Genomic DNA, 57201 nt, shown 5'->3' on the forward strand with positions numbered 1-57201 from the left:
GCCGTTCCGCTGCCTCATTGCTGCTGAAACTGTTGAGGGTCAGCAGATGCTGACGACTGTCAAAGCGCAGGTTCATGGCGTGCCAGGCGTCCCGGACGCCCTGAAGTCGCTGCTCCATGGTGTAGCGGCGCAGGCAGTGCAGCGAGAGAATTTGCCGGTGTCCCTGCTCAAACAGATAACGCGCTGAAAACTCTCCGATCAGCTGATGATGCGGCGAGACCGAGGGCAGGCGCATACGACGATCTCGGGCGTTAATCAGCACGCAGGGTTTGTTCATCTCTGCCGCCAGCTGATGAATATGCTCATCATCAATGCCAATCAGCAGCGCCGCTTCGGTCTGCTGCATCTTATCGATAAACAATGCCGCATCACTTTCCACCTCTTCCAGGGGGCAGTAGCGCAGCCGCACTTCATGCGGCTCCACCGCCTGACTGATCCCCTGAATGACCTTGTAATAAAAAATATCACTGCGTACATCGAAGGCGCGGGGCGGGGCAAAGACCATCAGGTTATTCAGCAGCAGGCGACCGCTATGCAGATTGGTCAGCACGCCCTGCTGCTGCGCCACGGCCAGCACTTTATCGCGGGTGGCGGGCCGGGTATTGGCTTTACCCGCCAGTACGCGCGACACCGTGCTGATCGAGACGCCGCTCAGTGCCGCAATTTCACCCACTTTCAGCCTTTGTTTCATTCTGTGATCGCCTTCAAATCTGCTAATGAAAAATTTTTCATAGTCTGCTGAATCGCGTCAGATAAGCGTTTCAGTGCCCATTTCTGTCGGGTTAAAGCCTGCCATGAAAATCGTTGCAAAAAAGTGGCTGTACCCACGTTTCGCACTTTTCTAAGTTCGTGAAAAGGACACGCGGTACGCCAGCTGGCGGTGTGCGTCATCAATGGTAATCAGGAGTGGCACAATGAGCCTCGAATCAACAACGAAACCCATCAGTGCGTCACGCACGGTGCGCGTGATTAAAAATTTACGCTGGTGGATGCTGGGAATGTTCCTGCTGGGTGTGACCGTCAACTACATCACCCGCAACTCGCTCGGCATTCTGGCACCGGAACTGAAAAACAGTCTGCATATGAGTACCGAGCAGTACTCCTGGGTGGTCGCTGCGTTTCAGCTGGCTTACACCCTGTTTCAGCCTGTTTGCGGCTGGCTGATCGATGTGATCGGACTGAAGATGGGGTTCCTGATTTGTGCGCTTATCTGGTCGGTGACCTGTCTGCTGCACGCCGGTGCGGGAAGCTGGCTGCATCTGGCGCTGCTGCGTTTCGTCATGGGTGCGTCGGAAGCGGCGGCCACACCGGCTAATGCCAAAGCGATTGGTGACTGGTTTCCCAAAAAGGAGCGTCCGGTTGCGGCGGGCTGGGCGGGCGTCGGCTTTTCGATTGGTGCCATGCTGGCTCCCCCGATTATCTATGTCGCCCATATTACTTTTGGCTGGCAGGGCGCATTTCTGCTGACCGGCGGCCTGGGCCTGCTGTGGGTGGGACTCTGGTGGTGGGGCTATCACTCGCCGGAGAGCCATCCTCGTCTTTCAGATGAGGAACGTGCCTTCATTAATCAGGATAATGAAGCCATCGGTGAAAAACTGCCGTTCTTCACCGCGCTGAAAGTGATTGGTAAAGAGAAGAAATTCTACGGCATTGCGATTCCTGCGTTTCTGGCCGAACCGGCCTGGGCGGTGCTGAGCTTCTGGGTGCCACTCTATCTGGCCAATGAGCGCGGCATGGATCTCAAGCAGATCGTGATGTTCGCCTGGCTGCCATTCCTGGCTGCCGACCTCGGCAGCGTCGCCAGCGGTTATCTGACCAAAATCTATGTGCGCTGGTTTGGCATGACCCGCGTCAACTCGATCGTCGCCAGTTCGGTGACCGGCGCCCTGCTGATGGTTTCTCTGGCGCTGATGACGCTGGTGAAAGATCCCTGGCTGGCGATTGCCCTGATTTCCGTTGGTGGCTTTGGTCATCAGGTGATCTCCTGCATGCTGAGTGCGCTGGTGGTCGAGCGTTTTGATCGCCGCCAGATGGCCACTGTCAACGGCATGCGCGGCTCCTGCGCCTGGATCGCCAGTTTTATCTTCTCGCTGATTATTGGCGTCACCGCCGATACCATCGGCTTTAATCCGCTGTTTGTGGCGATGGGCTTCTTTGACCTGATTGGTGCCGTTTTCCTGGTGATGCTGATCGCCGAACGCCGCCAGCGCCCTGCTAACCCATAAGGATATCGCGATGAAAACCCTGAAGAACTGGACGCTGCATCAGCAGGCCGATCATTTTGTTGAGCTCAAGGTCGACGATCGTCATTTCCTGCGGCTTTATGTGCTGGAAGAGAAGCTGATGCGTGTGCTGCTGAAACGCGACGGTGAGCTGGCGCTGAACCGCACCTGGAGTATTGCGCCCGGTCAGGATGTGCCCTGGGAAGGACGTGACCGCGAGGCGCTGGATGGTTTTACATTACCGACGTTTCAGGTGGAGCACGATGCGCAGCAACTGCGTCTCAGCACGCAACAGTTGCGCGTCACCGTGCATCAGCCGCTCTGCCTGAGCTGGGAGCAGTTTGACGGCGAGAGCTGGCAGCCCCTGACAGCCGATCGGCACACCGGCGCTTATCTGCTGAATGCACACGGCGACGGGGTCGAGCACTATCAGCGTCGTCAGCCGCAGGATCGGGTGTATGGTCTGGGTGAGAAGAGTGGCGACCTGAACCGCGTTAACCGTCGCTTTGAGATGCGTAATCTCGACGCCATGGGCTACAACGCCGCCAGCACCGACCCGCTCTACAAACATATTCCGTTTACCCTGACGCAGCGCGATGGCGTCAGCTTCGGCCTGTTCTATGACAACCTCAGCAGCAGCTGGCTCGATCTGGGGAATGAGCTGGATAACTACCATCTGCCTTATCGCCGTTACCGCGCCGAGGCAGGTGATCTCGATTACTACATGATGCTCGGCCCGACGCTGCTCGACGTGACCAAAGCTTTTGTGCGTCTCACCGGACGCACGCTGTTTCAGCCGAAGTGGAGCCTGGGTTACAGCGGTTCTACCATGCATTACACCGACGCGCCGGACGCACAGCAGCAGCTGCAATCCTTTATCCGTCTGTGTCGCGAGCATGAGATTCCCTGCGACTCGTTCCAGCTCTCATCCGGTTATACCTCGATTAATAACAAGCGCTACGTCTTCAACTGGAACTACGACAAAGTCCCGAATCCCAATGCGCTGAGCGACGCGTTTCATCGTGCCGGCATGAAGCTGGCGGCCAACATCAAGCCCTGTCTGCTGCAGGATCATCCTCGCTATCAGGAAGTCGCATCACAGGGGCTGTTTATTCGTGACTCTGAGCAGGATCGCCCGGAGCGATCGGTGTTCTGGGATGACGAGGGATCGCACCTTGATTTCACCCATCCGCAGGCGGTGCGCTGGTGGCAGGAGAATGTGACTCAACAGCTGCTGGAAAAGGGCATCGATTCCACCTGGAACGACAACAACGAATATGAGGTGTGGGATGGCGAAGCGCGTTGTCACGGTTTCGGTCAGCCGATTGCTATCAAGCATATCCGTCCGGTAATGCCGCTGCTGATGATGCGCGCCTCGATGGAAGCCCAGCAGCAGTTTGCGCCAGACAAACGCCCTTATCTGATCTCCCGTTCCGGCTGTGCCGGAATGCAACGCTATGTGCAGACCTGGAGCGGCGATAATCGCACCAGCTGGCAGACTTTGCGCTACAACATCCGCATGGGGCTGGGCATGAGCCTGTCCGGGCTGTTTAACGTCGGACACGATGTCGGCGGCTTCTCTGGCGATAAGCCTGATGCCGAGCTGTTTGTGCGCTGGGTTCAGAATGGCGTGATGCATCCGCGTTTTACCATCCATTCATGGAATGACGATCACACGGTGAACGAGCCGTGGATGTATCCGGAAGTGACACCGATGATCCGCGAGGCGATCCGCCTGCGCTATCGGCTGATGCCTTACCTTTACAATCTGGCGTGGCAGGCGAGCGAAGAAGATGAGCCAATGCTGCGTCCGACCTTCCTCGATCATGAACAGGACCCGCAGACTTATCAGGAGTGTGATGACTTTATGCTGGGTCGCGATCTCCTGGTTGCCAGCGTCGTAGAGCAGGGCGCGCGCAGCCGCGATGTCTATTTGCCGCGTAACCGTGGGGGCTGGTATGACTGGCACAGCGGTAAAGCGTTTGCGGGCGGCGAAACCATCACGCTGGATGCACCGCTGGATCGGCTGCCATTGCTGGTGCGGGCTGGTGCGATCATCCCACTGGGCGAATGTGAAACCACGACGGATGCCCGCCGCGACACGGTACGGCAGTGGCAACTGTGGCCAGCGCCAGAAGGCATAACGACTCAGGGCGAAATGTTTGATGACGATGGTGAGAGCCACGGCTGGCAGCAGGGCAATGCACTGTGGCTGAGCTGGACATTGTGCAGCAGCGCTAGCCGAATCGACCTGACGGTAGAAAAACGCGGCGATTACCAGCCCGCCTGGCGCGAGATCGCGCTGTTATTGCCTGAAGGCGAACATCGTGAGCTGTGGGTGAATGGCGATAAAGCGGCAAGTTACCGGCTGGAATAGCGGTGCAGTAGTGTCAGCAAGACGGAAATAAGATCGGCCCCGAAAAGGGGCCGATAAATATTATTCTGCGTGATTCTCGGTGCTCATGCGGCCCAGATCTTTATCGACCAGGAACAGACCGTTGCCGCTGTTGCTGACCAGCGCCAGTTTATCCAGCACAGTTTTGAACAGCTTCTCTTCTTCGTGCTGCTCAGCCACATACCACTGCAGGAAATTGAAAGTAGAGTAGTCCTGTGAAGTCATGGCAGCGTGGGCCAGTTCATTGATTTTGCTGGTGATCAGCTGCTCATGCTCCAGCGCCTGCTGCAGAATTTCGTTCAGCGAGGTAAAGGCGACGGGTGGTGCGGCAATGGTGCCCAGCACCGGCATGCCACCGGTATCGCTCAGGTAGTCAAACAGACGCTGCATGTGCTGCATCTCTTCGCGTGAATGCATCTTCAGGAAGGAAGCGGCACCCTCAAAGCCTTTGTCGCTGCACCAGGCGCTCATTTGCAGATAAAGATTGGCAGAGAAAAATTCCAGGTTCAGCTGGTCGTTTAAACGCCCAGTCATTTCAGCAGTCAGCATGGCCGAGTCCTTTTAAGAAGATGTTAAATACAGATGTAAAGTCGGTGAATTATGCATCAAACATGTGCGTAATGTGAAGCCTTTTCGGCAAAATAAGCTATTTTATCTGATTGATTTAAATAGAATTATTTCGGAAATTGAATGCGACCAATTCTCATCCTGCATCATACTTTGCCGGCCAATTAATTCAGGGTAATCAGCACCATGATAGTGCGACCGGGGGTGTTCATGCTGGTGCAGGCGCTGCAGCGACAGGTCAAATAACCGCATTCTGATGACGACCCGAAAATATAACGTTGCGGTATAACAACGTTATTCTGAATAAAAGTATATAGCCGGCATGAATAAAACGTCCCATCGCGACAGACGAGACAGTAATAATCATGTTTACAACTGCTCTGGCATAAATCCTGCTTAAAACTCACTTCCCAACGTTGAAATTTGCAATGCCAGGGAATTTGCGGCAAGGCAGTTATCAGGAGAAAGAAATGTCAGACGAGAGTGTGGTTAATCCGGTGAAAATGACGGCGACCAAAGGCAGTTATGTGTCGTTAATTTTTGCCATTCTGTTTTTTTCAGGGCTGTTTTATCACGTCGAGGGCCTTTCATGGTTGGGTGCGTTCGACTTCACCACCCTGGGCGGCAGCTTTGGTACCATGAAAGATCCCGCCAGTAACACCTTTCTGGGCGCTGGCGGACTCAGCGCCAAAGCGGGTTTCCTGTTTGCGCTGTCGCTGACGCCCACGGTGATGCTGGCGCTGGGCGTGCTGGAAATCTTCACCCACTATGGCGCGATTCGCGCAGCGCACCGGTTGCTGACACCTTTGCTTAAACCGCTGATGGGATTACCTGGCCATTGCGGTCTGGCGTTAATCACCGACCTGCAAAGCACAGATGCGGGCGCGGCATTAACCAAAGAGATGGCTGATCAAAAGCAGATCAGCAAAAAAGAGGTGGTCGTCATGAGTGCCTGGCAATATTCCGGTGCCGGGTTAATCAATAATTACTTCGCCATCGGTTCAGCGCTGTTCGCCTCCATGACACTGCCGATTATTATTCCGCTGTTATTAATGTTTGTTCTTAAATTTGTCGGTGCGGCGATAACGCGCGCTGTGTTAAACAGTGTTTATAAAAAGGATTTCGCTGATGGAAAATAAAATCGCAACCAGCAGTAATCCCTTTGATGTGTTTGTAACCGGCGCGCGTAAAGGCTTTCACATCGCCATTCATAATCTCATGCCGAATGTGGTGATGGCATATGTGCTGGCTGAGGTGCTGAATCTGCTCGGCATCATGCAGTTTCTCGGGCATGTTTTTGCGCCGGTGATGGGGCTGTTTGGTCTGCCGGGTGAGGCGATTACTGTGCTGCTCACCGCGTGGCTCTCATCGTCGGCAGGCACGGGTGTCGCGGTCAGCCTGCTGACCAAAGGACTGCTGACCGGTGCGGATATTACGATTCTGGCCCCGGCGATTTTCCTGATGGGATCGCAGCTGCAATATATGGGGCGGCTGCTGGGCGTGGCTGATGTGCCCAAAAAATACTGGCCGCTGCTGATGCTGGTGAGCATCATTAACGCGCTGATCGCAATGTCTGTTATGCGTCTGTTTATTCAGGAGTAACGCTGTGTCTGAGGTTTTAGAGCATTACCACTATTTGCATGAAATTCCGGAGCTGGGTTTTCAGGAGGTGAAAACCTCGGCTTATATCGCGGACCAGCTGGAGAAAGCGGGCCTGAAGGTAACGCGTAACATCAATAACACCACCGGTATTGTGGCGGAGATCGACAGTGGTGTTCCGGGGCCGGTGCTGGCACTGCGCGCAGATATGGATGCACTGGGCCACATCATTGATGGCGTGCCGTGCGCGCGCCACACCTGCGGTCACGACGGCCACTCATCGGTTGTGCTGACGGCGGCGACGGCGCTGCTGCAGGAGGGCACGGTGAAACGTGGCCGGCTGAAGATCCTGTTCCAGCCCGCCGAGGAGCTGGGTGCCGGGGCGCTGGCAATGATCGAAGGTGGCGCTCTGGATGATGTGGAGATGATTCTTGGCTTCCACCTGCGTCCGCTGGAGGAGTGTGTCGTCGGCCAGGCGGTGCCTGCGGTACTGTACTCCGCCTGCAGCACGCTCGAAGCCACCATCAAAGGCCAGCCCGCCCATGCGGCGCGTCCGCATCTGGGTGTGAATGCGCTGGATGCGGCCGTACAGGCAGTGCAGGCGGTTAACGCTATCCATCTTTCGCCCGGCCTGACCTGGAGCGTCAAAGCGACTCGCTTCCTGTGCGATGCGGGTGTCACCAACTCGGTGCCGGATGAAGCGCGCGTAGTCTGGGATCTGCGTTCGCAGGAGAACGGGCCGATGACGCTGCTGAAAGAGCAGGTTACGCGTGCCATCACTCACAGCGTGGCGGCACTGGGTGCCACCGCGGAGGTCCGCGTGCTGAAAGAGATGCCCGCCGCCGAGATTGATGATGAGGCGACGGCGGTGATCCGCGCCGCCATCGTCGAGGTGCTGGGCGAAGAGGGCGCATTGTCGACCCGCACCACGCCGGGCAGCGAGGACTTTTTCTACTATCCGGTGAAGCGTCCGGGTGTGAAAGCGGGCTTCTGGGGGCTGGGTACCAACCTGACGCCAGGACTGCATCATCCTGATATGCGTTTTGATCTCAGCTCACTGGAAATTGGCGTGCAGATCTTTAAAGCCTGTGTCAGAAAGGTGCTGGGATAGAGATTAACGTTGCCCGTCTCCTTGCGGCGGGCAACATCATTCTGTCAGGCTGGCACCCACGGTCCGGCCAGTTGGGGTTGCGGAAATCCTCCTGTGAGAATACGCAGTTCCGCATCACGTGGGGTATTGTCGCCCGCCCCCTGAATGCTGACGATATCCTGCGGGCAGGCGGAAAAGGCGACATAGCAATCCATCTCGGCGCGAAGGATGATGTAGTCCCCCGGACGCGTCACAACCGGCAGCGTTTTTAGCGTCATGCCGTCTGACTGCACCTGAATATTCATAAAGATATTAAACGACGCCAGATTGCCGTGCGGCAGCTTTACGCCCAGCGCCGCCATACTCTCAAACAGATTGTCATGGCAGTTTCGGTGCGGTTCGGTACACCCCAGAAGCTCATAACGGCGTGCATCGCATGCTGCCATAAAGGTGTCGTGTACGCCCGGCGAGGTATCCGCAACCAGCGTCAGGATAGGATGGCGCTGGCTGGTGATAAAACTGTCACCAACGTGAGGATTGAGGCGTTGGTTCCAGACGCGTGTCGCCTCCATCGACATATATTCAGTCAGGTCGTTTGCGTTATACGCCCAGCAATCCACGACCTGTGTGCCGTGCAGATTAATGACCTGCACCGCTTCGCCTTTGCGCAGTAAAACGGCTTTACCGTAACGCGCGGGAATAAGCAGCGTATCGCGCTGCGGATATTCAGCTGACATAAGATTCTCCTGACTAATGTGGCAAGGTGCGCCGGTAGCGCGTCATGCGAAATTCAATGCGGCGGATCAGCCCGTCGAGCAGGCTGTTGAGTGCCCAGTAGCTGAGCGCTACGGTGAGGTAGATCTCCAGCGGAGCATAGGTCTCGGAGATCGCTTCCTTAGCTGCGTACATAAACTCCTGTACTGAGACGATGGAGAGCAGCGCGGAATCCTTGATCAGACCGATGAGCAACCCGACCAGCGGGGAGAGCATCTGTGGCAGCGTCTGCGGAAGTGCCACATCACGCAACTGCTCCATCCGGCTCAGCCCGAGCACGCGACACGCCTCCCACTGACCGCGCGGCAGCGTCTCAATCGCACTGCGTATAACCTGGGCAACGTAAGGGGCGTAGTAGAGCGTCAGCGCCAGCACGCCTGCCTGCGGCGAGCTGAGGGTGATGTTATAGTCTGGCAACACGAAATAGAGCAGATAGATCACCACCAGCAACGGCAGCGCCTGGGTTAGCGCACTGTATAAACGCAACAGCTTTCGCCAGAAATGGGGAGCGCGCAGCATACCGATCGCCATAATGATGCCCCACAATAACGAGCATAATGCAGCGACGGCGCAGAGTTGCAGCGTCACCGCCATCCCCTCGCCAAGTGAGGGCAGTGCTGTAAGAATCGCCTGCCAGTCCATCATAGGCGTTTCCCTCTGAGTTCCAGCCGGCGGGCAATGCGCATCAGCGGCAGCGCGATTAACAGATAGCCCGCCGCGACCAGCAGTAATACCTGGGTTGCCTCATAGGTACGTGCGATCACAATCTGTCCGGCGTAGGTCAGTTCGGTAAGCGCCACCACCGACGCCAGTGGCGTGGTCTTGAGCAGAATAGTAAATTCGCTCACCAGCATCGGCAGGCTCGATCGCACGACCTGCGGGTTGATTACATACCACCAGGTCAGCCACCGGCTCAGTCCCAGTGTGCGTGCCGCTTCGCGCTGACCGCGCGTCACCAGGCTCTGATTCACGCGCAGAATCTCAGCCACGTAAGCGCCACTATTGAATCCAATGGCGATCACCGCCGCCAGCATGGGATGTCCACCAAGACCAAGACGTGGCAGGGTGAAAAAGACCACAAACAGCTGCACGATGGCGGGAGTGCCGCGCATCAGGCTGATATAGAGGCGGCCTGCGCAGCGCCACAACCAGAAGCGGCGCAGCTGAAGAAAACAGCCAAGCTGGCCCATCACAAGGCTAAGCAGCGCCGCCAGCAGCGTGAGTGAGAGCGTCATCAGCAGACCATGTCCCAGTTCGGGCAGAGCGCTGACCACCTGTTCATTCAGCCCCATCACCCACTAATCCTCGTTAAAATCGAAAAGATTTTCCGCAACGGCAAGGCGAAGCGGCGCAGGCTGGTCATTACCCTCAATACCGGTATTGCAGGCAGAAACGACAAACTGCATATCCATGGTGACGCGGCAGGTAATCGCGTCGCCAGCCCGGGTCAGGTTGGGTTCGGGCAGTATCTCTCCCGCCTGCGTTAGTCTGACGTGCATGAAGAGATTGATGGGGTCTGGCAGCTTCGGTGCCCGGATGCCGAGACGCGACAGCTCGCGACTGACTGCCTCCACACACCCCTCATCCTGATACCCCCGCGAGGCCAGGAAGTCGCGCGTTGAGGCGGGCAGCAGCAGGTCATGGCGCTTTACGCTATCTTTGCCCAGCACCATCATCGGGCGGCGGCGATTGTTTACCAGGCGCATGCCGGAGCCGAGCAGATAACTGTTGCTGAATACGCGGGTGTGATGAACAGAGAGCCATACCGTCGGATCCACAAGGCTGAAACCGAACAGCGATGCCACAGCGCCCGGTGCCAGCGCGCTGATGCGCAGCAGCTGGCCCCGCAGAACCTGAATCGAACCCACACTGCCCGCCGCGACGGTGAGCGGGGCGGCAACCGAACGCGGTGCATCTTCTGTAAAACCTTCACGCATAAGCAGCATGGGTGACCTCCGCAGGTTCGCTGTCATGGATCTCAATGGCGATCGGCGTGACCTGCAGGCCATTACCGGGAATGATGTCCTGAGGACAGGATGAGACGGCGCAGATGAGATCGCACAGCGCCTCGAAGACGATCCTGTCACCGGCCTGACTGTGGGGATCGGTAACTTCCATGCGGCCATCGGCCGTCACCGGGCCGTTCTGAAACAGGTTGAAGGGTTCCGGCAAGGCGTAATAGGTGATGCCGTGCGCCTTCATCCCTTCCAGCAGGTTATCGACGCAGTTGCGATGGCCTTCCACACCGAAATCGACACTAAAACGGGTGCGATCGCAAGCTGGGACGTTGGCATCGTGAATACCAATGGTGTCGGAGACGATGCGCAGCAGCGGCCGATTTTCGCTGGACCAGAGTGAATCCCCCGGTCTGAAGAAAAGCGAGCGAAGATGCTGGCGGGTATGCACCGGCGAGAGTTTCTCATCATGATTCGCTGCATTCACCGCAACGAAATCGGCAGCCTGCTGGCCCTCGCTGTCGATGATGGTAATCAGCTGGCCTTTACGAACCAGAAAAGTGCGGCCGTGCCCGGCGGGTATGGTGAAAGAGAGAGGGCTCATCGCTTACTCCGCGGGAATGAAGTTGGTGGCGGGCACGGTAAAAGTGGTGCCGAGATAGTGCTTCTGCAGTGCGGCAAGTTTACCGCTCTGCTGCATGGCCAGAATATGATCACTGATTGCCTTGTTCAGGCTGAGATCCTCTTTACGCGTGGCCCAGGCCATCCACTGCGAAGGGTCCACTTCTCCGGCCTGTACTAATTTGTCGGGATACTTCTTCACGATCGGTGCCAGCACCGCAATATCATCCAGCACAAAGTCAGCGCGTTTTGTCATCAGCGTACTGACGGTTTGATCCAGGGTATCGACACTGATGATGATAATGGGCGGTTTACCCGCTTTCTTCAGCGCCTCATTGAAGCTTTTCAGCAACTGCTCCGGCACGCTGGCGCTCTTCACTGCGCCACGCAGCCCTGACAGGCGCTCAGGAGAGAGTCCGGATTTGCTGATCTTTTCGGCGTCGCTTTTACGCATCAGGACACCGTTAACGGTTTTGCTGTAGGGCACGGTAAACAGCACTTTCTTCGCGCGCTCTGCGGTGACGTTGAGTGATGATCCTTCCGCGTTAAAAGATCCTGAGATCAGACCGGGAAGAATGCCGCTGAAGGCGGTTTTCTGAAACACCAGTTTCACGCCGAGATCGTCGGCAAACGATCGCATGATGGCCACGCTGTAACCGGTGACCTCGCCATTATCACTGGTGTATTCATAGGGCGGGAAGGTCGGGTCGATGCCGACCGTGATTTTGCCGGCACTTTTAATGTCCGTTAGCGTATCAGCCTGCGCCGCACTGACGGCAAGCAGTGCGGCGATAAGCAGTGCGATTTTTTTCATTATGGTGGTCCCTGGTATGGGTGAAGGTCACCTGTACCTGAGCAGTTTTTGTGCCACGTTGTGACAGTGATGAAGCAGATGGCTGATGCGCTACCTGCTTTTGTAAACAGAATCAGTGAGAAACGTGAGTTTCATATAATGATATTTATTTTTCTTTTGTTTCTGTGAGGAGGTTAAGAGGGCTGGCACGCCGGACAGCGGCGCACCTTTACAGGGCGTCAGATGAACAAAAATGCGTCAGCGTAGCGCACTATTCCAGCTCGTCGAGTTGCTGGTGCAGCACCTCAATTGCGGCAAGGCGTTCGCTACCGGCCTTACCTGAATGGCGTGCTACCAGCGAGCAAAGCAGATTACAGACGCCGGAGAGCGCCACCGTGCTGTCAAAAATCAGAGTGCTATCGGTATGGCAGCGCAGTGTCCAGCACGCGTGGCGTGCAGGTTTTCCCGCCAGCGCATCGGAGAGATAGAGCATGGGAACCTGCTGCACGCTGAGTGCTGCCATTGCCGTATCCAGCGCGGGCATACGGCGGCGGAGACCGACGCAGATTGCCATATCCTGCGGGCCGAGCGTCGCAAGCTGTTCGGCCAGAGAATCGCCCGCGCGTGGTAGTAGCGTAACGCTGGGATGAACGTGCAGCAGATTGCGATAAATCAGGGCAGCAATAGTCTGACTGTGACGCCAGCCCAGCACCACGACGCGGCGCGCCTGGGCTATCGCCTCAACGCACGCCTGTAGTGTTTCCCCATCCAGCGAGCGGAAGGTATTGACCAGATTGGCAATCTCTTTTTCAAGATGCTGCTGCATAAGGCTGTCGAGTGGGGAAGCGCTGACGCCGGAGTGCAGATAAAGCGGCGATCCGCTGTTCTGCATCTCGCGCGCCTGACGACGCGCCGCCTCGTAGCTTTCATAGCCGAGATGACGAAAAAAACGGGTAGCGGTGGCTTTGGAGACGCCTGCGCTCTGCGCCAGTTCTGTGGCTGTATTCATCGCCAGCTGGCCGGGAGCCGCGAGCAGCACCTCCGCCAGCCGTTGTTCGTGAAGGGAAAGCTCATCCCAGTATTGTCGAATACGGCCCTCGAGGGGGACCGGTTTGGCGCTCATGGGGGATTCCCTGAAAATGAAAAACCTTATCCTGCACAGTGTGTGCCGGGTTGTCATCTGTTTTGACCTTTGCACGCAGGCAGGCAACAATTTCCTCCGCCGCTGTTCGCCGCCGCGCGCAAAATATTGTATGCTATGCCGCCTTAAAGCTGACCAGGTAACCGGACTTCACGCCAATGTAACGTCGCGCTGACCCGCCAACGATAAAAGATCGTTTTTGGCACCGTTTACCCGCCGGTAAGGTTCTGCCGGCCACCGTGATTTATCAGCAGCGCCAGTACGTTGCGCTGCCTATTGAGAAGAATTCCATGTCTAATCCCTTTTTAGAAGAGGTGGCACGCCGCCGCACCTTCGCGATCATTTCGCACCCGGATGCCGGTAAAACCACCATTACCGAAAAAGTGTTGCTGTTCGGACAGGCTATCCAGACCGCCGGTACCGTAAAAGGCCGTGGCTCTAACCAGCACGCCAAGTCGGACTGGATGGAGATGGAGAAACAGCGTGGTATCTCCATTACCACCTCGGTGATGCAGTTCCCTTACCGTGATAGCCTGGTAAACCTGCTGGATACCCCAGGTCACGAAGACTTCTCGGAAGATACCTATCGTACGCTGACCGCCGTTGACTGCTGTCTGATGGTGATCGATGCCGCGAAAGGCGTCGAGGATCGTACCCGTAAGCTGATGGAAGTCACCCGTCTGCGCGATACGCCGATCCTGACCTTTATGAACAAACTTGACCGTGATATCCGCGATCCAATGGAAGTGCTGGATGAGGTGGAAAGCGAGCTGAAAATTGCCTGCGCACCGATCACCTGGCCTATCGGCTGCGGCAAGCTGTTCAAAGGGGTTTATCACCTCTACAAAGATGAGACCTATCTCTACCAGACCGGTAAAGGCCACACCATTCAGGATGTCCGCATCGTGAAGGGGCTGGATAATCCGGATCTCGACACTGCCGTCGGTGAAGAGCTGGCCGCACAGCTGCGTGAAGAGCTGGAGCTGGTGCAGGGCGCCTCGCACGAATTTGAGCAGGAAGCTTTCCTGAGCGGCAAACTCTCACCTGTCTTCTTCGGCACCGCGCTGGGTAACTTTGGCGTTGACCATATGCTGGACGGACTGGTTGAGTGGGCGCCACGTCCTATGCCGCGTGACACCGACACCCGCACGGTAGAAGCGAAAGAAGAGAAGTTCAGCGGCTTCGTGTTTAAGATCCAGGCCAATATGGACCCGAAACACCGCGACCGTGTGGCCTTTATGCGTGTGGTCTCCGGTAAATATGAAAAAGGGATGAAGCTGCGTCAGGTGCGTACCGGCAAAGATGTGGTGATCTCAGACGCCCTGACCTTTATGGCGGGCGACCGTTCACACGTTGAGGAAGCCTATCCCGGCGATATCATTGGTCTGCACAACCACGGCACGATTCAGATTGGCGACACCTTCACGCAGGGTGAGAACATGAAGTTCACCGGTATTCCGAACTTCGCGCCAGAACTGTTCCGTCGTATTCGTCTGCGCGATCCACTGAAGCAGAAACAGCTGCTGAAAGGGCTGGTTCAGCTGTCGGAAGAGGGTGCCGTGCAGGTGTTCCGTCCGGTGCATAACAACGATCTGATTGTTGGCGCGGTCGGGGTACTGCAGTTCGATGTGGTAGTGGCACGTCTGAAAAGCGAATATAACGTTGAAGCCATTTACGAAGCGATTAACGTCTCAACGGCGCGCTGGGTTGAATGCGACGATGCTAAAAAGTTTGATGACTTCCAGCGTAAGAATGAAGTTAACCTGGCGCTTGATGGCGGTGATAATTTGACTTATATCGCACCAACCATGGTTAATCTTAATATTACTCAGGAACGTTATCCTGACGTCCGTTTCCGCAAAACGCGCGAGCACTAATCGCCTGTTTCCGGGCCATTCCAGCTGGGAATGGCCCTGTTTTCCCCCTTCCAGACTCCTCCTAAAAACCCTGTTTTTCTTCTGTTTTGACGTGTGATCAACCAGTTAGCCAGGCAAATTGCAAAATGCCGTCTATGATTACTCTATCGGACGGCGGAAGAGACTTCTCTTGTCCTTACGTCCTGTTACGCAGCGGCCTTTGTTGCCTCTGTTTCGCCCACAGTTTTGGGTGAGTTAACTGATAGAAGGAAGATATCGATGAACAAGACTAAGATTGCTAAAACCCTGATGGCCGCCATGATTGGCTCAGCACTGATCAGCGGCAGCGCACTGGCTGACGAATCAATGTCGCAGAAAGCGTCACAGACAGCCGACAGCGCGGGTTCGAAAATCGATAGTTCTATGAAAAAAGTCGATGGTTATATGGATGACAGCGGCATCACTGCCAAAGCTAAAGCAGCGCTGGTAGATGACGACGCAATTAAAAGCACGGATATCTCGGTAAAAACGCATAGCGGCGTCGTGACCTTAAGCGGTTTCGTCACCTCACAGGACCAGGCTGAAAAAGCGGTCGCTGTGGTGCAGAAAATCGAAGGTGTTAAATCCGTCAGCGACAAACTACACGTCAGAGACAGCAAATCATCTTCAGTGAAAGGTTATGCCGGTGATGCCGCAACGACCAGCGAAATTAAAGCTAAGCTATTAGCAGATGACATTGTTCCGTCGCGCAACGTAAAAGTTGAGACTACCGACGGTGTTGTTCAGCTTTCAGGGCATGTTGCTAATCAGGCACAGTCAGATCGTGCAGAAAGCATCGCTAAAGCCATTGAAGGCGTGAAAAGCGTTAAGAATGACCTGACGGTTAAATCTTAATAGCTAACGTGTGGCCGCTCAGGTGGCCACACGAATAAAAGATACCCATCCGGGGATAAACTAAGCAGTTCGATTTTTAAATAGGGTAAGGAGAGGCTTATGTTTCGTTGGGGCATTATTTTTCTGGTGATCGCACTGATCGCTGCAGCATTAGGTTTTGGCGGTTTAGCGGGCACAGCAGCATGGGCAGCTAAAGTTGTCTTCGTCGTTGGTATTATCCTGTTCCTCATCAGCCTGTTTACCGGCCGTAAAAAGCTTTAGCCGATGAGTTCTGCAGTCTAATGCAACGCAAAGCATAGAGCGGAGACCAGTCATCTGTAGCGACTGACGTGAAGAGAGGGACACTTTCACATCGCTGCAAGGTAAGCCAGCACCGCTGGCCTGCCGGTTAAAGGAATAGTTGACTGGTTCTCCGGCATGCTGCCGTCATAAACGGATCGATCCTCCAGCATACCCGGAGCCCTTTTTGAGGTTCGCACAGTGGGTATACGCATTCCTGTTACACTCGGCGCCATTGAACCTCTGGCCCTGACACCCTTTAAATCTCAGAAAATTGCGTTGGTGTGTGAAGGCGGCGGTCAGCGCGGCATTTTCACCGCAGGCGTTTTAGACGAATTCCAGCGCGCCCGATTTAATCCCTTTCATCTGATGCTCGGTACCTCTGCCGGTGCGCAAAATCTCTCAGCGTTTGTCTGTGGCCAGCATGGCTATGCCCGTCGTGTCATTACCCGATACACAACCAGTAAACTCTTTTTTGATCCGCTGCGCTTTGTGCGTGGGGGCAATCTGATCGATCTCGACTGGCTGATCGATATCACCCGCAGTGAATTCCCGCTGGCGATGAGCAGTGCGGAACCGTTGTTCTCCAGCGGCCGTGAGTTCTATATGTGCGCCTGCCGCAGCGATGACTATACGCCCGGTTATTTTAATCCCACGGCGGATAACTGGCTGGATCTGATTAAAGCCTCCAGTGCCATTCCCGGTTTTTACCGGCTGGGCGTCAATCTGGAAGGGATCAGTTATCACGATGGCGGCATCAGCGATGCCATTCCGGTGCGTGAAGCCGCCCGACGCGGGGCCGATACGATTGTGGTGATCCGCACCGTGCCGTCGCAGATGTTCTATACCCCGAAATGGTTTAAGCGCATGGAGCGCTGGCTCAGCACCGGCGCGCTGCAGCCGATGATTAACGTCCTGAATAAGCATGAGCAGAGCTATCGGGAAATTCAGCAGTTTATTGAGAATCCCCCCGATGATTTACGCATCATTGAAATTTTCCCGCCCCACGTACTGGCCAGCAGTGCGCTGGGCAGCAGCATCGCGGCACTGAATCAGGATTACCATCTGGGACGGCGCTGTGGTCGCTATTTCCTCGCTACGCTGGGCCAGTGGCTGAGTGATGCAGAACCGATGGTCTCAGCGCGGGTCGTTACGCCGCCTGCGCCGGTCGCCAATGCGCCCGATACCCGGTTGATCATCACACCTCCGCTGGCGGACAATGATGCGGATTACGACAAAGGATCGCTGGCATGAGGTTTATCGACACGCACTGTCACTTCGACTTTCCACCGTTCGAAGGGGATATCGCCGCCAGTCTGGCGCGCGCCGCTGAGGCGGGCGTGGAGAAGATCATCATCCCGGCGATTGATGCCAGCCGTTTTGAACGGGTCTGTGCGCTGGCCGCAGCACATCCGCCGCTGTACGCGGCGCTGGGCCTGCATCCGATTGTCATCGAACATCATCAGAACGCCCATCTCGATCAGCTGGAAACCTTACTGCAACAGCGGCCGCGTAAACTGGTGGCGATCGGTGAGATCGGGCTGGATCTCTATCGCGACGATCCGCAGTTTGATAAGCAGCAGCGCTTTCTTGAATCACAGCTTAAGCTGGCAAAGCGTTATGCGTTGCCGGTGATCCTGCATTCGCGCCGGACCCATGACAAGCTGGCACAGATTCTGCGTCGTCACGATCTGCCACGCCGTGGCGTGGTGCACGGTTTCGCTGGCAGCCTGCAACAGGCGCAGGCCTTTATTAAGCTGGGTTATGCGATTGGCGTTGGCGGAACCATTACCTATGAACGCGCCAGCAAGACCCGTCAGACCGTGGCGCAACTGCCGCTCTCTTCGCTTTTGCTGGAAACCGATGCACCCGATATGCCGCTGCAGGGTTTCCAGGGCCAGCCAAACCGTCCGGAACGGGCGCGTCAGGTGTGGCAAGTGCTCTGCAGCCTGCGGAATGAGTCACCTGAAGAGATTGCCGATGCGCTGTGGCACAACAGCCAGCAGCTGTTTCAGCTCGATCCCGCTTTCCCGGCGCTGCGTAACTGACTGTCCGCCTTTCGCCTGAACGCTACCCCTTGCGCTAAAATGTGATAATAGTAACATTGCACCTGCTGGCGTATAATCGTCCTCAGGTAGTGTAATTTGCGATTTCAGTCACGTTTCATGTGGCAGGATTGCACCATTTTCTTATTCCAATGTGACTGCTGGCACATATCAGGCCGCTTCAGAGTGTTATTATTATAACATTCCGCCGGCAAGCCGGTGGGTTGCACCCCAATCCTTTGGAGAGCCTCATGACCGATATCAAACACCTTGCCCTGCGCGCCCTGAAACTGATGGATTTGACCACCCTGAATGACGACGACACCGATGCAAAAGTGATCGCCCTGTGTCATCAGGCTAAATCCCCGGCAGGCAACACTGCGGCAATCTGTATCTATCCGCGCTTTATTCCGATCGCGCGTAAAACGCTGCGCGAGCAGGGCACCCCGGAGATCCGCATCGCCACGGTGACCAACTTCCCACACGGCAATGACGACATCGACATTGCACTGGCCGAAACCCGCGCCGCTATCGCTTACGGTGCCGATGAAGTGGACGTGGTGTTCCCGTACCGCGCACTGATCGCCGGTAACAGTCAGGTCGGTTTCGATCTGGTGAAAGCCTGTAAAACCGCTTGTGCTGAAGCGGACGTGCTGCTGAAAGTGATCATCGAAACCGGTGAGCTGAAACAGGAATCGCTGATCCGTCAGGCCTCCGAAATTGCCATTGATGCGGGTGCTGATTTCATCAAAACCTCTACCGGTAAAGTACCGGTTAACGCTACGCCAGAAGTAGCGCAGATCATGATGAATGTGATCCGTGACAAAGGCGTCAGTAAGCAGGTTGGCTTTAAACCTGCGGGCGGCGTACGTACCGCTGAAGATGCCGCGATCTATCTGCAAATGGCAGAAGATACGCTGGGTGCCGACTGGGCCGATGCGCGCCATTTCCGCTTTGGTGCATCAAGCCTGCTGGCGAGCCTGCTTAACACGCTGGGTCACGACAGCGACACCAGCAAAGCGGGTTACTGATCCCTCAGGCGGTCGGTGACCGCCTGTTCCCCATCCTGTTTTCCCTGACCAGGGGGCTACCTTGTTCCTGCCACAAGAAATTATTCGCAAAAAACGTGACGGCCATGCGCTGACTGAAGAGGAGATTCGCTTCTTCATTAATGGCGTGCGTGATAACACCGTCTCGGAAGGTCAGATCGCCGCGCTGGCGATGACCATCTACTTCCACGATATGACGCTGCCAGAACGGGTTGCGCTGACCATGGCAATGCGTGATTCCGGTACGGTGCTTAACTGGAAATCACTCAACCTTAACGGGCCAGTGGTGGATAAGCACTCGACCGGCGGTGTCGGCGATGTAACGTCGCTGATGTTAGGTCCGATGGTTGCCGCCTGCGGCGGATATGTGCCGATGATCTCCGGTCGCGGCCTCGGCCATACCGGCGGCACGCTGGATAAACTGGAAGCGATTCCGGGCTTCGATATCTTCCCCAGCGATGACCGCTTCCGCGAAATTATTAAGCAGGTTGGTGTGGCGATTATCGGCCAGACCAGCTCGCTGGCACCGGCGGATAAGCGCTTCTACGCCACGCGTGACATCACCGCTACCGTCGATTCCATTCCGCTGATCACCGCTTCGATTCTGGCGAAGAAGCTGGCAGAAGGGCTGGATGCGCTGGTGATGGATGTCAAAGTGGGTTCCGGCGCGTTTATGCCCACCTATGAAGCATCAGAGAGTCTGGCGCAGTCGATTGTGGGCGTCGCCAATGGTGCCGGCTGCCAGACCACCGCGCTGCTGACAGACATGAACCAGGTTCTCGCTTCTTCAGCCGGTAACGCACTTGAAGTGCGTGAAGCGGTTCGCTTCCTCACCGGCGAACAGCGCAATCCGCGCCTGCTGGAAGTGACGCTGGCGCTCTGCAGCGAAATGCTGATCTCCGGCAAACTGGCTGCCAGCGATGCCGAAGCACGTCAGAAGCTGATGACGGTGCTGGATAACGGCAAAGCCGCCGAGGTGTTTGGTCGCATGGTGGCTGCCCAGCAGGGACCGGCTGATTTCATTGAACGCTACGACACCTATCTGCCCCAGGCGATGCTGAGTAAACCGGTCTACGCCGACCAGCCAGGCATCGTCAGCAGCATGGATACCCGTGCGCTGGGCCTTGCGGTTGTGGCGATGGGCGGCGGACGTCAGCGTGCCAGCGACAGTATCGATTACAGCGTTGGCTTCAGTGAGATGATCACCCTGGGCGAGCGTGCCGATGCACAGCGTCCGCTGGCGATGATTCACGCCAGCAGCGAAGACAAATGGCAGCAGGCTGCCGCTGCGGTTAAAGCCGCACTGGTACTCGGGGATTCCGCGCCAGCTGAGACGCCGGTTGTCTATCGCCGTGTGAGCGATATCAGCTAACTGACCAGTAACCGGTGCCAGCCGTGATGCATTCGGGTATACTGATCTGATCGCTTTTTTTTGACTTGTCACGCGCCATAGCGCAGGAGACTTGCATGAAACGTGCTTTTATTATGGTGCTCGATTCCTTTGGAATTGGCTCCAGTAAAGATGCCGATAAATTCGGTGACGTGGGTTCAGATACCTTAGGTCATATCGCCGAAGCCTGTTTTAACGGTGAAGCAGACAAGGGGCGTAAAGGTCCATTGCATCTGCCTAATCTCACCGCGCTGGGTCTGGGCAAAGCCGCAGAGCTCTCTACCGGCCGCTTCCCGCCAGGCCTGGATCCTGAAGCGAAGATCACTGGCGCGTACGCGTACGCCAGCGAGCTTTCGTCAGGTAAAGATACACCGTCAGGCCACTGGGAGATCGCTGGCGTGCCGGTGCTGTTTGACTGGGGCTACTTCAGCGACAAAGAGAACAGCTTCCCGCAGGAACTGCTGGACAAGCTGGTTGAGCGTGCAGACCTGCCGGGCTATCTCGGTAACTGCCACTCTTCCGGTACAGTGATTCTCGACCAGCTGGGCGAAGAGCACATGAAAACCGGCAAGCCGATTTTCTATACTTCTGCCGACTCGGTGTTCCAGATCGCCTGTCACGAAGAGACCTTTGGTCTGGATCGTCTCTATGCGCTGTGCGAAATTGCCCGTGAAGAGCTGACTGAAGGTGGCTACAACATTGGCCGCGTTATCGCCCGTCCGTTTGTGGGTGACAAAGCGGGTCAGTTCGAGCGTACCGGCAACCGTCACGACCTGGCCGTCGAGCCGCCATCTGCCACTATGCTGAAAAAGCTGGTGGACGAGAAGGGCGGCCATGTGATCTCCGTGGGTAAAATCGCGGATATCTATGCCGAGCAGGGCATCACCAAAAAGGTCAAAGCGACCGGTCTGGATGCGCTATTTGATGCGACGATTCAGGAGATGAAAATCGCGCCGGATCAGTCGATAGTCTTCACCAACTTTGTTGATTTCGACTCAACCTGGGGACATCGTCGCGATGTAGCCGGTTATGCGGGTGGTCTGGAGCTGTTTGACCGCCGTCTGCCTGAGCTGATGGCGCTGGTTGGCGAAGATGACATTCTGATACTGACGGCTGACCATGGCTGTGACCCGACCTGGCATGGCACCGAACACACGCGTGAGCACATTCCGATTCTGATCTACGGACCGAAAGTGGAGCCGGGTTCACTGGGATACCGTGAAACGTTCGCCGATATTGGTCAGACAATTGCACACTACTTTGGCCTGTCCGAGATGGACTATGGCAAGAACATGCTGTAAATCAGCACTTTAATAAGGATTAAACAATGGCAACCCCACATATTAATGCTGAAATGGGCGATTTCGCTGACGTCGTACTGATGCCTGGCGATCCGCTGCGTGCAAAACACATCGCAGAGACCTTCCTGGAAAACGCGGTTGAAGTGAACAACGTGCGCGGCATGCTGGGCTACACCGGCACCTACAAAGGCCGCAAAGTCTCTGTAATGGGTCACGGAATGGGTATCCCTTCCTGTTCCATCTACACCAAAGAGCTGATCACGGACTTCGGCGTTAAAAAGATCATCCGTGTGGGCTCCTGTGGTGCCGTACGTGCCGACGTAAAACTGCGTGATATCGTGATTGGTATGGGTGCCTGCACCGATTCCAAAGTAAACCGTATGCGTTTTAAAGATCACGACTTCGCTGCGATTGCTGACTTCGACATGGTGCGTAACGCGGTTGATGCGGCGAAAAACCTGGGCGTTGAAGCGCGCGTGGGTAACATCTTCTCTGCCGATCTCTTCTACACCCCGGATCCGCAGATGTTCGACGTGATGGAAAAATATGGCATCCTCGGCGTAGAGATGGAAGCTGCAGGTATCTATGGTGTGGCCGCTGAGTTCGGTGCAAAAGCGCTGACCATCTGTACTGTATCCGACCACATCCGTTCCGGCGAGCAGACCACTGCTGCTGAGCGTCAGACCACCTTCAACGACATGATTAAGATTGCGCTGGAGTCTGTCCTGCTGGGTGATTAATCCGCGCGGCGGGTAATCGTTCCCGCCCGCTATCCGATCCCCTGTTCAGATCCTCCTTTGCGGGAGGATCTGATTTTCCCGCCTCGCCGTCCCGGTAACATTCACATCAAATGACACACTTTTGCTGAGGCTTGTGCATCTTCGCGCTGGCACCTCTGCATCCGGGCCTTATCATAGTGCGCAATAACAGATAAAAATTAATCGCCTGATATGCCTCCTGATGAACTTTCGTAACTTTGATGCTGAAGAGAAGCTGTTTGCCCGTCGTGCCGCAATAGCCTTTGCTCTGGTCTGTATCTGTTTCACCATTCTTGGCGTAAACCTTTATCGCCTGCAGGTGCGCGATCATAGCTACTACCAGACGCGATCCAACCAGAACGACATCAAGATGATCCCCATCGCCCCGACGCGTGGGCTGATTTATGACCGCAACGGTATTCCGCTGGTGCGCAACGTCAGCTGGTACGCCATTACGCTGACCCCATACAAAATCACCGATATGGACGCCACACTGCGGGCGCTGACACCTTTAATTAATCTGACGCCCGATGAGATTGATACGTTCCGCCGTGCCCTGAAACAGACCAGTCGTTACAAGCCGGTGGTGCTGAAAGAGGAGCTGAATGAAGAGCAGGTCGCGCGCTTTGCAGTTAATCAGTTTCGCTTTACCGGTGCCAGTCTGGAAACCTATCAGGATCGCCAGTATCCCTATGGCGCCGATCTGGCACACGTGCTCGGTTATGTGTCGAAAATCAACGACAGCGACTACAAACGGCTGAACGCAGAAGGCATCGCCGAAAACTATGCCGCTGACCACAATATTGGTAAGCAGGGGATTGAGGGCTATTACGAATCGCTGCTGCACGGCAAGCCGGGTTATCAGGAAGTGGAGGTGGATAACCACGGCCGCATTGTGCGGGTGCTGAAAGAGGTGCCGCCAGTGGCGGGTAAAAACCTGACGCTGACGCTGGACCTGCATCTGCAACAATATATAGAGAGTCTGCTGGCGGGACAGCGTGCGGCGCTGCTGGTTGAAGATCCGCACGACGGCTCAGTGCTGGCGATGGTTTCCAGCCCCAGTTACGACCCCAACCCCTTTGTAAAAGGCATCAGCTATCAGGCCTACAAAAAGCTGCTGCAGGATAAAGACCTGCCGCTGATTAACCGCGTCACGCAGGGCCTTTATCCGCCTGCCTCCACGGTGAAACCCTATATGGCGATGTCGGCGCTGCTGACCCATGTTATTACGCCACAAACGCAGTTCTTTGGCGCGCCGACCTGGACGCTGCCAGGCACGGATCGGCACTATCGCGACTGGAAAAAGAGCGGGCACGGCATGCTGGATGTCACCCGGGCGATTGAAGAGTCTGCCGATACCTTCTTCTATCAGGTGGCATTCATGATGGGCATCGACCGGATTCACACCATGCTGAGCCAGTTTGGCTATGGCAAGTCGACCGGCATCGACCTCAATGAAGAGTACAGCGGCTTACTGCCGAGCCGTGAATGGAAGCAGAAGGTCCATAAAAAGACCTGGTATCAGGGCGATACAGTGTCTGTGGGTATCGGGCAGGGCTACTGGGTTGCGACGCCGATTCAGATGGTGAAGGCGATGGTGGCGCTGATTAATAATGGTCGGGTCATTGCACCGCATCTGCTGGAAAAAACCCAGCGCGGCACGCTGGTTGAGAACTACCATCCCGCGCAGCGCGAGGCGCAGATTGGCGATCCGCATTCACCCTACTGGTCGCTGGTTCGACACGCGATGTTTGGCATGGCTAACGCGCCAAATGGCACAGGTTATAAATATTTCCACACGGCACCTTATGGCATCGCCGCGAAGAGTGGAACATCGCAGGTGTTCAGCCTGCGCCAGAACCAGACTTATAACGCGAAGATGATCCCGGTGCGGCTGCGTGACCATATCTTCTACACCGCTTTTGCGCCGTTTAATGACCCGAAAGTGGCGGTGGCGTTGATTCTGGAGAATGGCGGTAATGAAGGGATTGTTGCGGCACCCGTAATGCGGGCGATTCTGGATCACATCTTTATTCCTTCAGCACCCGAAGCACCTGCTCAGCCTGCACCGTAAAAAGGGGGCGATTGCCCCCTCAACGTGTCAGGCTTTAAGTGTTTTAGTCACCTGACTGATGGCGCGCACGACGTCGGTTGCGCCTTCACGGATTTCCGCAATCACGCCGCCCGCCTCCTGGGCCAGCTGCACGCCTTGATCAGCGCGTTTCAGGTTCGATTCAATCCCTTTCAGCGCCCGGTTCGCCAGCAGGTGGTTTTGCTGTACCCGATTTTCAATGTCGCTGGTGGCGCGATTGATGTTCGCCGCCAGCGTGCGGACTTCGTTAGCGACCACCGCAAAGCTGCGGCCATGAGCTCCGGCACGCGCGGCTTCGATTGCGGCATTCAGCGCCAGCAGGTTAGTCTGATCGGCTATCCGGCGGATACCTTCCACAATCGCGCCGATACGATCGGAGGATTCACTCAGGCCAGTGATGTCACCCGAGATCCCCTGCAGTTCACCGGCCAGGGCGTTCATGGTCTGCACACTGCTGGCGATAACATCAGCCCCCAGCTTTGTGCTGTGATCGGTTTGCAGCGCAGTGTGATAAGCCCGCTGTGCCGCGTCATGCTCCTGCTGGTTTTTTTCCACCTGTGCGGTGACATCGGTGGCGAATTTAACGATCTTGTAGAGCCTGCCCTGTTCGTCAAATACCGGATTGTAGGTGGCACGCAACCAGACCGTTTCACCGCGTTTATTCACGCGGGGAAACTGACCCGAGACAAATTCTCCCCGGTTCAGCTGCTGCCAGAATTCACTGTATTCGCGGCTCTCACGCAGGGCCTGCGAACAGAAGCGACTGTGATGAATGCCTTCCACCTCTTCACGACGGTATCCCATGGTTTTCAGGAAGTTGTCATTGGCTTTCAGCACTTCACCTTTAAGGTTAAAGGCGATGACTGCCATTGACCGTTCAATGGCGGTGGTGATGGCGCGCTGCTCATGCGCATCGTTAATATGACCGGTGATGTCGGTCGCCAGTTTGACGATTTTGATCACCCGGCCATGACGGTTCTGTACCGGCACATAATTGGCTTCCAGCCAGATTGGGCGGCTGTTTTTTGCCATACGCAGAAACTTATTGCTGAAGCTTTCGCCCCGGTTCAGTCGCAGCCAGAAATCCTGATACTCCCGCGACTGCAGCTGTTCCGGAGTGCAAAACAGGCTGTGGTGCTGGCCTTCAATCTCAGCCAGCGTGTAGCCCATGCGCGCCAGAAACAGCGCGTTGGCGCTGAGAATGGTGCCATCGGGAGAGAACTCAATCATGGCGATGGAGCCGTTGAGAGAGCTCAGCGTGGCAACTGAGTGTGAGCGCTTCTGCCAGCTATGGCGCGAAGCGATGCCTGATGTAATGGTGGAAAACATAGCGATCCTTATTATTAGTGTTGGTCTCGCATCCTATATCGGCAAAATCGCGGCACAATGCAGCCTTAACTCGCTCCGCTGAGTGAAATTTATACGGCTTGCCGTGAGGTTTTTGCGGCGGCTCAAAACCAGTCATTGAGTTGATGGAAAAGCGGTCAATCGAGTGAGTTTCGGCGAAAAGCGTTTGACGCTGCCGGGCCGCTTTGGTTTAATGCGCCCCGTTGCCCGAATAGCTCAGTCGGTAGAGCAGGGGATTGAAAATCCCCGTGTCCCTGGTTCGATTCCGGGTTCGGGCACCAAAATTCAAAGAACCCGCCTCTGGCGGGTTTTTGCGTTTATAGAGCGAACCCGTTATCGAAGGTTCGATTCACTCGCCACGTTCCTGTGGCTCGCCCTCCGGGTCGCGCTGGCACGCGATGCAAAAATGCTCCCGGCATTTTTGTCCGGGTTCGGGCACCATCTTTAAAGAACCCGCCTCTGGCGGGTTTTTGCGTTTGTAACACTAATCCGGTCCACCTGACTCCATACCTTCCCGAACAATCCGAATTTGGTCTCTAACCGCCCATTCCGGCTCTTAATTCAGTAGCAACACAAATAGATTTCACGTCGAAATCACTTTGCTGTCCCGGCTCTGTGCTGCATTGCAAGAGCGTTGCCGCCTGAAATCCTGTCCAGCCTGCAATTGACCGGGGCTAATCGTGTTTTATAAGGCACCCTTTACAGAATCAACCTGACAGGCACAATAGCCCTTTTTCCAGCTCCGTCACGGTCATGTCAGAAGAAGCGCTGCGTCTGCAGATACAGAACCTGAAAAAGCATAATGCGCGTCTGAAGCGTATAGCGCATGACGCCCGTACAAAGCTTAACGCGGCGCTCGATGGTACCGGACTGTTCCTGTGGCAGCTTGATATTCCCAGTGGCAAGCTGGTGATCTTCAACCGGCGCTGGGGAGCGATGCTCGGGTTCCAGCCGAAAGAGACCGACGCCAATTTCGAATCCTGGAAGGAGAGTCTGCATCCCGAGGATGCCGATGAGGTTTTGCAAGCCTTTAACGATCACATCGCCGGGAAAGCGCCTTACTACGAAGCACTTCACCGCATGATTGCCAAAAACGGCAGTATTACGTGGGTGCTGGATCGGGGGCGGGTCAGTGAGTGGAATGCCCATGGCGAGCCTGTCAAAGTCATTGGCACGCATATCGACATGACCAAAGAGAAGCAATATGAAGAGCAGCTTGCCCTGCTGGCGCTTCACGATCCCCTGACGATGCTTAACAATCGCCATGCTTTGCAGAACTATTTCTGTGAGCTGAAAGCACAGGGGCCACTCTGTGTCATCTTTATCGATCTGGATAACTTCAAACACGTCAACGACACCCTGGGTCATCGCAGCGGTGATGAAGTGCTGATCCAGCTAAGCCATCGGTTTACCGAACTCGCGCCAGCAGAAGTGATGATTGGCCGGCTCGGCGGTGATGAGTTCGTACTGTTATTGCCGTTTGCGATTGACCATCCGCAGGTCAGACAACTGGCCCATGCCTGCCTTGACGCCGTGCTTGCCCCATTTGATATGGCAAATGGTCACGCCCTGATAGGGGCTTCTGTCGGGGTGTCACAGGTACAGGGAAGAGATGATTTTGATACTGCCCTTGCGCGCGCTGATGAAGCGATGTACCGCATTAAGAAAAACGGCAAGCGCGGCGTGGCGTTTGATCACGCTTTCCCGGATCCACTCTGACTCCGATTAACCCGGCATAGGCTTTGCCAGCTCCTGTTGAAAGACTTTATCTTCAGTTACTGCCTACTCTCACCCACAACATTTTGTACTTTGTTTTGCGCCTGCGTGTGCAATTTCCGCGTATCGCTGCAAAAATCACTTTTAGTACTATTCTGAAAATTCAATTTCACTGCCAGAATATGTAAGTCTTACCGCTTCGGTTAAAGTGCAATATCCGACTTAAATCCGAGTCTCTTTCAAATTAAAAAATTTATTCAAATCAGGATAATTGATCATTTAATGATCAATTTCGGCTGTTTTCAGCTATCGTGATCAAGGTTTACGCTTCGCTTATTTACAACGATAAGAAGGGGAAGTTAAAATCCTATTTATCGCTTCGCTTAGTGAAATTGATCGTTTGTTGATCATATTCACTACCTGATATTGATTAAACTATCCACTTACCGCTTCGCTTATATTTTTTTCAATTGGACATTTTTTGAAAATGATCGATTAATAGGGCGCGGCGATTTTAGTTATAAAGCTTTTTCATGCCGCGGCTCTTTTATCAATAGAAAGGAGCATTGGTTGAAATCCGCTATCAATCCGGTTGAGGGTATTACGAGCAATAAACCAGAACTGTGACGGGTTTTTTATTTATCTCACTTGATTGGTCCGTTTTTCTGACTACATTTATGTTGCTGAATCGGCCTGATGAAGTGTTAACTGTGCAAATTCCAATTTTTAATATTCAAAGAGGACGCATATGACTCAATATCGCGGTGGGGCCGGGAATTTTGCGGCCGACAAAGAGCGTGCTGCTGAAGCAGGACGCAAAGGAGGCCAGAAAAGCGGCGGTAACTTTAAGAACGATCCTGAACGTGCCATTGAAGCGGGGCGCAAAGGAGGTAAGGTTAGCCGCCGGAGCTGAAAGTCTTTAACACTGCTGTGACGGCAGGGTTACTCTGTTAGCCGGGCATTTTGAATCTGTTTAGTTCCTCGCGAAGATAATTACTCCCTGAATTATGTCATTGCTCCATCATTGGCAATAGCGGGAGCTGTTAATTGAACCGGAAGAGTTTACTCTTCCGGTTTTTTATTTCCGATAGGTTAAAGCTATACGATTTAATAAAACCGTGTACAACTAAGTTTTGACTGGTTCTTTTTTTATGCAGTTAATCTGAAAAAATGTATACAGTGTTTTATTACTTTGTACAAATTACGATGCAGCTAGCGAAGCCGCAAACATAAAAACATTCCCCTGCTAAATGTCTGCTGTAAAAAGGAAAATGCATTTCACATGCCACTTTTGTCTTAAATTCATACTGACGCAGCGTGCGATATTAAAAATCTCCACTAGACTTTTCAGGTGTCAACGATATGACTGGCGTTGCGTTATTACCGACGCAGCGTTTTAAACAATGAGGCTATCTTATGACAGTGAAAACGTTAAACGACCTGTTCATCCATGACCTATCCGATGTTTACAGCGCTGAGAAACAGATAACCCGTGCATTACCTAAAATGGCGCGTGCAGCCAGTGACGAAAATCTTATCGCTGCGTTTAATCAGCATCTGGAAGAGACCCGTGCGCAGATTGAACGACTCGACGAGCTGGTGGAAGTGACACCTGAAGTCAAAATTAAAAGAATGAAATGTCATGCGCTTGAAGGTCTGGTTGAAGAAGCACAGGAAATTATCGACTCGGTTGAAAAAGGTGAGATTCGCGATCAGGGGCTGATTGGTGCTGCACAGAAAGTTGAGCACTATGAGATCGCGACCTACGGCACTCTGCATGCGCTGGCACTGAAGCTGGGTTACACCAAAGCGGCAGAGCTACTGGAAGCTACTCTGAACGAAGAGAAGCAAACGGATGAGAAACTCACCCAGGTAGCCGAGTCTATTACCGTCTCTTAAGGAGTAATACATGACTGCGATAGAACATTATCATGACTGGCTGCGCGATGCGCATGCCATGGAAAAGCAGGCTGAAAGTATGCTGAGCAAGATGGCTGGCCGTCTTGAGCACTATCCGGCGCTGGAACAGCGTCTGGCGCAGCATCTGGAAGAGACTAAACATCAGCTGACACTGCTGGAGCAGCTGCTCGACACTCACGGTATCGATCACTCTGTGATGAAAGATGCGATGGGCAAAATGGCGGCGGCCGGTCAGGCTGTTGGCGGTATGTTCAACTCGGATGAAGTCGTGAAGGGCGCTATCAGTGGTTATGTCTTCGAGAATGCTGAGATCGCCAGCTACACCAGCCTGATTGCCGCGGCAGAGCAGGTAGGTGATACGCAGGGCGTACGCATACTTAACGAGATCCGTGACCAGGAAGTGGCGATGGCTGAGTGGCTGCTGCAGAACCTGCCAGAGATCACTCAGCAGTTTCTGCAGCGTGCGTCACAGCCGGGCGTGGAAGCGAAGAAGTAGTGCTGAATAGCGCGCATGAAAAAGCCGGGGATTCCCGGCTTTTTGCGTTAGTGCTTTTCAGGCTGGTGATGTTCAGTCAGCCATTAAATGTCCATACATCGTCATCAGCTTACGCGTCACGCCGTTAGTCCAGCCAAAGCCATCCTGTAACGGATATTCACCGCCGCCGCCAGGACGCGCACGCTCACCGCTGATGTCATATTTCTCTACCAGCTTGTGATGCAACTGATAGAAGTTATTGACCGTATTCAGCCAGTTCACAGCCACTTCTGTTGCCAGCGTCTCTTCGCCATAGTTATTCAGGCCAACAATTGCCATCCACTGCATGGGTGCCCAGCCGTTAGGCCGATCCCACTGCTCCCCGCTTTCGACCATTGAGGTCAGCAGACCGCCGTTGCTCAGCAGCAGATGACGCAACGAGATCGCCTGCAGATGCGCCTGATGCGGCGTCGCCAGGCCCACAAACAGCGGAACCACTGAAGCTACGGTAAAGGCACCGAAACGCTCACGACGCCAGTCATAGTCGCGGAACACACCGGCGGTGCTGTCCCACAAATAACGGGTAATCGCACGTTTACGCGCTTCCGCCTTTTTCTGCCACGCCAGCGCCGTCAGCTCTTCACCTTTGGCGTGCGACAGGGTCGCGATCATCAGCTCCAGCTTGTACAGGAATGCGTTCAGATCGATGGGGATAAACTGTGTCGTACGGATGCTCGACAGGCGTTTCGGATTTCTCAGCCAGCGAGAGGAGTAATCCCAGCCTGACTCCGCGCCAGCACGCAGATCACGATAGACTTCGCTGGCCGGACGTTTAGATTCGCGGGCGGTTTCGACATCTTCCATCCACGACTCATCACGCGGCGTATCACGATCATCCCAGTAGCGGTTCAGCAGGGAGCCGTTTGGCATCCGCACTACGTGACGATAAGCCTGGTTCGGCATCAGTGAGCCCGCGCCATCCATCCAGAACTGGTACTCCTTCATCAGCTGTTCCTGATAGCGTTTCGCACCGCGCACGCCATCTTCTTCGAACAGCTCTACCATCAGTGCAAACACGGGCGGCTGAGAACGGCTGAGATAGTAGGTACGATTGCCGTTTGGCACATGACCGTAGTTATCGATCAGCCAGGCAAAGTTGTCCGCCATGTGACGGAGCAGATCATCGCGGCCTGATTCTGCCAGGCCGAGCATGGTGAAGTAGGAGTCCCAGTAATAGGTTTCGCCAAAGCGTCCTCCTGGCACGACATAAGGTTTCGGCAACGGCAGCAGTGATGAGTGCGGCATATGCTGTTGCGGCATTTTGGTCAGAACCGGCCACAGGTCATCAATATGCTCGTTGAGGGTTTTATCCGGGTTAGAGACATAAAAGCTTTCGTTTACGCCAGGCAGATAAAAATGATCGGCGACAAAACGCGACAGGTCGAAATCACTGCTGCGTTTCTGTCGACGATAGCGCATCAGCACATCCAGCGGATCGTACTTAGGCGAACAGTCGGGGAAGGTTTTGCTATCCTCGAAAATCCGCGACATCTGGACATGTTCAAACAGTTCCAGATAACGATCGGCAGGGGTGAGTGCATCCGGAGCCGGTAAGCCTTCAATCAACTCCGGCTCGGGCTCAGAATCCTGCATGCGTTCCAGTTTCAGTTCATGGGGATCGTATTGATACTCAACTTCCGCCCCGGCACGAACCTCTTCAAGTGCATTTTGTTGCTGGCGATGGGTATTAATAACGGCCTCCTGAGCGGTCGTGGTTGCACAAAAGACAAATTATAGACCTCTCCTTCAGCGGAACAACAATGCAGAATATCTATGAACGTAATAAAAATTGTCTATTAATCGAGGTTTTTTGATAAATCCCAGACAATTCAACCAAATATAGCAGTGTTCACAAAAAATACATTTCAGATGAATCTCTTAACGGAATGGATAAAAAAATTCAAACTGAAGAAAACTGGCGTTTATTCACATTTTGTAAAAGATAGCCGGGCCGAAAAGGGTGCAGAAAATGGCATACGTAACGGAACGCCGCGCAGAAAGGAGCAGGGAACTAAGCGGGCCTGGTTGCCCGCTCGTTGACAGCAGAATCAGGTGTTCGCCAGCGCCGCGCGAACGACTGTCTGCCAGGGCGTGGTCGGGCGACCAATCAGTTTGCTCAGCTGGCGGGAGTCATTGTACAAACCGCCTTTCTCTGCACCGGCATCCGAGTCTGCCAGCATCTCCGCCAGACTCTCTGGCAGGCCAGCACCCTTAAGCGCGGCGGCAAAATCAGCCTGAGACAGATTGACGTAATCAACCTTCTCACCACTCTGCGCGGCAATCTCTGCAGCAAACTGCGCCAGCGTGTAGCTGTCGTCGCCTGCCAGTTCATACACTTTGCCCGCCTGATCCTCACGGGACATGACTTCAGCCGCCGCTTCAGCGTAATCCTGACGGGCTGCAGACGCGATGCGACCTTCACCCGCCGCGCCGATAAATGCATGATGTGCCAGCGCAGGTGGAATGCTGGCGGCATAGTTTTCGGTGTACCAGCCATTACGCAGCAGGGCGAAGGGGATGCCGGAGGCTTTCAGCAGCGCTTCTGTGGCGCGATGTTCAACGCCTAAGCCCAGTGGTGAGGTGTCCGCATGCAGCAGGCTGGTATAGGCGATGAAGCCTACGCCCGCCGCCTGTGCCGCTTCAATAACGGCTTTATGCTGCGCTTCACGCTGACCCACCTCACTGCCGGAGATGAGTAGCAGTTTATCGACGCCTGCAAAAGCGGCCCTGAGCGTTTCTGGCTGACTGTAGTCGGCCTGTCGGACCGTGATGCCCTGCGCCGCAAGATCGGCCGCTTTGGCGGGTGTACGGACAGCAGCGACGATCTCTTCTGCCGGCACTTTTTTCAGTAAAGCTTCGATAACGAAACGGCCCAGCTGGCCGGTGGCACCTGTTATTGCAATCATGCTATGACTCCTGTGGCTGTTGTTGAAATCCAGACTAAGATATAAACTAATTTTTAGTAAGTACTTACAGAAATGTTAGTTAAGGTGTGCTGATTAAATGTCTGATAAATTGAGTGAAAAATTTAGTCGCGGTGAATTACTTAACGTTAATTGTCCGTCGCGTGATGTGCTGAAACGCGTGACCAGTCGCTGGAGTGTATTGATTCTGCTGGCCCTTCAGGATCAAACGCTGCGCTTCAGTGAATTGCGCCGCACGGTCGGGGGCGTCAGTGAGCGAATGCTGGCTCAGAATCTGCGTTACCTGGAAGAAGATGGCTTCGTGCAGCGAATTGCTTACGATGTGGTGCCTCCGCACGTGGAATATCGCCTGACCCCGCTTGGACGTGAAGTCGGTGAGCAGGTTGTGGGCCTGGCAGACTGGCTGGAACTAAACCTGGGCCGGATTCTGGCGCAGCGCGAAAAATCTGCAGCAGAGTAAAGCTACCCCGTCTCAGCCGTCAGAATGTGACGGCATCGATATTTTTACCTGAAAATTTCTGAGCCCACTTTTGTTTACTGCCTCTCTGATGCCGCAGCCATGCGATAGCAATGGAAATAGATCCTTCAGGCTTTTCGTCCTGTTGCTGATTATTAAGTCGTTTTATCAATCTTCGGGTCGCAATATAGGAGAGTGTGTTGAGCGCTGTTAATAGTGAGGCGTTTTTTGACTCATTTATTTAACATCTTAATGTGTGTTTAACTTCGTGTTTTCTACTTTATTTTATCCATACTCACCTCAGGATTAGTAAGCATTAAACAAAAAAGAAAACAAAACGGCAGAGATGTGGGTTTAAGGGTTTAACCTCTTAAAATATAATGGTATTTAGATCTTTGCTTCTCACTTATAACCTTAAATAACTCCGATTTTTATAGCAAAAAAGTGCCTGAAAACAGGCCGTTGACGATAGTTTACGTGCAGGCATTGCTTTCGCGCGTTCGACTTTTAAAGTGAGAAAATACGTAACATTAACGACACATAAGCACCCTCTGATTAACCTTTCGGCCTTATTTTTAAATAAAAATTTCCCGCCAAAAACAATGACCAAAATCAATAAAGACTGTTATAGTTTTCATTAACCCCACTGTTTCTTTTTCCTCGTCGCAAATAGCTCTAAATTTGCGGCGGGAATTTCAATAAGCGCAGAGAAGTCAGCGCATCAGGCTTAAGTTGTTAATTATAAGTAAATACATGGTGTTCTATGTGGCAAAGAGGTAAGCAATGTTCGGATTAGATGCCTTTCATCTGGCCAGGATTCAGTTCGCATTTACTGTATCCTTCCATATTATCTTTCCCGCCATCACCATCGGTCTCGCCAGCTTCCTGGCAGTACTTGAAGGTATGTGGCTTAAAACACGCGATCAAACCTATCGCGATCTCTACCACTTCTGGTCGAAAATCTTTGCCGTTAACTTCGGTATGGGTGTGGTATCAGGGCTGGTCATGGCTTACCAGTTCGGGACGAACTGGAGCGGCTTCTCTGCGTTTGCCGGGAGTATCACCGGCCCGCTGCTGACTTATGAAGTGCTGACGGCGTTCTTCCTGGAAGCAGGCTTCCTGGGCGTGATGCTGTTTGGCTGGAATCGCGTGGGGCCGGGTCTGCACTTCTTCGCCACCTGCATGGTTGCTCTGGGAACACTGATTTCGACCTTCTGGATTCTTGCCTCCAACAGCTGGATGCAGACGCCTCAGGGCTTCATCATCGAGAATGGCATTGTGGTGCCGCAGGACTGGTTGAAAATCGTCTTCAATCCCTCTTTCCCTTATCGCCTTTTCCATATGTCAGTGGCGGCGTTCCTGGCGAGTGCCTTTTTTGTGGGATCGTCAGCGGCCTGGCATTTGCTGAAAGGGAATAACAATCCTGCTATCCGTAAGATGTTCTCCATGGCGTTGTGGATGGCGCTGATCGTTGCGCCGATTCAGGCGATGATTGGGGATGCACACGGTCTGAACACCCTTGAGCATCAGCCAGCCAAAATCGCGGCGATTGAAGGACACTGGGAAAACCCACCGGGTGAGGCCACGCCGCTGATCCTGTTTGGTATTCCCGATATGGAACAGGAGCGTACCAAATATGCGCTGGAAGTGCCTTACCTTGGCAGCCTGATTCTGACGCACAGTCTGGATAAACAGGTTCCGGCGCTGAAGTCGTTCCCGAAAGAGGACCGCCCTAATTCTACGGTGATCTTCTGGTCATTCCGCGTGATGGTGGCGCTGGGGCTGCTGATGATTACGCTGGGCGTGGTCAGCCTGTGGCTGCGTTTCAAAGGCCGTCTTTACGAGTCGCGTCCTTTCCTGTGGTTTGCTCTGTTAATGGGGCCATCGGGTCTGATTGCGATTCTGGCGGGCTGGTTTACCACTGAAATCGGTCGTCAGCCGTGGGTGGTGTATGGCGTGCAGCGCACCATTGATGCGGTCTCGGCACATGGCGATATGCATATGAGCATCAGCCTGCTGGCCTTTATTCTGGTCTACAGCTCGGTGTTCGGTGTGGGATACCACTACATGATGCGCCTGATTAAGCAGGGACCGGTTGTCGGCGAAGGTCATATCACCGAAGAAGGTGGACCGGGTCAGAAGAAAACGCCAGCGCGTCCGCTTTCCGCTGCCACCTTTAAGGATGGAGACCACTAAGATGATCGATTATTCCGTTATCTGGTTTGTGATTATCGTCTTCGCAACCCTGATGTATATCGTGATGGATGGTTTTGACCTGGGTATTGGTCTGCTGTTCCCGTTCAATAAAGATGCCGGCGAGCGCGACATGATGGTTAACACCGTCGCACCCGTCTGGGATGGTAATGAAACCTGGCTGGTGCTGGGAGGCGCAGGCCTGTTCGGGGCATTCCCGCTGGCTTACGCGGTGATTACCGATGCGCTGTCGATTCCGCTGACCGCCATGCTGATTGGCCTGATTTTTCGGGGTGTCGCCTTTGAATTCCGCTTCAAGGCGGTTGAAGGTCATCGGGCATTCTGGGACAAATCCTTTATTGCCGGGTCTGTTTTAGCGACCTTCAGTCAGGGCGTCGCAGTCGGCGCGTTTCTGGATGGCATTCCGGTTGAGGGACGCCGTTTCGCCGGTTCCGCACTGGACTGGCTGGCACCGTTCCCGCTGTTCTGCGGCGTGGGTCTGGTGGTGGCCTATGCGCTGCTGGGCTGCACCTGGCTTATTATGAAGACCGAGAATGAGCTGCACCGTAAGATGTCCGCGCTGGCGACGCCACTGGTCATCGCGCTGTTAGTGATTATTGGTATTGTCAGCCTGTGGACGCCGTTTACGCATCAGGACATCGCACATCGCTGGTTCAGCAAGCCAAACCTGTTCCTGTTCCTGCCGGTTCCGGTGCTGGTGCTGCTCTGTTCATGGGGCATTGTGCGCGCCATTAAGCGTGAGGCGCACTATTCACCGTTCCTGCTGACGCTGGCGCTGGTCTTCCTGGGCTTCTCCGGTCTGGGTATCAGTGTGTGGCCCAACATTATTCCGCCATCCGTAACCATCTGGGATGCCGCATCGCCACCGCAGAGCCAGGCCTTTATGCTGGTGGGTAGCCTGCTGATTATCCCGATGATTCTGGGTTACACCTTCTGGAGCTACTACGTGTTCCGTGGAAAAATCAAAGCAGATGAAGGATATCATTGATATGAAAAGCCTCAGCAGCATGAAAGACCACAATCACAGTGAAGAGACGAAAGCGCCGTGGTGGAAACGGGTAATGTGGCTGGTGTTTATCTATGCCGCCAGCGTACTGGCGCTGGGCGTGGTCGCCTCGCTGTTCCGCATGATGATGACGGCAGCGGGTATGCGTAGTCATTAATTGTCGCAGACTCCGCCTCACCGTTATCAGGCGCAGTTTTTATCAGGAATCAAAAGGCTGACGGCAGTCAGCCTTTTTTAGTTAGTAACCTAAGCAATTAATGCGGAATTGCCCCGAACGGACGTGCACGGCTTACCCTTTCCTTACACTGATTCGCCATATTTGTTATCCTTTTTTAATTAAAACCTCAGTCTTAACCCGCGTCGTAAATCGCCATCATGCTCAGTCAGGCCATTAAAAAAAAGCACATCAACGATCTGGTCGAGTGGATTGAAGCCCATCTCACTGACGATCTCAATATCGATCAAATTACCCTGAAATCAGGATATTCAAAGTGGCACATGCAGCGCATGTTCAAGGAGATGACCGGACAGACGCTGGCAGCCTATACCCGCAAACGGCGTCTGACGATGGCCGCTATGGCACTGCGACTGACGCGCATGACACTGATCGATATCGCCGTGCGTTTTGGTTTTGATAACCAGCAAAACTTTACCCGGGTATTCAAAGGCCACTTTGCGCTGACGCCGGGCGCGTTTCGGCGTATTCCCCATTTGCCGGTCAAAAACTTCCATGGCCGCATTCTGGTGCGGTCGCTGGCAGAGCGCGCAACGCTGGTGGAACGCGAGGAAGAGCTGCATCTGCGAGGAGAGACGCAGGAGTGGGAGTGTAAGTTCGGTGATTATTTTGCCGACCACGATCACCGGGTTGCCGGGCTGGCGCGTCAGCTGGTGTCACTGGCAGGAAGCCATGTAACGCATGGCTGGTTAGGCTTTCAGTATGGTCCCGGGCATAGCTCTGCTGACCAGCAGAATATCAGCCTGTTTCAGGCGCTGGAGCCGCAACATGCCAGGCTGCTGGGTGACAATACCGATAACTGGCGTGAAGTGCGGGGGCTTTATGCGTCAATTCGCTGGAGCGGCAAACCTGAACAACTGACGCGTTTTATTGAGGATATTTACTATCAACATCTGCCAGCGCTGGGTGTAGCGCGGCGTCCTGGCAAAGACCTGCTGCGTCTCGACTTTGCACATTGCAAGCCTGACTGGCTGAGCGGCGTATTTTCAATTCCGGTGATGCAGGCGTAGCCAGCAGGGCAGGGCGAGTGATTCCCGGCCCCGTTAATGCATATTTTGTGCGGTAAACTGTGACAAACCGCACGATTCTATAAACTAACTCGCCGTTCTGGCGTAAAATCCTCTTCCGAAACCCTGTCATACCGGAATCATCGTGCATCCGTGATGGGGCTGGAACATTCATCTGCATTTCAGGCCTTTTCCGGCCAAAACGAAAAACGAAGATAATTATGCGACGCTTAATGATTTCACTGATTCTGGCATTGCCTGTTATGGCAATGGCGCAGCAGGCTGAGCCTTTCTCACCGCCTGCCGGACTGCATCCGCACTCTCAGGCCTCCCAGCATGAAATTCTGGGTGACGGTGAGCTGCCGGAACACACCAGCAGTAACGCTTCCCTCTCCGGATTTAACGACACGCTGTAAATGCTGATACGCTGCCAGACCCGGCGGCGCAACATGACCGGCTCGTCAGGAGCCGGTCAGATTTAACCTTCTCTGCCTGCCTTAAAAAACCCGCAAATACCTCTCTCTGAACGCTTGTCAGGGTCGCTTCACGCCTGCGATACGCACACCTGCATCTCTGTAAAATATATTTTAACAAGTCCGATCGCATTTTTCGTTCTTGTGCTTAAGATATATCATAGCTAATCTCCCGGCTTGAGATGAGAATGATTGTTATTCCATGAGATTTTCATGACAGTGCGCATGCCCCTGAATCACGGGCATAGCTTGAGGAGAGATATTTTGACTGCATCAGCTAATCAGCGTTTACCCCAGCGCGTCCGTAATGAACTGCGTTTCCGTCATATTCAGGTCGCCAGTAAAACTAACATTGCCGGTAAATTCTGGCGCATACGGTTCAGCGGCAGCGATCTGGCGGGCTTTACATCGCCAGGCTTTGATGACCACATCAAGGTATTTTTCCCTTCCGCTGAAGGTGAAACACTGGCTCTGCCGCAGATGACCGACGCGGGCATTGTCTGGCCCGAAGGTTTGCGTCCGCAGGCGCGCGACTACACGCCGCTTGAATTCGATGGTGCCTCTTCTCTGACCCTGGATTTCTATATTCACCAGCAGGGCGTGGCGAGTGACTGGGCAACGCAGGCACAGGTGGGCGATAAATTAATTATCGGTGGGCCACGCGGTTCGCTGGTGGTGCCGACCGATTATGCATTTCAGCTTTACGTCTGTGATGAAACCGGGCTGCCAGCGTTTGCGCGTCGTCAGCGTGACGCAAGTGCCCAGTCTTTGCATCTCTATGCCTTTACCGATGACGCGACGGGCCACGGCTATTTATCGGATACGACTGGCGTAACGACAAACTGGTTGGGCAGCGGTCAGATGCAGAAAGCACAGCTCAGCCAGCTGATTGCCCGGCTGGATCAGCTCACACTTCCGGCGGAAGATTACTTTATCTGGCTGACTGGCGAAGGTGAGTTTGTGAAAGCGCTGGCTGACTACTTCACGGTGCAGCGCGGCCTCAGCAGTGATTTTGTGCGGGCGGTGGCCTACTGGCACCAGAAGTAAGCGGCTCTGCCAATTGAGTTTTGCCAGACGGCGGACTACCATCAATCCGACTTTTTCCCGCAGGGCAGGCCATGAAACAGCATCCGAATTCCACCTCATCTGACGATCAGAGTACGCGCGCAGGCGGCTGCGGCGGACGACGCAAACGACGCGAAAAGATGCTGGAAGCAAGTGAGATCCGCCTGCTGATGCTCCATTTCCTGGCGCAGAATGCGGCGCACGGCTATGAACTGATCAAGTCGGTTGAGGTGCTGTCGAAGGGAGAGTATTCGCCTAGTCCGGGGATCATTTACCCCAATCTGACGCTGCTTGAAGAGATGGAGGCGATTGAGGTGGTGGATGCGCAGACAGCGCGCAAAGCCTATCGTCTGACCGCAACGGGAGAGGCGCAACTGGCAGAGAACCTGGAAACGGTCTCCAGCCTGATCACGCGGCTCTCTACGCTGGCGATTCTGGTCAATAACCGCAGCATTCCTGCTGTAGAGCAGGCGATTTATGGGCTGAAGGTCGCGCTGAACCAGCGGCTGGCGCAGGAAGATATCTCAGAAACCGCGCTGCAGACGCTGATTAAGGCGCTGCACGACGCGGCTGAAAAAATCACTCACAGTTAATCAGCTGATTTCGGCTTTGTTTTTGTCGATGTGGCCCAGGGTACGATCCGGGAAACAGATGTCGCGTACGCGCTGTTTTAGCGTGGTCGCATCCGGGAAGCCACCATCACGCTTGCGTTCCCACAGCAGGTGCTCATCCAGCGTAATTTCAAAGATACCACCGGTACCTGGTTTCAGGGTTACTTCCGCCAGATCCTCAGCGAAAGTATGCAGAAGTTCCTGTGCCATCCACGCTGACCGCATCAGCCAGTTGCATTGCATACAGTAGTGAATAACAACCACAGGTTTTTGTGCCATAACTCTATTCCTTTACGTGTTGATAAATGCCAGTGCATTCGGGTGAACAATTTGTGCGCTGTGGTTTATATCCAAATGTAAATAAGATTGATAATGATTATCAGTTGCATTAAATTTAAGTCGATAATTACTACACCAGCATGATGTTCTGACTTTTCACGGCTTTTATGCGGAGCCGTTTTACTGTTGCCAGCAAACAAGTGAGCGAATACTAACAATTAATCAGGTAATTCGCGCCTATGTCACCACGTTTTCGGAGATTGACGCAACCGCGTCTGACTCAACTGGCGTTGCTCGCCACCTTCATCAATACCACCTGCACTTATGCTGCGGGCAGTGAATCTGCCACGCTAGCCCTTTCTGACCGCTCTGACAGCAATACCGAACAGGTAATGACGGTGACGGCGCCGGAAATTAAGAAAACGGCAGGCAGTAAAACCTCGCTCTCTGCCAGCGATCTGCAACAGCGTGGTGCCACTGACTTTGGATCGATTATGCGCTATGAACCGCTGATCAGTGCCACCGGTACTAGTGGCGGTTCATCAGCCGGTAAGAGCGGTTTTGATCGGGCTGGTTATACCGGCTACAACATTCGAGGCCTCGAGAGCAACCGCGTCGGTCTGGATGTGGACGGCATTCCGTTGCCGCAGGCCACTGGCCGCAGCTATGTAGGACGCGCTGGTCTCGACAGCTTTGGCATTGGCCGCGATTACATCGATCCTTATATGTTTGGGCGTATTGAGATTGAGAAGGGCGCCACAGCAGTGGATCAGTCGAACACCTCAATTGGCGGCAACGTCTCGTTCCGTAACAAATCCCCGGACGACTATCTGTACTCCGGCAAGCCGACCTTTTTCGGCTATCAAAGTGACTACGACTCCGCCAGCCGCAGCTGGCACAACGGCATGACTGCAGCAGCAGGCGATGACACGCTGAGTGGCATTTTTGTTTACAGCCGTCGTGACGGACAGCAGACCCGTAACAACAGCGATACGCTCGATGCTTATCCGGCCAACTGGCACTCCGATGCCTTTATGACTTCCGGCATCTGGCAGCCCAATGATGCTCACAAGCTCAGCGCGACGGTCGATTACTATCACAAAACTCACCACAGCCATTACGACAGCTGGAGCACTTCCGGCAATACCGTCTGGGGAACGGCACAGCAGCAGAGTGATACCCGCCGCTGGGGCATCAGCCTGGCGGATGAGTACACCCCTTACAATGACCTGATCGACAGCCTGACGACCCGCGTTTACTGGCAGCAGACCCAGGCGCATGACAACACCCTAATGCCGTCGAGTGCCACCGCCAGGCAAACCGTCTATTCCGATTACAACAGCGACAGCTACGGTTTTGACACCCGAGCGCTTAAAAGCGTCGGGCGACATGAACTGAGTGCCGGGCTGAATGCGCGTCTGGTGGATACTGAGCGACCTTTCCGTCAGTCACCGCCAGCCAGTGCTTTTACTGCGATTATGCAGCCGCAGGCTAACAGCCGCAGCTACAGCGTGGGCGGTTATCTGCAGGATACTATCAGCTTCGATGCTGACGGACATCGGGCGGCTATCGTGCCGGGCGCGCGCGTGGCCTATCAGAACACCCGACCACGTGATGTGGCGACGCTGACCACGAACAGTAGCGTGCTTGACGCCAGCGAAGTTTCAGCGCTCTACGGATCGCCAAACAGCGACACCCAGATATTGCCGTCGATCGCCTTCCAGTTCGATCTGACACCGAAGCTGATGACTTATCTGCAATATACCCGTGGCGCGCAGTTCCCCAACGATACCCAGCTCTATGGCTCATGGAACCTTGGCTCCAGCTATGCCGGCACCGCACAGTATGCGCTGATTGGTAATGCAGACCTGAAAACCGAAACCAGCAACAACTACGAGTGGGGTGTAAAAGGAGAGGTGGCAAAAGGCGTCACGCTTAACGCTGCCGCTTTTTATAACGACTATAAAAACTTTATTGCCTTTACCCGTTACAGCCGGGCGGCTAATCCGGGTCAGTTCGTTAATGTGCCCGCCAACATTTACACCACCTATCAGGCGGAGAACCGCGATAAAGCCTACATCTACGGGGCTGAAATCAGCAGTAAAGTGAACTTCGGTAGCTGGTTCAATGAGGTCGAGGGTCTGAGCGCCAATCTGGCGTTGGGTTACACGCAGGGCGCGGCAAAGTCACGCTACCTTGGTGACCGCTACATCGATCTGGAGAGTGTTGCTCCGATGAAAGCGATTGTCGGACTCGCCTGGGATGATGAGGCGCGTGGCTACGGGGCCGCCGTTACCGCTACCTTTGTCAAAGGTAAGCAAGCCAGCGCGACTAACCGCGAAAGCTTCGCTAACAACGGCAGCAGCCTGGCCGACTCCAGCACCGATTACATGCGGGTACCAGGTTATGGCATGGTGGATATGACCGCTTACTGGCGCGTCGCACATAACGTCAGGCTGAGTGGCGGGCTTTACAACATAACCGATCGCAAATACTGGGATTACCTCAGCAGTCGTGAACTGACCAGCGCCACTCAGCAGGAGCGCAACGATCAGGCACTGGCCGTGATGCCGGGCCGTACTTTCCAGTTAGGTGTTAACGTCGATTTTTGATAGCCGTCGCCCTGCGCTGATGCAGGGCATTACTAAGAGAGCCTGAGTCATGAACCCGATTTATCAGCACTATCTTGCCCTTAAAGGTGAACAACCGAAGAAATATGCCCGCGACCTGGCTGCGCTGATCGGCATCAGCGAAGCGGAATTGTGTGAAGCGCGCATCGGCGTTGATGCCGTGGCGCTGAAACGCGATTTTCCGGCGTTGCTGAAAGCACTTGGCGCAGTCGGCGAAACCAAAAACATTACGCGTAACGCTTATGCGGTACATGAACATCTGGGTGAATACCACAATGTGCAGATTGGCGCACATGGTGGCCTGGTGCTTAATCCCCGTGCACTCGATCTGCGCCTGTTCGTCGGTCAGTGGTGCAGCGCCTTTGCTCTGCAGGAGCCAACCGGGCAGGGCGTTCGTCACAGTATTCAGATCTTTGATCGTCATGGCGATGCGGTGCTGAAAGTTTACGTCACGGAGCAGACCAACATGGCAGCGTGGCAGACGCTGATTGCCGACTTTACCGACGCCGCGGCGACGCCGCTTGTGGTTGAGCCGGCTGCCGCAGCTCCCCTGACTGAGGCGGTTGATGCCACCGCCATCGACCGTGAATGGCGCGCCATGACCGATGTTCATCAATTTTTCGCGTTGCTTAAGCGCCATCAGGTGTCACGACCGCAGGCGTTTCGCGCGGTGGGTGACGATCTCGCCAGGCAGACCGGTAACGATGCGCTTGAGCGCCTGCTACAGATGGCACAGCAGGCGGGCAATGAAATTATGATTTTTGTCGGCAACCGTGGCTGTACTCAGATTTTCACCGGCAGGGTAGAGAAGCTGCAGCCAGTGGAAAACTGGCTCAACATCTTCAATCCGCAGTTCACACTGCATCTGATGGCTGATCAGATCAGCGAAAGCTGGGTAACACGCAAGCCAACGGGCGATGGCTTTGTTACCAGCCTGGAACTGTTCGCCGCCGACGGCACACAGATCGCCCAGCTCTACGGTCAGCGCACGGAGGGTACGCCAGAGCAGTCAAGCTGGCGTGAGCAGATTGGCGCACTCCACACGCCGGGAGCGGCGGCATGAAAAGAGTGATGTTGTTATGGCTGCTCATGACGCTGCCATCACTGGCGGCGGAGCGGGTGGTGTCGATTGGCGGTGACGTCACCCAGATTATCTATGCGCTGGATGCCCAGTCACAGCTAGTGGCGCGCGACAGCACCAGTCTGCGCCCGGCGCAGGCCACCCGACTGCCGGACGTGGGTTATATGCGCCAGCTCAACGCCGAAGGCATTCTGGCACTGAAACCAACGCTGGTGATCGCCAGCGAGCAGGCGCAGCCGTCGCTGGTGCTGCAACAGATTGCCCGCGCGGGCGTCAGGATGGTCACGGTCAACGGCGACAGCAGCCTGCAGGCGATCCCGCAGAAAATTATCACTGTGGGTCAGGCGCTGCAGCGTGAAAGCGAAGCTCAGGCTCTGGCACGGCAAATGACGCAGCAGATTCGCCAGTTGCCGCAGCAACCGCTGCCGGTAAAAGTGCTCTACATCATGGCGAACAGCGGCATGAAATCGATGGCGGCTGGAAATCAGACTGCGGCCGATGGCGCCATTCGCAGCGCCGGGCTGGAGAATGCTATGGGCTCGGTGCCGCACTATCAGGCACTGTCGCAGGAAGGGGTGATCGCCGCCGCGCCGGATCTGGTGGTAATCGGCGAGGATGGCTTGAAAACGCTGGGCGGCGAAGCGCAGCTGTGGCAGTTACCGGGTCTGACGCTGACACCTGCCGGGCAGCAGCACCGTCTGCTGGTGATCGACACCATGGCACTGCTGGGGTTTGGCCTTGATACACCGCGGGCAATCGTGAAATTGCGTCAGGCGGCGGAATCGCTGAACCATGATTAAGGATAATGCGCTGCGTGGCCTGTTGCTGATGCTGATCTTCCTGCTAGTGGCGATGGTGCTGGCGGCAAATCTGGGGGCGATGTCGCTTTCAGTGCGGGCGCTATGGCAGGCACCGCTTAGCGATCTTATCTGGCAGATCTGGCTGGATATCCGCCTGCCGCGCGTGCTACTGGCGGTGGTGATGGGCATGGCGCTGGCAGTCTCTGGCGCGGTGATGCAGGGTGTTTTTCGTAACCCACTGGCCGATCCCGGTCTGCTGGGGATCAGCAGCGGGGCGGGACTGGCGGTGGCGCTGGCAATCATTATTCCGTTGGCGTTGCCGGCACCACTGGCATTGTGGCTACCGATGATCGCTGCGTTTATCGGCAGTCTGCTGGTGACACTGCTGCTCTTCAGTTTCAGTCGGCTGGCGCGCGGCAATCTTTCGCGGTTGTTGCTGGTTGGTATTGCGATTAATGCGTTGTGCGGTGCGGCGGTAGGCGTGCTGTCATGGCTGAGCAACGATCAGCAGTTGCGCCAGCTGTCGCTGTGGGGCATGGGAAGCCTTAGCCAGACACAGTGGCCCGCACTGCTGATTTGCCTGCTGCTGATTCTGCCAGCCTTGCTGCTGCTACAGACTCGCGCCCGCCACCTTAACCTGCTGCAGGCGGGCGAAGAGGATGCGCACTACATGGGGATTGATGTGAAGCGTACTCAGCATCAGCTGCTGATCCTCAGCGCGCTGCTTGTCGGTACAGCGGTCTCGGTCAGCGGCGTGATCGGCTTCGTCGGACTGGTGGTGCCACACGTGATGCGTTTTTGCCTTGGCGGCGATCATCGCTGGCTGCTGCCCGGCTCAGCACTGGCGGGGGCTATTCTGCTGCTGCTGGCCGATACGCTGGCGCGCACTCTGGTGGTTCCGGCCGAGATGCCAGTCGGGCTACTGACCAGCCTGATTGGCGGTCCGTGGTTTCTCTGGCTGATTCTGCGTCAACAGCGAGGGCTGGAGTGATGGAAATTTTACAGGCCAGGGGATTGTGTCTCGCGCACGGCGACAAAACCGTTATCGATAATCTCGATGTCACGCTGTCAGGTGGAGAGCTGGTAGCGCTGATTGGTCCCAACGGCGCAGGTAAATCGACGCTACTGCGGATGCTGACGGGATTTCTGTCGCCCGATCGGGGCGAGTGCTGGCTGGGCGACCGACGGCTGACGACATGGCCGCGTGAGCAGCTGGCACGACGTCGGGCAGTGATGCGCCAGCAGAACAACCTGACCTTTGCACAGTCAGCGCAGTCGGTCGTGGCGATGGGCCGTGCGCCCTGGCCGGAAGCGCAGACGACGCAAATTGTGGCTGAGGTCATGCGGCTGACCGGTTGTGAAGGGCTGGCGCAGCGCGATTACCGCCAGCTCTCCGGCGGTGAACAACAACGGGTGCAGCTGGCGCGGGTGCTGGCACAGCTCTGGCTGGAGGGAAGACCACGCGGCTGGCTGTTTCTGGATGAGCCGACCTCGGCGCTGGATCTCTTCTGGCAGCAGCAAACCTTGCGTTTACTACGCCAGCTGACGCGCGCCGGAGATCTCACCGTCTGTACCGTGTTACATGACCTTAATCAGGCTTCATTGTGGGCCGATCGCATACTGCTGCTGCACGCAGGCCAACTGGTGGCACAAGGCTCGCCGCAGGCGGTAATGACGGAAGCGACGCTGACGCGCTGGTACCAGGCCGATCTTCAGGTAGTGGCACATGCCGAAAGTGGACAGCCGCATATCCAGCTGCGTATCTAGACCGTTTCGCTTTAAAAACATTGTGTTGCGCGCTTTGAATCGCTGATTTTGCGCTATACCTGGAGTTCCGGGCAGCCTTAAGGAGACCATAATGGCAAAATCATTAGATCAAACCGCTGAGCAACTGGGTAATATTTTACTCTCCTCCGGACTTCATCTGGCGACCGCCGAATCCTGTACCGCCGGACTGATCAGCATGACGCTGGCCGCCGTGGAAAACAGCGGTGACTTCTATACCAGCGGCTTCGTAACCTACAGTGAAAATGCCAAAACGCGTCTGCTGGGGGTACATCCAGACACGCTGAAACAGCACACGGCGGTGAGCGAGAAAACAGCGAGGGAGATGGTGCAGGGAGCCTGCGCCCGCTCTGGTGAACCGGTAGGACTTTCAATCACCGGCTATGCCGGACCGGACGGCGGCGAGGATGGCACACCGGCAGGCACTATCTGGTTTGGCTGGGTCTTGCCCGACGGAAGGGATGAGGCGGAGTGCCACCAGTTCAGCGGCGATCCAAAATCAGTGATGGAGCAGGGCACGCAGTTCGCGCTGGAAGGGCTGATCAAACGGCTGCAGCGAGCCGATCGATAAAGGCGCGATTCACGCGCCTTTAAAAGCGTTAGCGGCAGTCGACAATAAGGCGGCCCTGCACATTGCCCTCCAGCAATGCCTGCGCACCTTCTCTGGCTTCACTCAGCGGAATGACCCGGCTCAGCTTATTGAGCCGTTCACTATCCATCAGCTCGCCGAGTCGCTGCCACGCCTGCTCACGAAGCGGCTTCGGACACATCACGCTATCGACACCGGCCAGCGTCACGCCACGCAAAATAAAGGGAGCAACGCTGGCTGGCAGATCGAGTCCCTGCGCCATACCGCAGGAGGCAACCGCGCCGTCACGCTGCGTAGCGGCCAGCACATTGGCCAGAGTATGACTGCCGACGCTGTCTATCGCGGCGGCCCAGCGCTCTTTTGCCAGCGGTTTGCCAGGCTGGGAAAGCGCTTCACGGTCAATGACCGATGCCGCGCCCAGCGTCTCGATCAGATATGCAGGGTCGCTGGTGCGTCCGCTCGACGCAACTACTTCATAGCCCAGACGCGCCAGCAGGCTGACGCTGTAGCTGCCGACGCCGCCACTGGCCCCGGTCACCAGCACCGGTCCGCGTTCCGGTGTGATGCCCTGTTTTTCGAGCGCCATCACACAGAGCATCGCGGTCAGCCCCGCTGTACCGATGGCCATGGTTTGCAGCGGACTCAGCGCTGCGGGCACACGGACCAGCCAGTCACCGCTGACGCTGGCTTTCTGCGCCAGGCCACCCCACTGTTTTTCGCCCACGCCCCAGCCCGTCAGCAGCGCCACATCATCCTCTTTCCAGTCGGGATGGCGGCTGGCGGTCACACGCCCCACAAAGTCGATACCTGGCACCATCGGGAACTGGCGCACTATCGGGCCTTTGTTGCAGATAGCCAGGGCATCTTTGTAGTTCAGGGATGAGTAGCTGACGTCGAGTGTGACATCGTGGTCGGGCAGTTGAGATTCGGGGAGATCTTTCAGCAGGGAACGGTAACCTTGTTCGTCATTTTCAATGACCAGTGCCTTGAACATGCAGCCTCCGGCAGAGTGGGAAAGAGGGATCAGTTTACGCCTGACAGCAGTAATGCGGTAGGGCAATGGCCGCCTCGCCAGGTGAAGCGGGTGGCTGGCGCGGAAAAGTGTGTTGACAGGAGTGTAGAGGCTGATGCATAAATTTGCATATAATTCAGATAATTAGTCGAATTATGAATTTTTTATGATAAATAGGCTATAAAAATCATGTTGTTACATTTTTGCAGGGTGACTGAATAATTGTCCGGGTCGGGTTGTCCACGTATAAAAAAGATGACATTATGACCGCCACTTTTTGACCCTGCTTCTTCATCACAGAGGACGTCGCCATGTCCGGTTCACCGCGCACTCGCCCGGATTACCGTTCGCTTTTTCCGGCGCACATCGTGTTTTCCACATTGCCGAACGCTTCGTTATTTCTCATGCGGTGAGGCCAGCCAGGCCGCGGTTGTGGGGCTTTTCTCCATGGGCTGCGTAATGCCTTTCTGTTAATAATTCGCCGGGGCGCTGTCCCCATGATTGTGCCTCAGGCACTTCCTCCCTGACGTTAGGGATTCTGTTATGACTCCACTGAAAATTGCTGCCAGCGCCGCTGTCGCGCCCAGTCTGACCCTGAACACCGCGCGTGACGTAGTGACGCTGGATAACACTGACTTTACTGATGTGGCAGCGGTTGTCGTTTCGCTGGCAGATACCCGCAGCGGTGTGCTGGCGCTGCTGCGGCATACCGGCTTTAATCTGCCGGTGTTTGTCGCAAATGCGTTTGAAGAAGAGGTGATGCACCTGCCCGGCGTCAGCGGTGAACTGAATGGCGAGCCGCAGGAGTGGATAGCGCTGGAAGCGGCTGCGCAGGCGTATGAAGCTGAGCTATTGCCACCCTTTTTCGAGACGCTGACCCGCTATGTCGACATGCAGAACAGCACCTTTGCCTGTCCCGGCCATCAGGGCGGCGCGTTCTTTAAAAAGCATCCGGCGGGTAAACAGTTTTATGACTTTTATGGCGAGAATGTTTTCCGTTCTGATATGTGCAACGCCGACGTCAAACTGGGCGATCTGCTGATCCACGAAGGCTCAGCCAAAGATGCGCAGAAGTATGCAGCAAAGGTGTTTAACGCCGACAAAACTTACTTTGTGCTTAACGGCACCTCCAGCGCTAATAAAGTAGTGACCAATGCGCTGCTGACCCGCGGCGATCTGGTGCTGTTTGACCGCAACAATCACAAGTCTAATCATCATGGCGCATTGATTCAGGCGGGTGCGACTCCGGTTTATCTTGAAGCGGCACGTAACCCCTTCGGTTTTATCGGCGGCATTGACGCGCACTGTTTCGATGAGGCTTATCTGCGCGGGCAGATCGCGGCAGTGGATCCGCAGCGGGCGGAAGAGGCGCGGCCTTTCCGCCTGGCGATCATCCAGCTGGGCACCTACGACGGTACGGTTTACAACGCACGTCAGGTGGTGGATCGCATCGGTCATCTGTGTGATTACATTCTGTTTGACTCCGCATGGCTCGGCTATGAGCAGTTCATTCCTCTGATGGAGGGCTGTTCGCCGCTGACCCTGGAGCTGAATGAGAACGATCCCGGCATCTTTGTTACGCAGTCTGTGCATAAGCAGCTGGCAGGTTTTTCTCAAACCTCGCAGATTCACAAAAAAGATAATCACATTCGCGGACAGCGGCGTTTCTGTCCGCACAAGCGACTGAATAACGCTTTTATGCTGCATGCATCAACCAGCCCGTTCTATCCGCTGTTTGCCGCGCTGGATATCAACGCCAGAATGCATCAGGGCGAAGCGGGGCGTCGCATGTGGGATGAGTGCGTCATGGTGGGCATTGATGCACGTAAAGCGATCCTGGACCGCTGTGAAATGATCCTGCCGTTTGTGCCGGAGACGGTAGAGGGTCAGCGCTGGCAGGATGCGCCCACTGAAACGATCGCCCGCGATCTGCGCTATTTCAGCTTTGAACCCCAGTCGAAGTGGCACGGCTTTGCGGGTTACGCCCGCGATCAATATCGGGTCGATCCCTGCAAGCTATTGCTAACCACGCCGGGCATCGATGCTGCCAGCGGCGAATACAGTGATTTTGGGATCCCCGCGACCATACTGGCGAACTACCTGCGTGAGAACGGCATTGTGCCGGAGAAGTGCGATCTCAACTCGATCCTGTTCCTGCTGACCCCGGCTGAGAGTCCGGAGAAGATGGCGAATCTGGTGGCGATGCTGGCGCAGTTTGAGCAGCATGTAAAAGAGGATGCGCCGCTGGCCGAAGTGCTGCCGACGATTTATCGCAAGAATGCGCAACGCTATGCCGGCTATACTCTGCGTCGCCTCTGTCAGGAGATGCACGATCTCTACGTCAGTCACAACGTTAAGGATCTGCAGCGTCTGATGTTCCGCGCTGCGGAGTTCCCGCCAGTGAGGGTCAATCCGCAGGATGCGCATCAGGCTTATATTCGCGGCGAAGTGGAGCTGGTCCCCATTGCCGATGCAGCCGGGCGTGTCGCTGCTGAAGGCGCGCTGCCTTATCCTCCTGGCGTGCTGTGCGTTGTGCCAGGTGAAGTCTGGGGTGGCGCGGTGCAGCGTTATTTCCTGGCGCTGGAAGAGGGGCTTAACCTGCTGCCGGGCTTCTCGCCGGAGCTGCAGGGTGTTTACACCGAAGAGGATGACCAGGGACAGAAGTATCTGGTGGCGAATATGATAGTGGAGCGCTGATCTGAGCGGGGGCAGAGGCGGGTAGCGGCCCGCCGGGCCTTTTTGTTCGTGTGGTGCAGCGCTAAAGCTGAAGTTGTTCGCTGCGCGAACGGGCGCTGAGAGGTTTTCGCTCGCTAGCCAGCATACTGACGCTGAGCGGGTTCCGCCCGCCAGGCGTGGGGGAGTTTCAGTTCGCCTGAGCTGGCGGACGTGTTAAGGGGCGTACGCCCGCCCCTTAACAATCCCGGCGTCCGGCTGCCTGCGCGCCCCGCTTTGCGGGGTGCCTTCGTCACGCCCTGCGGCCCGAGGACCGTCCGGACTCGCCATCCCTGGCTCGTTCCGTCCTTTCGCCGACGTCCTGTCGGCTCATCCTGGCCTCCGGTTGTTCCTCAGCGCTTCGGACGCCTCTGGTAAAACCCCTGCCTGCGATTTCTTTTTGCTTTCTGTGGTGCGGCGCTGTCTGATGGACCGAAAGCAAACTAATTTTGAAAACTTTCAGCGACAATGAATCAACATTTAAAGAAGAGATAAAAGCGGGGAAAGGGAGGCCGTCAGAACCGCTGAGCGGATGAGGGATTTCAGGACGAGCGACAGGGATGTCGCGAAGAGGCGGGTTCGCGCCAGGGATGGCGCGTCCCGACGGTCCGTGAGAAATCCTGAAGAAGCGAAGGGACCGCGAAGCGGCGGTGAAGCAGGCCGGAGCCCGGGGTCAAGGGGGCGCGGCGACTGGCGCCCCCTTGTTGGTCGCCTGCAGAGGCGTAACTGAAACTCCCCAACCCGCCAGGCGAACGAAACCTTCTCAGCGCCTGTTCGCGCAGCGAACCATCGGCCAGGCGGTCGGAACCCGCTCAGTGCCAGCTCGCTGCCAGGCGAACGAAACCTTCTCAGCGCCCGTTCGCGCAGCGAACAAACACCAGCTTCAGCTCCGTACTCAAGCCCCGTTCGCGCAGCGAACAACAACCCCGCTTCAGCGGGCCGATCAGAATCCCCGATAACTCTTCTGCGCAGTACTCACCTTATACAGATAACGACGCGACTCCGCCGATGGGTGCTGGTTCGCCAGGGTCGAGTAAACCTTGCTGGATGACATACCGTTGATCATCGAAAACGCCCGATCTTTATCGCTGGAGAAGACGCGCAACACGCTGCCTGCACCACCGTTATAGGCGGTGATCACCGCATAGCGGCGTGATACCGGATCCTGAATGCCGCCCAGATAGCTGCGCTGCAACAGCGACAGATAAGCCGTACCGGCATCAATATTGTTCTCTGGATCCAGCAGATAACTGCGACTCGGCTTGCCCCATTTACCCTTCATGCGGAAGACGTCAACACCGGCGGTGTGCTGCACCACCTGCATCAGACCCAGCGCATCAGAGTGGCTTACGGCGTAGGGGTTAAAGCTCGACTCGGTCTGCATAATCGCCAGGATCAACGAGGCATCGACACCATACTGTTCGGAAGCTTTACGCACCATCGGCAGGTATTTATGCGCACGTTTGTCCAGGTGGTTCGGCACCATCGGAATCGAAATGCTGTAAATCACATGCAGACCCGAAGTGCGACGCATCAACTTATTCTGGATCAGATAGTCAGCAAAAGCTTCCGCGCGGCCCTGCCAGCGAATCGGCTGACCGGTGTTATCCAGCACCTGACCATAGAGCAGCGGCTCTTTACTGATCTCGATGTCGTTGGCGTCAGAATAGAGATCGACATTACCCGGATCTTCACCAATCAACAGCGTGGTCACGATCGCCTGACGCAGACTGGCCATCGGATCGGTGCCAGAAATCGTCTCGATGGTCAGCTTACCGCTTTCAAAGTTGATGTGGCTGCGGGTGTAATAGTTGTCGCTGTATTTGACGTAATCTTTTGGTCCGGCGATCAGGACCTCATTGATACCCCAGATATTCTCAATATTATGAGCAAACTGCCCCATCAGAATATCAAAGGCGTTGGTGTCTTTTACCCACTCCTCGTGGGTCTGCTGCTTCTTTGACCCGGAGCAGGAAACCAGAAGTGGTGCTATCACCAGCAGGGCGATTAATTTTTTATTCATTGGGAATGCAAGCCTGACCTGGATAACCGGCCTCAGTGATGAGGCCCGGAATGTTTACGCTTCTGGCGGTGTATAGCCTTCGATATGAACGTCTTTACCTTCGAACAGGAAATTGATCATCTCCTTCTCCAGCACTTTACGATCTTCGGGATTCATCATGTTGAGCTTTTTCTCGTTGATCAACATGGTCTGTTTCGCCATCCACTTCTGCCAGGCTTCTTTGGAGATGTCGTTGTAAATACGCTTACCCAGGTCGCCCGGATAGAGCTGAAAATCCTGACCTTCCGCGTCGCGCTGTAAAAAAGTACAAAAAATGGTGCGGCTCATTACTCTTCCTCATTAATCTCACAACTGTCCAAAGCCAGTTGTCGGGGATGGCGCAGCTCGTGTAACAGGCGCTCAACGGGTGCAGCTAATCCCACAGATGGTGGCAGCGCTAAGTTATACCAGAGACCGCCTGCTTCATCCATCGCCGCCCCGGCAGAAGGCCATGACAGCCACATTGGCACGATATCAAGATGGAAATGGCTGAAGGTGTGACGAAACGCGGTTAGCTGCTGCGGTTTTGCATGGATGCCACGCGCCGTCAGCCAGTCGGTGAGCGCCGTTTCGGTGGTGAACTGCGGGAAGCAGAACAGACCGCCCCACAGGCCCACAGGCGGACGCTGCTCCAGCCAGACATCATCGCCATCCTGCATCATCAGGAACCAGCCGCTGCGTTCCGGCAGCACCTGCTTAGGTTTCTTGCCGGGATAGCTCGCCCAGCTGCTGCTGGCGTAAGCTTCACAGCCGCTGTTCAGCGGACAGATTTCACACTTCGGCTTCGATCGGGTACAGACGAGAGCCCCCAGATCCATCATTGCCTGATTAAACTGGCTGACGCCCTCGGCAGGGGTGACCTCTTCACTGATCTGCCAGAGACGTTTTTCGACCTCTTTTTTACCCGGCCAGCCGCCAATGGCATAGCAGCGAGCCAGCACACGCTTGACGTTGCCATCCAGAATCGGGAAGTGCTGGCCCAGCGACAGCGACAGGATTGCGCCGGCCGTGGAGCGGCCAACGCCGGGCAGGGCAGAGACATCATCAAAATTACGTGGGAACTCGCCCTGATGCACTTCAACAATCTGCTTTGCGGCTTTATGCAGATTACGCGCACGGGCGTAGTAGCCCAGCCCGGTCCAGAGATGCAGCACCTCATCGAGCGGTGCCGCAGCCAGATCGGTAACCGTGGGGAAGCGCGCCATAAAGCGTTCAAAATAGGGGATTACCGTGGCAACCTGGGTTTGCTGTAGCATCACTTCAGAGAGCCACACCTTATAAGGCGTTTTCTCCAGCTGCCACGGCAGGGTTTTGCGACCAAAGCGCTGATACCAGTCCAGCACCTGTTGCGCGAACTGCGGCGCTTGCATCATAAGAAGGAAATTTTCCGTGTTTACTCTACACTCAGGCAGGAATTCCAGCACATGCGCACCTGGGTGTAAACCGGAAGATTGCAAAGGCTTGCTTCTGCTTATGAACTTTGCATAATGCCCGTTTCCCGGAACAGGCTAACCAGCAGGCTTTTACATGATTAATGACGTCATCACCCCAGAATTTGATGAGAACGGGCGGCCATTGCGCCGGATCCGTAGCTTTGTGCGCCGCCAGGGTCGCTTAACAAAAGGCCAGCAGCAGGCGCTGGACACCCTGTGGCCGATCATGGGGGTGGAATATCAGCCGGAGCCTGTCGATCTGCCCGCGTTGTTTGGCCGCGAAGCCCCGGTGACGCTGGAGATTGGCTTTGGCATGGGTGCCTCGCTGGTCACTATGGCGCAGAACACGCCGCATCAGAACTTCCTGGGTATTGAAGTGCATGCGCCAGGCGTAGGTGCCTGTCTGGCTTCCGCGAAAGAAGCCGATGTGCAGAACCTGCGGGTAATGTGTCATGACGCGGTGGAAGTGCTGGAGAAGATGATTCCGGATAACTCACTGCGTATGGTTCAGCTTTTCTTCCCCGATCCATGGCATAAAGCGCGCCACAATAAACGCCGTATCGTTCAGGTGCCTTTCGCCGAGCTGGTGATGCGTAAACTGAAGCTGGGCGGCGTTTTCCACATGGCGACCGACTGGGAAGCCTACGCGGAACATATGCTGGAAGTGATGAACAGCATTTCTGGCTACCGCAACCAGTCAGAACAACACAATTACGTGCCGCGTCCTGAGACGCGTCCACTGACCAAGTTTGAGCAGCGCGGGCAGCGTTTAGGCCACGGCGTATGGGATTTAATGTTTGAGAGGGTGAAATAATGGCCACACAACGCAGCCGCCGTTTACGTAAAAAACTGCACATCGATGAGTTTCAGGAACTGGGCTTCTCGGTTGCCTGGCGTTTCCCGGAAAGCACCAGCGAAAGCGAAATTGATGAGACGCTGAACCAGTTCATCAACGAAGCGATCGATCCTAACGGTCTGGCTTTCGATGGCAGCGGTTACCTGGTATGGGAAGGTCTGGTTTGCCTGCAGAAAACCGGCAAATGTACTGATGAACATCGTGCGCTGGTTCGCAAATGGCTTGAAGACCGCAAGCTGCAGGACGTGCAGATGACTGAACTCTTTGACGTCTGGTGGGACTAAGTCGTCACACCGTGTCGGGCTGAGGCCCGATCAAAGGGTTTCAGACCCGATCTTAGGGAGTAGATATGATGCGTAAAACGCTTCTTGCTGTGCTGCTGGTAGCAGCAACTCAGGCTCAGGCAGCCTATGAATGCAGCGTTAAGCCTCAGGACGATGTGGTCATCAGACCACAGAGTGTGCAGGTGGTCGGTGCCAACGGCAATATGGAAATCTCGCCGCAGGGCGACGTGCAGTTCAATGGACAGAAGGTCACGCTGGATAATGCTGAGCGCCAGAAAGCGATCGACTATCAGAACGCGCTGCGTCGCGATCTGCCGTGGATCGACAGCGGGGCGACGTCACGTCTGGAGAAAGGGCGGGCGGCACTGGATCGGGTCATCGTTGAGAAACTGGGCACCGACAGCAACGTGCGCAATCGCCTGACCACACTGAATGGCCAGCTGAAACAGCAGATGAATCGCATTATTGAACACCGTGAAGACGGGCTGACGTTCCACCATCAGGCGATTGATCAGGTGCGCGCCGAAGGTGAAAGGCTGGTGCAGTCGACGCTGGGCGGCGTGATGCAGGATAGTCTGAATGAGATGGGCAGTAAGCAGGGCAGCGGTGGAAGTAATCCCCTGCAGGCGATTATGGGGAATCTTGGCGGTTTGCAGCAGTCGATTCAGGCTGAGTGGAGCAAACAGGAGCAGGATTTCCAGAACTTCGGCCACGAGGTGTGTAATCGCGTTATTTCGCTGGAAGATCAGCGTAAACAGCTTACGGGCGCACTGAAAAAATAAAAAACGCCTCAGCCTGCCGGGCTGAGGCGTTTTTTTTAACCCTTCCTCGCCTATTCTTCCGCTAAAAACAGCTCCAGCAGCGAGTTCAGGAAGAGTTTTCCTTTCTCCGTAATCTGCCACTGCTCAGCGGTTTCTATCACGTAACCGGCGGCAATCGCGGCATCCATCTGTGGACGAATCACCTGCTCTGACAAGCCGGTGTAGCGGCTGAATTCGTCACGCGGCGCGGCCTCCAGCAGGCGAAAGCGGTTCATAAAATATTCAAACGGCTTGTCGCTATCGGCAACGTCGTACTGCTTTTCGCGATAGTTGCCCTGCATAAACCCACGCGGATGACGGGTTTTCACCGTGCGAACAATGCGGCCATCTGGCTGCGTCAGCTTGCCGTGCGCGCCACATCCAATTCCCAGATAGTCGCCGAAGCGCCAGTAGTTGAGGTTGTGTTCACAGCGATAACCCGGCTTCGCGTAGGCGGAGGTCTCATACTGCTGATAACCGGCCGCCTGCAGCAACTGATCGCCCTGTTCGAAAATATCCCACAGCGCATCATCATCCGGCAGCACCG

Annotated in this window: 55 protein-coding genes and 1 tRNA gene (2 of these 56 cut by a window edge); 38 read left to right on the top strand and 18 right to left on the bottom strand. The window is 55.2% G+C overall.

Annotated features, from left to right (window positions below):
* Positions 1-691 carry the 5' portion of a LacI family DNA-binding transcriptional regulator gene (locus KTJ90_RS03290; protein WP_003848500.1) on the bottom strand. Its footprint begins 374 nt before the window's first position, so the window shows 691 of its 1065 coding nt (coding positions 1-691); its start codon is at positions 689-691; the stop codon falls past the left edge of the window.
* A gap of 223 nt (positions 692-914) precedes the next feature.
* On the opposite strand from KTJ90_RS03290, the gene KTJ90_RS03295 reads away from it, so the two are divergent.
* Positions 915-2225 (top strand): MFS transporter, encoded by a 1311-nt coding sequence (locus KTJ90_RS03295; RefSeq protein WP_003848505.1) that lies wholly within the window; start codon positions 915-917, stop codon positions 2223-2225.
* A 10-nt stretch (positions 2226-2235) separates the two neighbouring features.
* Complete coding sequence (locus tag KTJ90_RS03300) at positions 2236-4599, top strand: glycoside hydrolase family 31 protein (protein WP_283544065.1); 2364 nt, start codon at positions 2236-2238, stop codon at positions 4597-4599.
* 60 nt (positions 4600-4659) lie between these two features.
* On the opposite strand, the gene ftnA is transcribed toward KTJ90_RS03300, so the two are convergent.
* Complete coding sequence (gene ftnA, locus KTJ90_RS03305; protein WP_003848509.1) at positions 4660-5166, bottom strand: non-heme ferritin; 507 nt, start codon at positions 5164-5166, stop codon at positions 4660-4662.
* A gap of 488 nt (positions 5167-5654) precedes the next feature.
* Here ftnA and KTJ90_RS03310 point away from each other — a divergent pair, with 488 nt between their 5' ends.
* The 3 genes from KTJ90_RS03310 to KTJ90_RS03320 are packed head-to-tail and all read left to right on the top strand — an operon-like array spanning position 5655 to position 7894.
* Positions 5655-6323: a nucleoside recognition domain-containing protein gene (locus KTJ90_RS03310; protein WP_003848516.1), complete on the top strand. Its 669-nt coding sequence runs from the start codon at positions 5655-5657 to the stop codon at positions 6321-6323.
* On the top strand, positions 6313-6786 hold the full coding sequence (locus KTJ90_RS03315) for a YjiG family protein (RefSeq protein ID WP_003848518.1): 474 nt from the start codon (positions 6313-6315) through the stop codon (positions 6784-6786). The genes KTJ90_RS03310 and KTJ90_RS03315 overlap by 11 nt, the downstream gene beginning before the upstream one ends.
* Positions 6787-6790: 4 nt before the next feature.
* Positions 6791-7894 carry a M20 peptidase aminoacylase family protein gene (locus KTJ90_RS03320; RefSeq protein ID WP_008925715.1) on the top strand — a complete coding sequence of 368 codons (1104 nt, stop codon included), beginning with the start codon at positions 6791-6793 and terminating at the stop codon, positions 7892-7894.
* Between the two features lie 44 nt (positions 7895-7938).
* Here KTJ90_RS03320 and KTJ90_RS03325 read toward each other — a convergent pair whose 3' ends face one another.
* The 7 genes from KTJ90_RS03325 to KTJ90_RS03355 form a co-directional block, all read right to left on the bottom strand.
* The gene (locus KTJ90_RS03325; protein WP_110411011.1) at positions 7939-8610 is read right to left on the bottom strand and encodes a DUF1989 domain-containing protein; all 672 of its coding nucleotides are present in this window, start codon (positions 8608-8610) and stop codon (positions 7939-7941) included.
* A 13-nt stretch (positions 8611-8623) separates the two neighbouring features.
* Entirely contained in the window at positions 8624-9289 is a 666-nt protein-coding gene (locus KTJ90_RS03330) for an amino acid ABC transporter permease (RefSeq protein WP_003848524.1), read from the bottom strand.
* Positions 9289-9939, bottom strand: a complete 651-nt coding sequence (locus tag KTJ90_RS03335) for an amino acid ABC transporter permease (protein WP_003848526.1) — start codon at positions 9937-9939, stop codon at positions 9289-9291. The genes KTJ90_RS03330 and KTJ90_RS03335 overlap by 1 nt, the downstream gene beginning before the upstream one ends.
* A 6-nt stretch (positions 9940-9945) precedes the next feature.
* A complete protein-coding gene (locus KTJ90_RS03340) occupies positions 9946-10593 on the bottom strand; it encodes an urea carboxylase-associated family protein (protein ID WP_033761425.1) in 648 nt (215 codons plus the stop codon).
* On the bottom strand, positions 10577-11206 hold the full coding sequence (locus KTJ90_RS03345; protein ID WP_033761428.1) for a DUF1989 domain-containing protein: 630 nt from the start codon (positions 11204-11206) through the stop codon (positions 10577-10579). Before KTJ90_RS03345 ends, KTJ90_RS03340 begins: the two co-directional genes overlap by 17 nt.
* A 3-nt stretch (positions 11207-11209) precedes the next feature.
* Positions 11210-12037, bottom strand: coding sequence for a type 2 periplasmic-binding domain-containing protein (locus KTJ90_RS03350; RefSeq protein ID WP_499025931.1), 828 nt, complete (start codon positions 12035-12037; stop codon positions 11210-11212).
* Positions 12038-12287: 250 nt separating this feature from the next.
* Complete coding sequence (locus KTJ90_RS03355; RefSeq protein WP_182630109.1) at positions 12288-13139, bottom strand: MurR/RpiR family transcriptional regulator; 852 nt, start codon at positions 13137-13139, stop codon at positions 12288-12290.
* 308 nt (positions 13140-13447) lie between these two features.
* On the opposite strand from KTJ90_RS03355, the gene prfC reads away from it, so the two are divergent.
* From prfC to mrdA, 10 genes are all read left to right on the top strand, one after another.
* On the top strand, positions 13448-15034 hold the full coding sequence (gene prfC / locus KTJ90_RS03360) for a peptide chain release factor 3 (protein WP_008925708.1): 1587 nt from the start codon (positions 13448-13450) through the stop codon (positions 15032-15034).
* 258 nt (positions 15035-15292) lie between these two features.
* Positions 15293-15907 carry a molecular chaperone OsmY gene (osmY, locus tag KTJ90_RS03365; RefSeq protein WP_003848532.1) on the top strand — a complete coding sequence of 205 codons (615 nt, stop codon included), beginning with the start codon at positions 15293-15295 and terminating at the stop codon, positions 15905-15907.
* A gap of 99 nt (positions 15908-16006) precedes the next feature.
* Positions 16007-16168 (top strand): DUF1328 domain-containing protein, encoded by a 162-nt coding sequence (locus tag KTJ90_RS03370; protein WP_003848537.1) that lies wholly within the window; start codon positions 16007-16009, stop codon positions 16166-16168.
* Positions 16169-16387: 219 nt separating this feature from the next.
* Complete coding sequence (locus KTJ90_RS03375; RefSeq protein WP_008925707.1) at positions 16388-17440, top strand: patatin-like phospholipase family protein; 1053 nt, start codon at positions 16388-16390, stop codon at positions 17438-17440.
* A complete protein-coding gene (locus tag KTJ90_RS03380; RefSeq protein WP_039659343.1) occupies positions 17437-18234 on the top strand; it encodes a TatD family hydrolase in 798 nt (265 codons plus the stop codon). The genes KTJ90_RS03375 and KTJ90_RS03380 overlap by 4 nt, the downstream gene beginning before the upstream one ends.
* Before the next feature lie 248 nt (positions 18235-18482).
* Complete coding sequence (deoC, locus tag KTJ90_RS03385) at positions 18483-19262, top strand: deoxyribose-phosphate aldolase (protein ID WP_008925705.1); 780 nt, start codon at positions 18483-18485, stop codon at positions 19260-19262.
* A gap of 61 nt (positions 19263-19323) precedes the next feature.
* Positions 19324-20652 carry a thymidine phosphorylase gene (gene deoA, locus KTJ90_RS03390; RefSeq protein ID WP_078804968.1) on the top strand — a complete coding sequence of 443 codons (1329 nt, stop codon included), beginning with the start codon at positions 19324-19326 and terminating at the stop codon, positions 20650-20652.
* A 95-nt stretch (positions 20653-20747) separates the two neighbouring features.
* Complete coding sequence (gene deoB / locus KTJ90_RS03395) at positions 20748-21971, top strand: phosphopentomutase (protein ID WP_110411016.1); 1224 nt, start codon at positions 20748-20750, stop codon at positions 21969-21971.
* Positions 21972-21997: 26 nt separating this feature from the next.
* Positions 21998-22711, top strand: a complete 714-nt coding sequence (deoD, locus tag KTJ90_RS03400) for a purine-nucleoside phosphorylase (protein ID WP_003848553.1) — start codon at positions 21998-22000, stop codon at positions 22709-22711.
* 220 nt (positions 22712-22931) lie between these two features.
* Positions 22932-24803 (top strand): penicillin-binding protein 2, encoded by a 1872-nt coding sequence (gene mrdA, locus KTJ90_RS03405; RefSeq protein ID WP_008925702.1) that lies wholly within the window; start codon positions 22932-22934, stop codon positions 24801-24803.
* Positions 24804-24830: 27 nt separating this feature from the next.
* Here the strand turns inward: mrdA and KTJ90_RS03410 are convergent, their stop codons facing one another.
* The gene (locus KTJ90_RS03410) at positions 24831-26150 is read right to left on the bottom strand and encodes a methyl-accepting chemotaxis protein (RefSeq protein ID WP_003848556.1); all 1320 of its coding nucleotides are present in this window, start codon (positions 26148-26150) and stop codon (positions 24831-24833) included.
* Between the two features lie 223 nt (positions 26151-26373).
* On the opposite strand from KTJ90_RS03410, the gene KTJ90_RS03415 reads away from it, so the two are divergent.
* The 5 genes from KTJ90_RS03415 (at position 26374) to KTJ90_RS03435 (ending at position 30300) form a co-directional block, all read left to right on the top strand.
* Positions 26374-26449: transfer RNA gene (locus KTJ90_RS03415), tRNA-Phe, on the top strand.
* Positions 26450-26921: 472 nt separating this feature from the next.
* Positions 26922-27887: a sensor domain-containing diguanylate cyclase gene (locus KTJ90_RS03420; RefSeq protein WP_078804952.1), complete on the top strand. Its 966-nt coding sequence runs from the start codon at positions 26922-26924 to the stop codon at positions 27885-27887.
* 745 nt (positions 27888-28632) lie between these two features.
* Positions 28633-28797: a con-10 family general stress protein gene (locus KTJ90_RS03425; protein ID WP_004571242.1), complete on the top strand. Its 165-nt coding sequence runs from the start codon at positions 28633-28635 to the stop codon at positions 28795-28797.
* Between the two features lie 503 nt (positions 28798-29300).
* Entirely contained in the window at positions 29301-29783 is a 483-nt protein-coding gene (locus tag KTJ90_RS03430) for a YciE/YciF ferroxidase family protein (RefSeq protein ID WP_004571241.1), read from the top strand.
* 10 nt (positions 29784-29793) lie between these two features.
* The gene (locus KTJ90_RS03435) at positions 29794-30300 is read left to right on the top strand and encodes a ferritin-like domain-containing protein (RefSeq protein WP_004571240.1); all 507 of its coding nucleotides are present in this window, start codon (positions 29794-29796) and stop codon (positions 30298-30300) included.
* A 72-nt stretch (positions 30301-30372) separates the two neighbouring features.
* Here the strand turns inward: KTJ90_RS03435 and treF are convergent, their stop codons facing one another.
* Complete coding sequence (gene treF / locus KTJ90_RS03440) at positions 30373-32031, bottom strand: alpha,alpha-trehalase TreF (RefSeq protein ID WP_050540840.1); 1659 nt, start codon at positions 32029-32031, stop codon at positions 30373-30375.
* A gap of 356 nt (positions 32032-32387) precedes the next feature.
* Complete coding sequence (locus tag KTJ90_RS03445; RefSeq protein ID WP_312545275.1) at positions 32388-33245, bottom strand: SDR family oxidoreductase; 858 nt, start codon at positions 33243-33245, stop codon at positions 32388-32390.
* A 97-nt stretch (positions 33246-33342) separates the two neighbouring features.
* Between KTJ90_RS03445 and KTJ90_RS03450 the strand changes: the two genes are divergently transcribed.
* The 8 genes from KTJ90_RS03450 to KTJ90_RS03485 all read left to right on the top strand — a co-directional run bounded on the left by KTJ90_RS03450 (position 33343) and on the right by KTJ90_RS03485 (position 40313).
* Positions 33343-33723 carry a winged helix-turn-helix transcriptional regulator gene (locus KTJ90_RS03450; protein WP_004571237.1) on the top strand — a complete coding sequence of 127 codons (381 nt, stop codon included), beginning with the start codon at positions 33343-33345 and terminating at the stop codon, positions 33721-33723.
* A 780-nt stretch (positions 33724-34503) separates the two neighbouring features.
* The gene (locus KTJ90_RS03455) at positions 34504-35916 is read left to right on the top strand and encodes a cytochrome ubiquinol oxidase subunit I (protein WP_008925698.1); all 1413 of its coding nucleotides are present in this window, start codon (positions 34504-34506) and stop codon (positions 35914-35916) included.
* Between the two features lies 1 nt (position 35917).
* A complete protein-coding gene (gene cydB, locus KTJ90_RS03460) occupies positions 35918-36922 on the top strand; it encodes a cytochrome d ubiquinol oxidase subunit II (protein ID WP_008925697.1) in 1005 nt (334 codons plus the stop codon).
* A 1-nt stretch (position 36923) separates the two neighbouring features.
* Positions 36924-37097 (top strand): DUF2474 domain-containing protein, encoded by a 174-nt coding sequence (locus tag KTJ90_RS03465; RefSeq protein ID WP_004571235.1) that lies wholly within the window; start codon positions 36924-36926, stop codon positions 37095-37097.
* A gap of 218 nt (positions 37098-37315) precedes the next feature.
* On the top strand, positions 37316-38185 hold the full coding sequence (locus KTJ90_RS03470) for a helix-turn-helix domain-containing protein (protein WP_283544055.1): 870 nt from the start codon (positions 37316-37318) through the stop codon (positions 38183-38185).
* A gap of 218 nt (positions 38186-38403) precedes the next feature.
* Entirely contained in the window at positions 38404-38598 is a 195-nt protein-coding gene (locus KTJ90_RS03475) for a hypothetical protein (protein ID WP_004571233.1), read from the top strand.
* A 321-nt stretch (positions 38599-38919) separates the two neighbouring features.
* Positions 38920-39702: a siderophore-interacting protein gene (locus KTJ90_RS03480; RefSeq protein ID WP_004571232.1), complete on the top strand. Its 783-nt coding sequence runs from the start codon at positions 38920-38922 to the stop codon at positions 39700-39702.
* Positions 39703-39773: 71 nt separating this feature from the next.
* Complete coding sequence (locus KTJ90_RS03485; protein WP_004571231.1) at positions 39774-40313, top strand: PadR family transcriptional regulator; 540 nt, start codon at positions 39774-39776, stop codon at positions 40311-40313.
* Here KTJ90_RS03485 and KTJ90_RS03490 read toward each other — a convergent pair whose 3' ends face one another.
* A complete protein-coding gene (locus tag KTJ90_RS03490) occupies positions 40314-40610 on the bottom strand; it encodes an Rdx family protein (RefSeq protein WP_004571230.1) in 297 nt (98 codons plus the stop codon).
* Between the two features lie 239 nt (positions 40611-40849).
* Here KTJ90_RS03490 and KTJ90_RS03495 point away from each other — a divergent pair, with 239 nt between their 5' ends.
* From KTJ90_RS03495 to KTJ90_RS03520, 6 genes are all read left to right on the top strand, one after another.
* Positions 40850-43222, top strand: a complete 2373-nt coding sequence (locus KTJ90_RS03495) for a TonB-dependent receptor domain-containing protein (protein WP_008925696.1) — start codon at positions 40850-40852, stop codon at positions 43220-43222.
* A gap of 49 nt (positions 43223-43271) precedes the next feature.
* On the top strand, positions 43272-44303 hold the full coding sequence (locus KTJ90_RS03500; RefSeq protein WP_004571228.1) for a hemin-degrading factor: 1032 nt from the start codon (positions 43272-43274) through the stop codon (positions 44301-44303).
* Positions 44300-45121: a heme/hemin ABC transporter substrate-binding protein gene (locus KTJ90_RS03505; RefSeq protein ID WP_499025932.1), complete on the top strand. Its 822-nt coding sequence runs from the start codon at positions 44300-44302 to the stop codon at positions 45119-45121. The genes KTJ90_RS03500 and KTJ90_RS03505 overlap by 4 nt, the downstream gene beginning before the upstream one ends.
* The gene (locus KTJ90_RS03510) at positions 45114-46112 is read left to right on the top strand and encodes a FecCD family ABC transporter permease (RefSeq protein WP_110411021.1); all 999 of its coding nucleotides are present in this window, start codon (positions 45114-45116) and stop codon (positions 46110-46112) included. The genes KTJ90_RS03505 and KTJ90_RS03510 overlap by 8 nt, the downstream gene beginning before the upstream one ends.
* Complete coding sequence (locus KTJ90_RS03515; protein ID WP_082040832.1) at positions 46112-46888, top strand: heme ABC transporter ATP-binding protein; 777 nt, start codon at positions 46112-46114, stop codon at positions 46886-46888. Before KTJ90_RS03510 ends, KTJ90_RS03515 begins: the two co-directional genes overlap by 1 nt.
* A gap of 91 nt (positions 46889-46979) precedes the next feature.
* Positions 46980-47477 carry a CinA family protein gene (locus KTJ90_RS03520; RefSeq protein ID WP_039659321.1) on the top strand — a complete coding sequence of 166 codons (498 nt, stop codon included), beginning with the start codon at positions 46980-46982 and terminating at the stop codon, positions 47475-47477.
* A gap of 28 nt (positions 47478-47505) precedes the next feature.
* On the opposite strand, the gene acuI is transcribed toward KTJ90_RS03520, so the two are convergent.
* Entirely contained in the window at positions 47506-48489 is a 984-nt protein-coding gene (gene acuI / locus KTJ90_RS03525) for an acrylyl-CoA reductase (NADPH) (RefSeq protein ID WP_485522433.1), read from the bottom strand.
* A gap of 561 nt (positions 48490-49050) precedes the next feature.
* Here acuI and KTJ90_RS03530 point away from each other — a divergent pair.
* Positions 49051-51204: an ornithine decarboxylase gene (locus KTJ90_RS03530; RefSeq protein ID WP_004571221.1), complete on the top strand. Its 2154-nt coding sequence runs from the start codon at positions 49051-49053 to the stop codon at positions 51202-51204.
* Between the two features lie 958 nt (positions 51205-52162).
* Here KTJ90_RS03530 and mltC read toward each other — a convergent pair.
* From mltC to mutY, 3 genes are read right to left on the bottom strand one after another with little or no spacing between them, the layout of a single operon-like run.
* Entirely contained in the window at positions 52163-53242 is a 1080-nt protein-coding gene (gene mltC, locus KTJ90_RS03535; RefSeq protein ID WP_003853410.1) for a membrane-bound lytic murein transglycosylase MltC, read from the bottom strand.
* Between the two features lie 54 nt (positions 53243-53296).
* A complete protein-coding gene (locus KTJ90_RS03540; protein WP_003853409.1) occupies positions 53297-53569 on the bottom strand; it encodes an oxidative damage protection protein in 273 nt (90 codons plus the stop codon).
* Complete coding sequence (gene mutY, locus KTJ90_RS03545; RefSeq protein WP_003853407.1) at positions 53569-54654, bottom strand: A/G-specific adenine glycosylase; 1086 nt, start codon at positions 54652-54654, stop codon at positions 53569-53571. Before mutY ends, KTJ90_RS03540 begins: the two co-directional genes overlap by 1 nt.
* A gap of 154 nt (positions 54655-54808) precedes the next feature.
* On the opposite strand from mutY, the gene trmB reads away from it, so the two are divergent.
* From trmB to KTJ90_RS03560, 3 genes are all read left to right on the top strand, one after another.
* Positions 54809-55528, top strand: a complete 720-nt coding sequence (trmB, locus tag KTJ90_RS03550) for a tRNA (guanosine(46)-N7)-methyltransferase TrmB (protein WP_003853405.1) — start codon at positions 54809-54811, stop codon at positions 55526-55528.
* Entirely contained in the window at positions 55528-55854 is a 327-nt protein-coding gene (locus KTJ90_RS03555) for a YggL family protein (protein WP_105099892.1), read from the top strand. Before trmB ends, KTJ90_RS03555 begins: the two co-directional genes overlap by 1 nt.
* A gap of 65 nt (positions 55855-55919) precedes the next feature.
* The gene (locus KTJ90_RS03560; protein ID WP_003853402.1) at positions 55920-56636 is read left to right on the top strand and encodes a YggN family protein; all 717 of its coding nucleotides are present in this window, start codon (positions 55920-55922) and stop codon (positions 56634-56636) included.
* Between the two features lie 50 nt (positions 56637-56686).
* On the opposite strand, the gene hemW is transcribed toward KTJ90_RS03560, so the two are convergent.
* Positions 56687-57201 carry the final stretch of a radical SAM family heme chaperone HemW gene (gene hemW, locus KTJ90_RS03565; protein WP_154926788.1) on the bottom strand. The gene runs 625 nt beyond the window's last position, so only the last 515 of its 1140 coding nucleotides appear in the window; its start codon lies off the right edge, out of view — the gene reads right to left on this strand; it ends in the stop codon at positions 56687-56689.

The sequence above is a fragment of the Pantoea jilinensis genome (assembly GCF_019104105.1).
GTDB lineage: Bacteria > Pseudomonadota > Gammaproteobacteria > Enterobacterales > Enterobacteriaceae > Pantoea > Pantoea eucalypti.

Bases quoted from the DNA above. Each gene is read 5' to 3' on its own strand.
- KTJ90_RS03295 (WP_003848505.1), top strand. From the start codon at position 915: ATGAGCCTCGAATCAACAACGAAACCCATCAGTGCGTCACGCACGGTG.
- KTJ90_RS03300 (WP_283544065.1), top strand. From the start codon at position 2,236: ATGAAAACCCTGAAGAACTGGACGCTGCATCAGCAGGCCGATCATTTT.
- ftnA (WP_003848509.1), bottom strand. From the start codon at position 5,166: ATGCTGACTGCTGAAATGACTGGGCGTTTAAACGACCAGCTGAACCTG.
- KTJ90_RS03310 (WP_003848516.1), top strand. From the start codon at position 5,655: ATGTCAGACGAGAGTGTGGTTAATCCGGTGAAAATGACGGCGACCAAA.
- KTJ90_RS03315 (WP_003848518.1), top strand. From the start codon at position 6,313: ATGGAAAATAAAATCGCAACCAGCAGTAATCCCTTTGATGTGTTTGTA.
- KTJ90_RS03325 (WP_110411011.1), bottom strand. From the start codon at position 8,610: ATGTCAGCTGAATATCCGCAGCGCGATACGCTGCTTATTCCCGCGCGT.
- KTJ90_RS03330 (WP_003848524.1), bottom strand. From the start codon at position 9,289: ATGGACTGGCAGGCGATTCTTACAGCACTGCCCTCACTTGGCGAGGGG.
- KTJ90_RS03335 (WP_003848526.1), bottom strand. From the start codon at position 9,939: ATGGGGCTGAATGAACAGGTGGTCAGCGCTCTGCCCGAACTGGGACAT.
- KTJ90_RS03340 (WP_033761425.1), bottom strand. From the start codon at position 10,593: ATGCTGCTTATGCGTGAAGGTTTTACAGAAGATGCACCGCGTTCGGTT.
- KTJ90_RS03345 (WP_033761428.1), bottom strand. From the start codon at position 11,206: ATGAGCCCTCTCTCTTTCACCATACCCGCCGGGCACGGCCGCACTTTT.
- KTJ90_RS03350 (WP_499025931.1), bottom strand. From the start codon at position 12,037: ATGAAAAAAATCGCACTGCTTATCGCCGCACTGCTTGCCGTCAGTGCG.
- KTJ90_RS03355 (WP_182630109.1), bottom strand. From the start codon at position 13,139: ATGAGCGCCAAACCGGTCCCCCTCGAGGGCCGTATTCGACAATACTGG.
- prfC (WP_008925708.1), top strand. From the start codon at position 13,448: ATGTCTAATCCCTTTTTAGAAGAGGTGGCACGCCGCCGCACCTTCGCG.
- osmY (WP_003848532.1), top strand. From the start codon at position 15,293: ATGAACAAGACTAAGATTGCTAAAACCCTGATGGCCGCCATGATTGGC.
- KTJ90_RS03370 (WP_003848537.1), top strand. From the start codon at position 16,007: ATGTTTCGTTGGGGCATTATTTTTCTGGTGATCGCACTGATCGCTGCA.
- KTJ90_RS03380 (WP_039659343.1), top strand. From the start codon at position 17,437: ATGAGGTTTATCGACACGCACTGTCACTTCGACTTTCCACCGTTCGAA.
- deoC (WP_008925705.1), top strand. From the start codon at position 18,483: ATGACCGATATCAAACACCTTGCCCTGCGCGCCCTGAAACTGATGGAT.
- deoB (WP_110411016.1), top strand. From the start codon at position 20,748: ATGAAACGTGCTTTTATTATGGTGCTCGATTCCTTTGGAATTGGCTCC.
- deoD (WP_003848553.1), top strand. From the start codon at position 21,998: ATGGCAACCCCACATATTAATGCTGAAATGGGCGATTTCGCTGACGTC.
- mrdA (WP_008925702.1), top strand. From the start codon at position 22,932: ATGAACTTTCGTAACTTTGATGCTGAAGAGAAGCTGTTTGCCCGTCGT.
- KTJ90_RS03410 (WP_003848556.1), bottom strand. From the start codon at position 26,150: ATGTTTTCCACCATTACATCAGGCATCGCTTCGCGCCATAGCTGGCAG.
- KTJ90_RS03420 (WP_078804952.1), top strand. From the start codon at position 26,922: ATGTCAGAAGAAGCGCTGCGTCTGCAGATACAGAACCTGAAAAAGCAT.
- KTJ90_RS03425 (WP_004571242.1), top strand. From the start codon at position 28,633: ATGACTCAATATCGCGGTGGGGCCGGGAATTTTGCGGCCGACAAAGAG.
- KTJ90_RS03430 (WP_004571241.1), top strand. From the start codon at position 29,301: ATGACAGTGAAAACGTTAAACGACCTGTTCATCCATGACCTATCCGAT.
- KTJ90_RS03435 (WP_004571240.1), top strand. From the start codon at position 29,794: ATGACTGCGATAGAACATTATCATGACTGGCTGCGCGATGCGCATGCC.
- KTJ90_RS03445 (WP_312545275.1), bottom strand. From the start codon at position 33,245: ATGATTGCAATAACAGGTGCCACCGGCCAGCTGGGCCGTTTCGTTATC.
- KTJ90_RS03450 (WP_004571237.1), top strand. From the start codon at position 33,343: ATGTCTGATAAATTGAGTGAAAAATTTAGTCGCGGTGAATTACTTAAC.
- KTJ90_RS03455 (WP_008925698.1), top strand. From the start codon at position 34,504: ATGTTCGGATTAGATGCCTTTCATCTGGCCAGGATTCAGTTCGCATTT.
- cydB (WP_008925697.1), top strand. From the start codon at position 35,918: ATGATCGATTATTCCGTTATCTGGTTTGTGATTATCGTCTTCGCAACC.
- KTJ90_RS03465 (WP_004571235.1), top strand. From the start codon at position 36,924: ATGAAAAGCCTCAGCAGCATGAAAGACCACAATCACAGTGAAGAGACG.
- KTJ90_RS03470 (WP_283544055.1), top strand. From the start codon at position 37,316: ATGCTCAGTCAGGCCATTAAAAAAAAGCACATCAACGATCTGGTCGAG.
- KTJ90_RS03475 (WP_004571233.1), top strand. From the start codon at position 38,404: ATGCGACGCTTAATGATTTCACTGATTCTGGCATTGCCTGTTATGGCA.
- KTJ90_RS03485 (WP_004571231.1), top strand. From the start codon at position 39,774: ATGAAACAGCATCCGAATTCCACCTCATCTGACGATCAGAGTACGCGC.
- KTJ90_RS03490 (WP_004571230.1), bottom strand. From the start codon at position 40,610: ATGGCACAAAAACCTGTGGTTGTTATTCACTACTGTATGCAATGCAAC.
- KTJ90_RS03495 (WP_008925696.1), top strand. From the start codon at position 40,850: ATGTCACCACGTTTTCGGAGATTGACGCAACCGCGTCTGACTCAACTG.
- KTJ90_RS03500 (WP_004571228.1), top strand. From the start codon at position 43,272: ATGAACCCGATTTATCAGCACTATCTTGCCCTTAAAGGTGAACAACCG.
- KTJ90_RS03505 (WP_499025932.1), top strand. From the start codon at position 44,300: ATGAAAAGAGTGATGTTGTTATGGCTGCTCATGACGCTGCCATCACTG.
- KTJ90_RS03510 (WP_110411021.1), top strand. From the start codon at position 45,114: ATGATTAAGGATAATGCGCTGCGTGGCCTGTTGCTGATGCTGATCTTC.
- KTJ90_RS03515 (WP_082040832.1), top strand. From the start codon at position 46,112: ATGGAAATTTTACAGGCCAGGGGATTGTGTCTCGCGCACGGCGACAAA.
- KTJ90_RS03520 (WP_039659321.1), top strand. From the start codon at position 46,980: ATGGCAAAATCATTAGATCAAACCGCTGAGCAACTGGGTAATATTTTA.
- acuI (WP_485522433.1), bottom strand. From the start codon at position 48,489: ATGTTCAAGGCACTGGTCATTGAAAATGACGAACAAGGTTACCGTTCC.
- KTJ90_RS03530 (WP_004571221.1), top strand. From the start codon at position 49,051: ATGACTCCACTGAAAATTGCTGCCAGCGCCGCTGTCGCGCCCAGTCTG.
- mltC (WP_003853410.1), bottom strand. From the start codon at position 53,242: ATGAATAAAAAATTAATCGCCCTGCTGGTGATAGCACCACTTCTGGTT.
- KTJ90_RS03540 (WP_003853409.1), bottom strand. From the start codon at position 53,569: ATGAGCCGCACCATTTTTTGTACTTTTTTACAGCGCGACGCGGAAGGT.
- mutY (WP_003853407.1), bottom strand. From the start codon at position 54,654: ATGATGCAAGCGCCGCAGTTCGCGCAACAGGTGCTGGACTGGTATCAG.
- trmB (WP_003853405.1), top strand. From the start codon at position 54,809: ATGATTAATGACGTCATCACCCCAGAATTTGATGAGAACGGGCGGCCA.
- KTJ90_RS03555 (WP_105099892.1), top strand. From the start codon at position 55,528: ATGGCCACACAACGCAGCCGCCGTTTACGTAAAAAACTGCACATCGAT.
- KTJ90_RS03560 (WP_003853402.1), top strand. From the start codon at position 55,920: ATGATGCGTAAAACGCTTCTTGCTGTGCTGCTGGTAGCAGCAACTCAG.